The sequence below is a fragment of the Streptomyces sp. MI02-7b genome, from assembly GCF_033793585.1.
GTDB lineage: Bacteria > Actinomycetota > Actinomycetes > Streptomycetales > Streptomycetaceae > Actinacidiphila.
Genome location: NZ_JARAWX010000035.1, coordinates 1 through 57,671, shown reverse-complemented (window position 1 = coordinate 57,671; position 57,671 = coordinate 1). Strand labels below are relative to the sequence as shown.

At 67.5% G+C, this 57,671-nt stretch carries 45 protein-coding genes and 4 pseudogenes (1 of these 49 running past the window's edge); 22 read left to right on the top strand and 27 right to left on the bottom strand.

Features of this window, described 5'->3' with window-relative positions:
• The 3 genes from PV364_RS36980 to PV364_RS36970 form a co-directional block, all read right to left on the bottom strand.
• A protein-coding gene (locus PV364_RS36980; RefSeq protein ID WP_319665313.1) for a MarR family winged helix-turn-helix transcriptional regulator crosses the window boundary here: on the bottom strand, positions 1 to 69 show its 5' portion. The gene continues 441 nt to the left of window position 1, outside the view; only the first 69 of its 510 coding nucleotides appear in the window; its start codon is at positions 67 to 69; its stop codon lies off the left edge, out of view.
• Between the two features lie 161 nt (positions 70 to 230).
• Positions 231 to 1,298, bottom strand: coding sequence for an MBL fold metallo-hydrolase (locus tag PV364_RS36975; RefSeq protein ID WP_319665312.1), 1,068 nt, complete (start codon positions 1,296 to 1,298; stop codon positions 231 to 233).
• Between the two features lie 54 nt (positions 1,299 to 1,352).
• Entirely contained in the window at positions 1,353 to 2,525 is a 1,173-nt protein-coding gene (locus PV364_RS36970) for an NAD(P)-dependent alcohol dehydrogenase (RefSeq protein WP_319665311.1), read from the bottom strand.
• Between the two features lie 448 nt (positions 2,526 to 2,973).
• Here PV364_RS36970 and PV364_RS36965 point away from each other — a divergent pair, with 448 nt between their 5' ends.
• From PV364_RS36965 to PV364_RS36945, 5 genes are all read left to right on the top strand, one after another.
• Positions 2,974 to 4,440, top strand: a complete 1,467-nt coding sequence (locus PV364_RS36965) for an aldehyde dehydrogenase family protein (protein WP_319665310.1) — start codon at positions 2,974 to 2,976, stop codon at positions 4,438 to 4,440.
• Between the two features lie 145 nt (positions 4,441 to 4,585).
• On the top strand, positions 4,586 to 5,218 hold the full coding sequence (locus tag PV364_RS36960; RefSeq protein ID WP_319665309.1) for a malonic semialdehyde reductase: 633 nt from the start codon (positions 4,586 to 4,588) through the stop codon (positions 5,216 to 5,218).
• A 104-nt stretch (positions 5,219 to 5,322) separates the two neighbouring features.
• Complete coding sequence (locus tag PV364_RS36955; RefSeq protein ID WP_319665308.1) at positions 5,323 to 5,853, top strand: MarR family winged helix-turn-helix transcriptional regulator; 531 nt, start codon at positions 5,323 to 5,325, stop codon at positions 5,851 to 5,853.
• A gap of 219 nt (positions 5,854 to 6,072) precedes the next feature.
• Positions 6,073 to 6,981, top strand: a complete 909-nt coding sequence (locus tag PV364_RS36950; RefSeq protein ID WP_319665307.1) for an LLM class flavin-dependent oxidoreductase — start codon at positions 6,073 to 6,075, stop codon at positions 6,979 to 6,981.
• On the top strand, positions 6,978 to 7,586 hold the full coding sequence (locus tag PV364_RS36945; protein WP_319665306.1) for a YceI family protein: 609 nt from the start codon (positions 6,978 to 6,980) through the stop codon (positions 7,584 to 7,586). Before PV364_RS36950 ends, PV364_RS36945 begins: the two co-directional genes overlap by 4 nt.
• A 270-nt stretch (positions 7,587 to 7,856) precedes the next feature.
• Here the strand turns inward: PV364_RS36945 and PV364_RS36940 are convergent, their stop codons facing one another.
• On the bottom strand, positions 7,857 to 8,324 hold the full coding sequence (locus PV364_RS36940; protein WP_319665305.1) for a helix-turn-helix domain-containing protein: 468 nt from the start codon (positions 8,322 to 8,324) through the stop codon (positions 7,857 to 7,859).
• Here PV364_RS36940 and PV364_RS36935 point away from each other — a divergent pair.
• Positions 8,319 to 9,206: an NAD-dependent epimerase/dehydratase family protein gene (locus tag PV364_RS36935; protein ID WP_319665304.1), complete on the top strand. Its 888-nt coding sequence runs from the start codon at positions 8,319 to 8,321 to the stop codon at positions 9,204 to 9,206. The genes PV364_RS36940 and PV364_RS36935 overlap by 6 nt on opposite strands.
• Before the next feature lie 101 nt (positions 9,207 to 9,307).
• Here PV364_RS36935 and PV364_RS36930 read toward each other — a convergent pair whose 3' ends face one another.
• Positions 9,308 to 10,162, bottom strand: coding sequence for a helix-turn-helix transcriptional regulator (locus tag PV364_RS36930; protein WP_319665303.1), 855 nt, complete (start codon positions 10,160 to 10,162; stop codon positions 9,308 to 9,310).
• A 442-nt stretch (positions 10,163 to 10,604) separates the two neighbouring features.
• On the opposite strand from PV364_RS36930, the gene PV364_RS36925 reads away from it, so the two are divergent.
• Positions 10,605 to 11,816 carry an amidohydrolase family protein gene (locus PV364_RS36925; protein ID WP_319665302.1) on the top strand — a complete coding sequence of 404 codons (1,212 nt, stop codon included), beginning with the start codon at positions 10,605 to 10,607 and terminating at the stop codon, positions 11,814 to 11,816.
• Entirely contained in the window at positions 11,813 to 12,820 is a 1,008-nt protein-coding gene (locus PV364_RS36920) for a DMT family transporter (RefSeq protein WP_319665301.1), read from the top strand. The genes PV364_RS36925 and PV364_RS36920 overlap by 4 nt, the downstream gene beginning before the upstream one ends.
• 245 nt (positions 12,821 to 13,065) lie before the next feature.
• On the opposite strand, the pseudogene PV364_RS36915 reads toward PV364_RS36920, so the two are convergent.
• Positions 13,066 to 14,070: pseudogene (locus PV364_RS36915) on the bottom strand (UvrD-helicase domain-containing protein); the annotation flags it as partial.
• 361 nt (positions 14,071 to 14,431) lie between these two features.
• Here PV364_RS36915 and PV364_RS36910 point away from each other — a divergent pair.
• Together PV364_RS36910 and PV364_RS36905 are read left to right on the top strand one after the other, a co-directional pair.
• Positions 14,432 to 15,568: a hypothetical protein gene (locus tag PV364_RS36910; RefSeq protein WP_319665300.1), complete on the top strand. Its 1,137-nt coding sequence runs from the start codon at positions 14,432 to 14,434 to the stop codon at positions 15,566 to 15,568.
• A 93-nt stretch (positions 15,569 to 15,661) separates the two neighbouring features.
• A complete protein-coding gene (locus PV364_RS36905) occupies positions 15,662 to 19,630 on the top strand; it encodes an ATP-binding protein (protein ID WP_319665299.1) in 3,969 nt (1,322 codons plus the stop codon).
• A 400-nt stretch (positions 19,631 to 20,030) separates the two neighbouring features.
• Here the strand turns inward: PV364_RS36905 and PV364_RS36900 are convergent, their stop codons facing one another.
• Complete coding sequence (locus PV364_RS36900) at positions 20,031 to 20,330, bottom strand: hypothetical protein (RefSeq protein WP_319665298.1); 300 nt, start codon at positions 20,328 to 20,330, stop codon at positions 20,031 to 20,033.
• A 479-nt stretch (positions 20,331 to 20,809) separates the two neighbouring features.
• Between PV364_RS36900 and PV364_RS36895 the strand changes: the two genes are divergently transcribed.
• The gene (locus PV364_RS36895) at positions 20,810 to 21,217 is read left to right on the top strand and encodes a hypothetical protein (RefSeq protein WP_319665297.1); all 408 of its coding nucleotides are present in this window, start codon (positions 20,810 to 20,812) and stop codon (positions 21,215 to 21,217) included.
• 783 nt (positions 21,218 to 22,000) lie between these two features.
• Complete coding sequence (locus PV364_RS36890; protein WP_319665296.1) at positions 22,001 to 22,165, top strand: hypothetical protein; 165 nt, start codon at positions 22,001 to 22,003, stop codon at positions 22,163 to 22,165.
• 457 nt (positions 22,166 to 22,622) lie between these two features.
• Here the strand turns inward: PV364_RS36890 and PV364_RS36885 are convergent, their stop codons facing one another.
• Positions 22,623 to 22,889 carry a helix-turn-helix transcriptional regulator gene (locus tag PV364_RS36885; RefSeq protein ID WP_319665295.1) on the bottom strand — a complete coding sequence of 89 codons (267 nt, stop codon included), beginning with the start codon at positions 22,887 to 22,889 and terminating at the stop codon, positions 22,623 to 22,625.
• A 177-nt stretch (positions 22,890 to 23,066) separates the two neighbouring features.
• Between PV364_RS36885 and PV364_RS36880 the strand changes: the two genes are divergently transcribed.
• The 3 genes from PV364_RS36880 (at position 23,067) to PV364_RS36870 (ending at position 25,055) form a co-directional block, all read left to right on the top strand.
• The gene (locus PV364_RS36880; protein WP_319665294.1) at positions 23,067 to 23,558 is read left to right on the top strand and encodes a hypothetical protein; all 492 of its coding nucleotides are present in this window, start codon (positions 23,067 to 23,069) and stop codon (positions 23,556 to 23,558) included.
• 131 nt (positions 23,559 to 23,689) lie between these two features.
• Positions 23,690 to 24,226 (top strand): hypothetical protein, encoded by a 537-nt coding sequence (locus PV364_RS36875; protein WP_319665293.1) that lies wholly within the window; start codon positions 23,690 to 23,692, stop codon positions 24,224 to 24,226.
• 265 nt (positions 24,227 to 24,491) lie between these two features.
• Complete coding sequence (locus PV364_RS36870) at positions 24,492 to 25,055, top strand: restriction endonuclease (RefSeq protein WP_319665292.1); 564 nt, start codon at positions 24,492 to 24,494, stop codon at positions 25,053 to 25,055.
• Positions 25,056 to 25,391: 336 nt separating this feature from the next.
• Here the strand turns inward: PV364_RS36870 and PV364_RS36865 are convergent, their stop codons facing one another.
• The 11 genes and pseudogenes from PV364_RS36865 to PV364_RS36815 all read right to left on the bottom strand — a co-directional run.
• Entirely contained in the window at positions 25,392 to 26,201 is an 810-nt protein-coding gene (locus PV364_RS36865; RefSeq protein WP_319665291.1) for an ATP-binding protein, read from the bottom strand.
• A complete protein-coding gene (locus PV364_RS36860) occupies positions 26,198 to 27,745 on the bottom strand; it encodes a Mu transposase C-terminal domain-containing protein (RefSeq protein WP_319665290.1) in 1,548 nt (515 codons plus the stop codon). The genes PV364_RS36865 and PV364_RS36860 overlap by 4 nt, the downstream gene beginning before the upstream one ends.
• A gap of 132 nt (positions 27,746 to 27,877) precedes the next feature.
• The gene (locus PV364_RS36855) at positions 27,878 to 28,540 is read right to left on the bottom strand and encodes a type I-E CRISPR-associated protein Cas6/Cse3/CasE (RefSeq protein WP_319665289.1); all 663 of its coding nucleotides are present in this window, start codon (positions 28,538 to 28,540) and stop codon (positions 27,878 to 27,880) included.
• Positions 28,537 to 29,328, bottom strand: a complete 792-nt coding sequence (gene cas5e, locus PV364_RS36850) for a type I-E CRISPR-associated protein Cas5/CasD (protein WP_319665288.1) — start codon at positions 29,326 to 29,328, stop codon at positions 28,537 to 28,539. The genes PV364_RS36855 and cas5e overlap by 4 nt, the downstream gene beginning before the upstream one ends.
• Complete coding sequence (gene cas7e / locus PV364_RS36845) at positions 29,325 to 30,515, bottom strand: type I-E CRISPR-associated protein Cas7/Cse4/CasC (protein WP_319665287.1); 1,191 nt, start codon at positions 30,513 to 30,515, stop codon at positions 29,325 to 29,327. The genes cas5e and cas7e overlap by 4 nt, the downstream gene beginning before the upstream one ends.
• A 2-nt stretch (positions 30,516 to 30,517) precedes the next feature.
• Positions 30,518 to 31,108, bottom strand: coding sequence for a type I-E CRISPR-associated protein Cse2/CasB (gene casB, locus PV364_RS36840; protein ID WP_319665286.1), 591 nt, complete (start codon positions 31,106 to 31,108; stop codon positions 30,518 to 30,520).
• Positions 31,109 to 31,125: 17 nt separating this feature from the next.
• Positions 31,126 to 32,727 carry a type I-E CRISPR-associated protein Cse1/CasA gene (gene casA, locus PV364_RS36835; RefSeq protein ID WP_319665285.1) on the bottom strand — a complete coding sequence of 534 codons (1,602 nt, stop codon included), beginning with the start codon at positions 32,725 to 32,727 and terminating at the stop codon, positions 31,126 to 31,128.
• 438 nt (positions 32,728 to 33,165) lie between these two features.
• Complete coding sequence (locus PV364_RS36830; protein ID WP_319665284.1) at positions 33,166 to 36,108, bottom strand: HD domain-containing protein; 2,943 nt, start codon at positions 36,106 to 36,108, stop codon at positions 33,166 to 33,168.
• 1,361 nt (positions 36,109 to 37,469) lie between these two features.
• On the bottom strand, positions 37,470 to 38,666 hold the full coding sequence (locus PV364_RS36825) for a DUF6236 family protein (RefSeq protein WP_319665283.1): 1,197 nt from the start codon (positions 38,664 to 38,666) through the stop codon (positions 37,470 to 37,472).
• A 226-nt stretch (positions 38,667 to 38,892) separates the two neighbouring features.
• Complete coding sequence (locus PV364_RS36820; RefSeq protein WP_319665282.1) at positions 38,893 to 39,429, bottom strand: hypothetical protein; 537 nt, start codon at positions 39,427 to 39,429, stop codon at positions 38,893 to 38,895.
• A gap of 273 nt (positions 39,430 to 39,702) precedes the next feature.
• Positions 39,703 to 40,755: pseudogene (locus PV364_RS36815) on the bottom strand (IS256 family transposase); the annotation flags it as partial.
• A 1-nt stretch (position 40,756) separates the two neighbouring features.
• On the opposite strand from PV364_RS36815, the pseudogene PV364_RS36810 reads away from it, so the two are divergent.
• Positions 40,757 to 41,203: pseudogene (locus tag PV364_RS36810) on the top strand (transposase); the annotation flags it as partial.
• 213 nt (positions 41,204 to 41,416) lie between these two features.
• Here PV364_RS36810 and PV364_RS36805 read toward each other — a convergent pair.
• From PV364_RS36805 to PV364_RS36785, 5 genes are all read right to left on the bottom strand, one after another.
• Positions 41,417 to 42,436 carry an NADPH:quinone reductase gene (locus PV364_RS36805; protein ID WP_319665281.1) on the bottom strand — a complete coding sequence of 340 codons (1,020 nt, stop codon included), beginning with the start codon at positions 42,434 to 42,436 and terminating at the stop codon, positions 41,417 to 41,419.
• A gap of 107 nt (positions 42,437 to 42,543) precedes the next feature.
• Positions 42,544 to 43,437 carry an aldo/keto reductase gene (locus PV364_RS36800; RefSeq protein WP_319665280.1) on the bottom strand — a complete coding sequence of 298 codons (894 nt, stop codon included), beginning with the start codon at positions 43,435 to 43,437 and terminating at the stop codon, positions 42,544 to 42,546.
• The gene (locus PV364_RS36795; protein WP_319665279.1) at positions 43,434 to 43,991 is read right to left on the bottom strand and encodes a TetR/AcrR family transcriptional regulator; all 558 of its coding nucleotides are present in this window, start codon (positions 43,989 to 43,991) and stop codon (positions 43,434 to 43,436) included. Before PV364_RS36795 ends, PV364_RS36800 begins: the two co-directional genes overlap by 4 nt.
• Positions 43,992 to 44,459: 468 nt before the next feature.
• Positions 44,460 to 45,065 (bottom strand): hypothetical protein, encoded by a 606-nt coding sequence (locus PV364_RS36790; protein WP_319665278.1) that lies wholly within the window; start codon positions 45,063 to 45,065, stop codon positions 44,460 to 44,462.
• Positions 45,066 to 45,706: 641 nt separating this feature from the next.
• A complete protein-coding gene (locus PV364_RS36785; protein ID WP_319665277.1) occupies positions 45,707 to 46,135 on the bottom strand; it encodes a hypothetical protein in 429 nt (142 codons plus the stop codon).
• A 139-nt stretch (positions 46,136 to 46,274) separates the two neighbouring features.
• Here PV364_RS36785 and PV364_RS36780 point away from each other — a divergent pair, with 139 nt between their 5' ends.
• The 3 genes from PV364_RS36780 (at position 46,275) to PV364_RS36770 (ending at position 52,299) form a co-directional block, all read left to right on the top strand.
• On the top strand, positions 46,275 to 46,604 hold the full coding sequence (locus tag PV364_RS36780; protein ID WP_319665276.1) for a CU044_2847 family protein: 330 nt from the start codon (positions 46,275 to 46,277) through the stop codon (positions 46,602 to 46,604).
• A 15-nt stretch (positions 46,605 to 46,619) separates the two neighbouring features.
• Positions 46,620 to 50,876: a trypsin-like peptidase domain-containing protein gene (locus PV364_RS36775; RefSeq protein ID WP_319665275.1), complete on the top strand. Its 4,257-nt coding sequence runs from the start codon at positions 46,620 to 46,622 to the stop codon at positions 50,874 to 50,876.
• Between the two features lie 223 nt (positions 50,877 to 51,099).
• Positions 51,100 to 52,299 (top strand): SAM-dependent methyltransferase, encoded by a 1,200-nt coding sequence (locus PV364_RS36770; protein WP_319665274.1) that lies wholly within the window; start codon positions 51,100 to 51,102, stop codon positions 52,297 to 52,299.
• A 296-nt stretch (positions 52,300 to 52,595) separates the two neighbouring features.
• Here PV364_RS36770 and PV364_RS36765 read toward each other — a convergent pair whose 3' ends face one another.
• Both PV364_RS36765 and PV364_RS36760 read right to left on the bottom strand, forming a co-directional pair.
• Positions 52,596 to 53,261, bottom strand: coding sequence for a hypothetical protein (locus tag PV364_RS36765; RefSeq protein WP_319665273.1), 666 nt, complete (start codon positions 53,259 to 53,261; stop codon positions 52,596 to 52,598).
• Positions 53,262 to 53,689: 428 nt separating this feature from the next.
• On the bottom strand, positions 53,690 to 54,193 hold the full coding sequence (locus PV364_RS36760) for a GNAT family N-acetyltransferase (protein WP_319665272.1): 504 nt from the start codon (positions 54,191 to 54,193) through the stop codon (positions 53,690 to 53,692).
• Between the two features lie 240 nt (positions 54,194 to 54,433).
• On the opposite strand from PV364_RS36760, the gene PV364_RS36755 reads away from it, so the two are divergent.
• The 3 genes and pseudogenes from PV364_RS36755 (at position 54,434) to PV364_RS36740 (ending at position 57,007) form a co-directional block, all read left to right on the top strand.
• Positions 54,434 to 55,465, top strand: coding sequence for a hypothetical protein (locus PV364_RS36755; RefSeq protein WP_319665271.1), 1,032 nt, complete (start codon positions 54,434 to 54,436; stop codon positions 55,463 to 55,465).
• A 150-nt stretch (positions 55,466 to 55,615) separates the two neighbouring features.
• Positions 55,616 to 55,981, top strand: coding sequence for a DUF6210 family protein (locus PV364_RS36750; protein WP_319665270.1), 366 nt, complete (start codon positions 55,616 to 55,618; stop codon positions 55,979 to 55,981).
• A gap of 244 nt (positions 55,982 to 56,225) precedes the next feature.
• Positions 56,226 to 57,007 (top strand): annotated as a pseudogene (locus tag PV364_RS36740) (IS5 family transposase).
• Here the strand turns inward: PV364_RS36740 and PV364_RS36735 are convergent.
• Positions 56,973 to 57,464: a hypothetical protein gene (locus tag PV364_RS36735; RefSeq protein WP_319665267.1), complete on the bottom strand. Its 492-nt coding sequence runs from the start codon at positions 57,462 to 57,464 to the stop codon at positions 56,973 to 56,975. The pseudogene PV364_RS36740 and the gene PV364_RS36735 sit on opposite strands and share 35 nt — an antisense overlap.
• Positions 57,465 to 57,671: the final 207 nt, after the last annotated feature.

The window sequence follows — 57,671 nt, the reverse complement described above, 5'->3', positions numbered from 1 at the left end:
GTCCAGCGGCCTGGACGGCGAGGACGCTCGGGCTGTGGTCTGCCGTTCACTGTCGGCCTTAGAGTCCACGACCCCTCCCAGTAGTTTGTTTCACAACGAATTATATCAAGGTGATCGGAAGCCGGGGAGCCGGCTCGCTGGTCGGCACCGGGCCTGCTCCCTCGTCTTCCCCGCGAAAGCGGGCGGCGTGGATGACGGTCACCGCACGCCCTGCCCGCTTCCGATGCTGGTCAGGCTTCCTGCGGGATGATCCGCTTCTCGAAGGCCGTCACCAGGCCGTACTCAAGGCGCAGGGCCTCGAGGATGGTGTAGGCGTGGTACTTGGTCATCACGTCTGCGCCGGCCAGTCGCTGGCCCCAGGTCTGACCGTTGTCGGTGACCTTCTCGAGGGTCTTCTTGGTGACGTAGTTGGTCATCTCGTTGAAGTAGTTCTCCCACAGGACCCAGGCGTTGCTGAAGCCGATGCGCTCGATGAACTCAAGGTCCTCGGCCTGGTCGAGGGCTTCCTTGGCGAAGGCGATGATGTCGGCCGTGTAGTCGCGGGAGGCCTGGGCGTCCTCGCGGGTGCCCCAGCGGTTGACGTGGCCGGAGACGACGGCCTTGAAGTCGTACTCCAGGATCCAGTCGTGGGCTTCGGCCCAGCCGCGGATGTTCTCGGAGGCGTCGCAGTGCTTGAAGGCGCTCCATCCGGGACTGATGATGTCGATCGCCGCGAGGGCCTTCTGCTTCGGCGTGTAGATGAAGATGTTGCCCGGCGTGTGGTTGACGCCCTTGTAGTCGAGCTGGAACTTCACACCGTTGACGTCGAGGGTCTCGCTGGTGGAGAAGGTGTGGGTCGGTGTCGGCAGGCCCCTCGTGCCGCCCAGGTCGGGCCAGCGCTCGATCATCTCGCGGGTGTACTCGTGGGAGACGACGGTGAGGCCGTCGCCGCCGAAGATGCCGGCCGCCCCGATGTGGTCGGAGTGGTAGTGGCTGTAGATCAGGTGCGTGACGGGCTCGTCGGTGACCTCCCTGATGGCCCGGAGCATGTTCACGCCGAGCAGTGGCGGGGCGTCGATGGCGACGACGCCGTTGCCGGTGGCGACGAACATGGCGTCGTAGGCGCCGGAGGTCACGTAGAAGGCACCGTCGTTGATCTCTTCGACGTGGTAGCCCTTGGCAAGCCGGTCGGGGAGGAACAGCGTGCCGTAGGCGTCGGCAGGGATGGGCCGGTAGTCGGAGAGGGTGTTGAGCGGCATGCCCGCAGCGCCCAGGTGGTGGCGGTCGGTGGGAGTGCCGAACTTCGCGTGGTCGTTCATGGTCTTTCCTTGTTCGAGTGGTGACGGTTGGACAGCGCAGTCGGGGTGGTCCTGCTACTGCTCGATGCGCAGGATCGGCTTGATCGCGGCGCCGTTCTGTGTGTCGGTGACGGCCTGGTTGATGTCGCTGAATTCGTAGAAGCTCACCAGCCGGTCGAACGGGAACCGTCCGGCCTTGTACAGGTCGATGAGCTGGGGGATGAACAGCTGCGGGATCGAGTCGCCCTGGGCGATACCGCGGACGCTGCGCCCGCCCAGGAGGGTGTTCATGTTCACCGGCGCTTGGGCTCCGGCGGGTGCGCCGCCGATGAGGGCGGCGGTGCCCAGGGGGGCGAGGGCGTCCACGGCGAGTGTGAGCATCTGGGGGCGCCCCGTGATCTCCAGGACGTAGTCGGCGCCCGAGCCGGTGATCTCGGCAATACGCCGGGCGGTGTCCTCTTCCTTGCCGTTGATGGTGTGGGTGGCTCCCAGCTCCTGTGCCAGGGCAAGTCGCTCGGGGACGACGTCCACCGCGATGATCGGGTCGGCTCCTGCGACGCGGGCCGCCATCACAGCGGCCAGCCCGACGGTCCCGGCGCCGATCACCACGACCGAGCTCCCGGCGGGTATCCGCAGCGAGTTGAGGACGGCGCCGGCGCCGGTCTGCAGACCGCAGCCGAGGGGGCCGAGCAGTTCCAGCGGAATGTCGGTGCCCACCTTGACCACGTTGCGCTCGGTGGCCAGGGCGTGGGTCGCAAAGGAGGACTGGCCGAAGAAGTGACCGTGGACCTCCTCGCCGTCGCTGTCGGCACCGCTGCGCAGCGCGTTCGTACCGTCCATCCGAGAGCCGCCGAAGTTGATGGGGAAGGCGTGCTCGCAGTAGGCGTAGTAGCCGCTCAGGCAGGGGCGGCAGTGGCCGCATGCCTGGTATGACATGACCACGTGATCGCCGGGGGTGACGGTGGTCACAGCACTGCCGACCGCCTCGACGATCCCGGAGCCCTCGTGGCCGAGCACGGCGGGGAGCGGTACGGGAAGGTCCTGGTTGCGTACGTGAACGTCTGTCTGGCAGACGCCGACCGCGACGACCTTCACGAGTACCTCGTCCGGCCGAAGCCGGGTGTCGAGAGTGAGCTCTTCGAGCTGGAAGGGCTGTCCCTTCTCGCGTACCACCGCGGCGGTGACCACCGTGGTGCCGAGAGAACTGCCTGAGGAATGCGGTGAGAGTGAACTCTCCTGGTCCGCCATGGTGACTCTCCAAACCGGGTGCACGCGCTGCGCCGGCCGCTTGCCGCGTCGTCGCGCGAGTCGATCCATCGGCTGCCGATGAGGGCGCCTGGAAACAGGGACGAACGTTCGGGCGGGATCGCTGTTCTGCGACCACCCAGACCATATAGTTCGTTCTGCAACGAAGGATAGGCACGCGTTTCGTGCAGGGTCAAGCGATCGACCCGGCGATCTCGACTCGGGGAAGTTGACCCTCGCCCATCGGGACCAGGGTATGTATTATTCGTTGCAGAACGAACTATCTATCGGTGCGTCAGTGCTCTGAGCAGCCGATTTCACTTGGCTGGCGTGTTCACGTCTACCCCTCCGGCGAGTGCGAGGTCCTGCCGGGCCGCATGCCCGCCCCGTCTTCGCCGGTGCCGCGCAGCCGGCCCATGCCGTTCATCACCGCCACGAGGAGATGCATCCCATGTCCCCCACCACCGCCGGCACGGTCCACGTCCGCAACTACATCGACGGAAGATGGACCGACTCCGCCACGACCTCCTCCTCCCTGGACCCCGCCACCGGACAGCAGCTGGGTACCTTCGCCGACGGCAGCGCCGACGAAGCCCGAGCCGCCATCGATGCCGCCCGGAACGCCTTCGAAACCGCCGACTGGTCCCGTAACCGTGACCTGCGCGCGCAGGCCTTGTTCGAGATGGCCGACCGCATGACGGACCGGCGCGACGAGCTCGTCAGCCTCCTGTCCAAGGAGAACGGCAAGATCGTCCCCGAGGCTGCTCTCGAGGTCGACCTCACCATCTCCAAGATCCGCTACTACGGGGCACTCGCCCTGACCGAATCGGGGCGTGCCGCAGAGGTCAAGCCCGGCCTCTACTCCATGACGCTGCGCCAGGCGGCCGGCGTCGCCGGGGTGATCGCACCGTGGAACTCCCCTGTGATCCTGTCGGTGCGGTCCTTCGCGCCCGCGCTGGCCGCCGGCTGCACAGTGGTACTGAAGCTGCCGGGCCAGACCGCGCTGACGAACAACCTGCTCTACGAGATCGTCGACGCCACCACGTCACTGCCCAAGGGCGTTTTCAACGCCTTCACCGAGTCCGGAAGCACAGGTGCCCGGCTCATCGTCGCGGACCCCGACGTGGACGTCATCAGCTACACCGGCAGCACCACGGTCGGGCGCAGCATCATGGCCGATGCCGCCCAGAACCTGAAGGGCATGTCTCTGGAGCTCGGCGGCAAGACCCCGATGATCGTCTTCGACGACGCCGACCTCGATGTGGCCGTTCCCGTCCTGGCCAAGGCCATCACCACCTTCACCGGTCAGTTCTGCATGACCGGCAGCCGGGTGTTGGCGCAGCGCGGAATCGCCGATGAGCTGCGGACGCGGCTGTCCGCCGCGCTGGAGGCCGTGCGGGTCGGTCCGGGTGACGACCCCGCCAGCGAAATGGGTCCCCTCGTCGACCGGGCCAACGCCGAGCGGGTGGATCAGGTCGTCGCCGACGCCGCCGCCTACGCAAAGATCCTGGTCCGGGGCGGTCGTATCACCGACGGGCCCCTTTCCGCTGGGGCGTTCGTTCGCCCCAGCCTGGTGGAGGTCGATGACGTAGCCCGGCCGATCGTCCAGCAGGAAGTCTTCGGCCCTGTCGCCACCTTCGAGGTCTTCGACGACGAGGCTGACGCCATCGCCCGTGCGAACGCCACCGAGTTCGGCCTGGCGGCAAGCGTGTGGACCCGTGATGTCGACCGCCCGCTGCGCGTCGGCCGAGAGTTGGAGGCCGGCACCGTTTGGGCCAACACCTGGGCCGTCATCGTGGACCAGATGGAGGAGGGCGGCTTCAAGCAGAGCGGAGTCGGCCGCCTCAACGGCATACGTGCCCTGGAGGAGTTCCAGGAGATCAAGCACGTGGTCCACCCCGCCCCGCGCCACAACTGACCCACGTCTTCCGGCGGCCGCCCGGCTGGCCGGATCTGCGGCCCGCCACCGTCACGACCGGCGGTGCCCGCTCCCCTCCACCGTTGCCCGGGCCCTGCGTTGCGAGCCGCGGGTGGAGGAACCGACCGGAAAAAGGAAAACCCTCATGACTCTCGATTCGACCACCCCGCCCGATCTCTTCGAGGAGCATCTGGCTCTCGATCCCACCGCCCGGGAGCTGCTGTTCACCGCAGCCCGTACGGCCAACAATTTCGCTGACGAGCCGGTTCCGGACGACCAGCTGCGGGCCATCTGGGAGCTCGCCAAGTGGCCTCCGACCTCGGCGAACGTCAATCCCCTGCGCGTGCTGTACCTGCGCACCGATACCGCCCAGGATCGTCTGATCCCGCACCTGGCCGAAAGCAATCAGCACAAGAGCGCATCGGCTCCGGTGATCGCCGTACTGGCCTACGACACCCAGTACACCGAGCACGTGCCCCGTCTGCTCCCGTTCCGCCCGGAGATGAAGGAGATGCTCGAAGCCGACCCTGTCCACCACCAGGAGCAGGCCCGCTTCAACGCGGCGCTCCAGGCCGCGTACTTCCTGCTGTCCATCCGGGCGGCCGGCCTGACCGCGGGGCCCCTGGGCGGATTCGACGCCGAAGCGGTGGACCGTGAGTTCTTTCCCGACGGGCGGCTGAAGTCCTTCCTCGTCGTCAATATCGGCAAGCCCGGCGACGACCCGTGGTTCGAGCGACTGCCGCGTCTGGGCTACGAGGAAGTCGTCCAGCTGATCTGACTGCGTCCTGGTACGGGCGGGGCATCCGCCGGGCAACACGATCCCCGCCCGTACCAGGGGGTGATGCGTCACTGTCGCCGCAGCTGTCCACTCCAGGAGCAACCATGGCCACAATCACCACCCCACCGCCGGGGCTCGAATCACACGAAGAGCAGACCCTTCGGGCTTTTCTCGGTGCCGCACGCCTGCTCTCGGAGGAGTTGGGCCAGGAACTGCGCCGCGCAACAGGTATGCGGCAGATCCACTACGAGATCCTGGGGTGGCTCGAAGAGGCACCCGGGCACCGAATGGCCATGGGTGAACTGGCCCGTCGAGCCGCAGTGTCGGCGAGCCGGCTGTCGCACCTGGTATCCAAACTCGAGGAATTGTCCTGGGTACGTCGTCTGCACACCCCGGACGATGGCCGCTGTCACCTTGCCCAGCTCACCGATACCGGGCGCGCCGCTCTCCGGGAGGCAACACCGTGGCACGCCCGATACGCCCAGGAACGTCTCCTGGACCTCCTGTCCAGGGAGCAGGTCGATCAGCTGCGGCAGATCAGTGAGCTCCTCCTGAGCCGGCCGCCCGGCCTGGCCCTGAGCGACGGGGCGGAGGCATCCGGGCAGCAGCATGAACCCGGTGCAGGAACCTGCTGACACGCTCGCGGTGCCTTTTCAAGGCTGAACATGCCGGACTGTTCTTGAGATGGCAGCCCGGAGGGCCATGGTGTGCACCGGACCCTGCGCGGTCACCGTCAGACGCAGCGGCACATCATCCTGAGACAGCGTAAGTCCTGCTCTCTCTTCCATCTCGCGCCCCGTCGCGCGACGACTTCCCGCCAACTGAGACGCACGCCCCTGATCAGGGAGTAGACCATGGCAATCCCAACTGGGTCCGTCGGGCTCAACATCGACCCTTCCGCCACCGGCCTTGCATCGGCGCGGCGGCTGGCACAACTGGCAGACACGGCCGAACTGGACTTCGTCGGAGTGCAGGACCACGTCTACCATCCGGATTTCCTCGACACCTGGACATTGATCACTTCGCTGGCGATGAGCACGCGCCATGTGACCTTCATGACCAACGTCGCCAACACCGCGCTGCGGCCACCCGCGCAGCTGATCAAGGCCGCCTCGACACTCAGCATCCTCAGCGCAGGGCGGGTCGCCCTCGGTGTCGGTGCGGGAGCCGCTCCATCGGCGATCGCGGCGTACGGCGGGCCGCAGTACAGCCCTGCCCAGGCCACCGACGCTTTCGAGGAAGCCCTGCAGGTGATGAAGGCCATGAACGACCCGGCTCAGACCTCTGTGCGCTCTGACGGAAAGTACCACTCCATCCGCGGAGCACACCCGGGGCCGTTTCCTGCAGAGCCGGTGCCGATCATGGTGGGTTCGTATGGGCCGCGCATGCTCAGGATCACCGGCCGGCTCGGCGACGGCTGGCTTCCTACCAACAGTTACGCCCCGCCGGCACGGATCCCGGAACTTCAACGGGCGATCGACGAAGCAGCCGTCACTTCCGGCCGTGACCCCAGAGCCGTCCAGCGGATCTACAACGTCATGGGGACCATCACAGACGGCGGCAGTCCGGTGTTCGAAGGTCAGAATCTCGTCGGGCCACCCGGATTCTGGGTGGACACCCTGAACCGGTACCGCGAGGAGTTGGGCTTCGATTCCTTCCTCTTCTGGCCCGTCAACGCGGACAGCGAGGCCCAGGCGGCGGTCTTCGCCGACAAGGTCGCCCCCTCGGTCCGCGTCCCCCACCCCCAAGGAGTACAGCGGTGACCGTCTCCCCGTTCGCGCCCGCCGCCACCCCGCCCACCGGCACCTGGTACATCGATCCGCTGCATTCCAGCGTCGGATTCGTTGCCCGCCACCTGGGGTTTGTCCGCGTCCGTGGCCGCTTCACGGACGTCGAGGGCACTGTCCGCATCACTGACCCGGTGGAGGATTCGAGCGTCGAGGTGCGCATCGCCACGGCAACCGTGGACACCGGGGTTCCCATGCGTGACCGGCACCTGCGTTCACACGAGTTCCTCGGCTCCGAACGTCATCCCGTCATGGAGTTCCGCGGTCACTCCGTACGTCGCCAGGCCGGCCACTGGTCGATGGAAGGCGACCTCACCATCGCGGGAAGAACCCGCCCAGTGACACTCACCGGCGACTTCCTGGGCGAGGACGTCTTCCCGTTCACCGGTGGGCGCCGTCTGGGCTTCACCGCACACACCCGGCTGGACCGCCGCGAGTTCGGTGTCTCGGGACTGCCCCCGGCTCCGGGAGCAGAAATCTTTGTGGGAGCGGAGGTCGACATCGAGCTAGAGATCAGCATGATCGAGCACGACATCCGCGCCATGGCCGAACAGACCCTCGGGCGACCGCTCGCCCTGTAGCCGGACCGCCGATGCGTTCAAAGCGGCCGTGCAGTCGGCGGGCAGAGGCATGGCGTCGATGGCCGCGAAGGCCCTGTGCCCTGCTCACCATGGCGATGGAGGCAAGATCCGGTGGCCGGCATGCCAGCAGCGGAGTGCCTCGGCAACGTGCCCGCCAGACCGTGGACAGGAAACGCGCCCACTCCATCAGCCACGGCCATCCTGCAGCGCTCCGCTACCGTTCGGGCACGGGACAGACGAAATGGCCCCGGCGCTGGCGCCTCCGAAGACTCAGTTCTCCTGGGCCTCGGCGCGCTCTCGGGCCTCGAGTACGTCGTCGGCGTGCCGTTCCGCCCAGTCCTTCACGGCCGCGATTGGTTCGAGGAGGCTGCGGCCGAGGTCGGTGAGACGGTACTCAACCTTGGGGGGAACGACTGCGTACACCGTCCGTTCGACCAGGCCGTCTTTCTCCAACCCGCGCAGAGTCTGCGTCAGAACCTTCGGTGTGACGCCACCGATCCGATCACGTAGTTCCGAGAAGCGGTGCACGCCCAGGCTGAGGGCGATGACGATCAGCAACGTCCATCTGTCGCCCAACCGGGTGAGCACCATGCGGGACGGGCAGGCGGGGTCGAGCACATCCTTAATGGTTTCCATCAGGTAAGTATGGCACTTTGAAGTCATCAGTATCCAATAGATACCATGAAGTTGATGAGGCTCCATCGCCGGCGCCTCGGGATTGGAGACTTCGAGATGCATGTTTTCCTGACGGGCGGAACCGGCTACATCGGATCAGCAGTCCTGCGTCGACTGATCGGTGACGGGCACAACGTGACGGCGCTGGTCCGCAGCGAGGAATCCGCAGCGAAAGTCACCGCTGCCGGCGCGAAGGCCGTGACCGGTGACATCACCAACGTGTCCTGGCTCGCGAACGAACTGGCGGGGGCGGACGGCGCCATCCACACGGCCAGCCCGGGTGACGCAACAAGCCCCGACGTGGACGCGGCCGTCGCCAGGGCTGCGCGGGAGGCCTACGCCGGAACGGACAAGCCGTACGTTCACACCGGCGGCATCTGGGCGTACGGCAACGGCGAGGACATCACCGAAACCACCCCCTTCGCCTCCCCCCCTCTGGTCGCCTGGCGTGAGTCCATCGAGAAGGAAGTCCTGGCCATTCCCGGTGCCCGTCCCACCGTTGTGGTGCCCGGGGTCGTATATGGCCACGGAGGCGGGATCGCGAACCTGATCTCCCGCGCCCCCCGGACCGAAACGGGTGCCTTCACGCTGATCGGCAACGGCACACAGCACTGGGTCACCGTGCACGTGGACGATCTGGCCGACCTGTACCTCCGGGTGCTGCGGAACGGCAGGGCGGGGTCGTACTACATCGCTTCCGACGGCACCAACCCTGCCGTGCGGGCCCTGGGCGAGGCCGCTTCCCGCGCTGCGGGCACCCCGGGAGCTGTGAGCCCCGAGGGACCGGATGAGGCCCGTGCCCGTCTGGGTTCGCCGTTCGCCGACGCGCTACTGCTGAGCCAGCAGGCGTCCGGACAGACGGCCCGGTCGGAGCTGGGCTGGAATCCCGTCCGGCCGTCCCTCATCGAGGAACTGCAGAACGGTACGTACGCACCCACGGCGTGAACTGGCAGGTGTGGGCCGCAGACCCGTCGGGTCTGCGGCCCACACCTGTCAGTTCACATTGCAGATCCCCTCTGGAGGATCGGTCCGCACTCTTCGGTTGCTCAGGCAGGCACGCTCACCGCGGCAACAGTATGCGCATCGCCCGCGAGCGCCATCAGGCGCCGGTAGGACTCCAGGGCGCGAACGCCGGCAGTGGGCGACGGCCGATACGAGATCAGTTGCAATCCGGGAGCCTGCGGCGGCTCCAGCGCCTGGTAGGAGAGCTCCAGATTCCCCACCAGTGGATGAGTCAACATCTTGAACCCGCTGCTCTTCCGGACCACCGGGTACTCATCCCATATGTCGCGGAAAATATCACTTCCGAACCGGAGTGCCTCGAATACCTCGCCGAACCGGGGATTTTGGGGAAATCGCGCCCACGAATCCCTCAGAGTTCCCGCGGCACAGCGGGCGGCATCTTTCCAATCGCCGTAGAGAGAATGACTTTCAGCATCCAGGAAAATGGAAGAGATGATGTTTCCGCCGTGCTGGTTCATTCCGTAGAGAATCTGGGCGGAATCATTCCAAGCCAAGATGTCCCCCCAGGCGTCCATCACCAGTGCCGGGCCGCTCAACTGCTCGCGCACCAGGTGGGACAGGTCCGGCAGGGCTGCGGCTACCGCTGCCGGGTCGTACACCACACCCTGGGGACGCGCCAGGAGTTCCAGGTGCTCGCGCCCCAGCGAGTCGAGCCCCAGGGCGCTGCTCAGTGCGGCGATCACCGGCATCGATGGGTTCTTCTCCCGGCCCTGCTCGAGCCGCACGTAGTAGTTGACACTGACGCTGGCACGCGCTGCGACTTCCTCGCGGCGTAGGCCAGAGACCCGGCGCCGCCGAGTCCTGGCAACGTCTGAGGGAACCGCGGCAGCGCGGCGCCGCGATTGCAGGAACTCTCCCAGAGGCGTGACAGCAGCCACAGGGGCACCTCTCACGGATTAGTGCGTTATTCACTCGTCCGGCGCCTGATCCCGCCGATCTTTGGGAAACCGTTGGTGTGCGATGCATATTCCCCTGCTCAGACCGACTGGGTGGGTGTGCCACTCCCACCCTTGAGGCGGTCATCCTCAGGGCTGTCGCTGCTGATTTTCGTCCTGCATGCTGAGGGTCATGAGCAATAAGATCACCCCGCGGCATTCGCATACTCCTGCGCCTCTTCGCTCTGCTTTCGCGCACAGTGGCGCCGCCGTCGAATTCAAGGACAGGACGTCAAGGAACGCCAACGTCCTGGACAGGCTCATCAGGGGTGAGGAGAATCCCTCCCGGAAACTCCTCTTCAGGAACGCCACAATCCTTACCGGAATCGCCGGCCGAGGGGCAGTTCGGGGCAACGTTCTCGTCGTCGGCTCACGCATCACGGAAGTGGGTCCGCACGCGGGCGCGGGTGTCACCGACGCCAACGGCATCGTCATCGACGCGTCAGACCACATCCTCATGCCCGGCTTCGTCGACTCCCATTTGCACGCCTGGGAAGGACAGCTGCGGGGCATGTCCCCCGATGCCGACTTCGACCAGTACCTGGAAGTCGCACACAAGTCCCTCGGCACCTTCTACCGCCCCCACGACACGTACATCGGCAACCTGCTCACCTCGTTGGTGAGCCTGTACGCGGGCGTCACCACGATCGTCGACAACTCCCACAACTCCCGCACAGCCGATCACTCCTCCGCAGCCGTGGAGGCTCTCTTCGACGCGGGTATCCGCGCCGTGCACGCCGCAGCGGCACCGCGGTTCGGCGACTGGGACCAGCAGTGGCCGGGCGACATCGACCGGCTGCAGGCCGAGTACTTCCCCTCGGCCGACCAGTTGGTCACGTTGCGGATGATGGACACCACAGCCGATGCCGACTCCTGGCGGTTCGCCCATGAGCGGGGCCTGTGGGTGTCCTCCGAGATGGGCGCCGACTGGGTTGACAACCTCGTCGACCTGCACAAACAGAACCTCGTTACCGAGACCCACACCTTCAATCACTGCCTGGGCCTGACCGAAGAAGAATGGCAGATCATCGCTGACACCGGTGTGAAGGTGAACGTCTGCCCCCGCTCCGACACGCTCTTCGGCCTCGGCCCCTCCTTCCCGGCCATCGATGAGGCACTGGCCTTCGGGATTCGCCCCGGACTGAGCATGGACAACGAACTCAGCTACGGGGTCGACATGTTCAGCGAAATGAGCGTCCTCACCCACCTCCAGCGCGGCCGGGTCCACCAGCGCCGCAACGCGGCGGAGCCGGACCTCCCCGAACCGATCTCCGCTGACGACGCCATCGAATTCGCGACCCTGCGAGGCGCGGAGAACGCGGGCCTCATCGACAAGGTGGGCTCCATCGAGGTGGGCAAGGAAGCCGACCTCATCCTCATCGACACCACCGCCCCCAACACCATCCCCGCCACCGATCCGGTGGCCACCGTCGTCGCATACGCGCACCCCGGCAATGTGTCGGCCGTCTTCGTCGGCGGCAACGTCAGGAAGTGGGACGGCCATCTCATCGGCGTAGACATGCACGCGGTGCGCACCGTCGCCGAGCAGTCCCGGGACTGGATCGTGGAGCAAGCTCGGAAGCAGGAGACGGCGTGACCGACACCCAGCACACGCCCGCTGACACCGCGACAGGCAACGATCACACAGCTCCCGTCCAGTCCGCCCGAACGCCGTGGCGCGGAGCCGCCCTGCTCCTGACCGTGGCAATCGGTGCGCTGATCCCACTCCAAGGCCGCATCAACAGTGCGCTCAGCACCCACCTGAACGACGGCCTGGCTGCCGCTGCCCTCAGCTTCGCCGGCGGATGGCTGCTCATGACGCTGGCCGCCGTCGCCTCCCCCGGGCTGCGCCGCAGCCTGGGCCGGCTCCTCGGCGCCTTCCGGGACCGCCGTCTGCCTCGCTGGTACCTGGTTGCTGGCGTCTTCGGTTCCTCCCTGGCCCTGGCACAGTCGACAACCGCCCTGATCACCGGTATCGCGGTGTTCACCGTCGCGGCGATCGCCGGTCAGACCGTCAGCGGACTGACGGTCGACTCCATCGGGTTCGCCGGGAGCGCCCGGCGCCGCCCTGCGCCTGCTCGGTTGGCCGGGGCTGCCCTGATCCTGATCGCCGCGGTGACCGCGGCATACCCCCAGCTGTCGTCCGGTGACCCCTTGCATGCCCTGCTGCCGGGGCTCGCCCCGCTTGTCGCGGGCTTCCTGCTCGGCTTTCAGCAGGCGATGAACGGTGCGTCCGGAGCAGTGTCGGGTTCGCCTCTGGCCGCAACCTGGCTCAACTTTTGTGTGGGGACCCTGTTTCTCGCGGCGATCTGGGCAGTGAAGACCCTCATAGGTGCCAGCCCGATCAGGGCGTTGCCCACCGACCCTTGGTTGTATGCGGGCGGGCTCTGCGGGGTCGTCTTCATCGCGGCATCCGCCCACCTCGTACGCAAGGTCGGAGTACTGCTCCTCGGCATGGGCTCCATCGCCGGACAGCTCATCGGATCCCTCACCCTCGACCTTGTGATGCCGGCCGGTAAGGAATCCCCCTCCGTCCTGACCGTGCTCGGGGCCCTTGTCACACTGGCAGCCGTCGGAATCGCCTCGCGCCAACGACGGTGACCACACCGGGTACCTCAAACGGCCAAATGCCGCCCCACCATCCGACGATCGGCCACGTCGCCCGCCATACCGCCGAAGGCAAGACGAAACGCGAGATCATCCGATGCCTCAAGCACTACAACGAAACGCGAAACTCTGCTGGACCTGCTGGCCGTCGAACCGCAGCTGACCGCCCACTACTCAATGACCGGCGCTGCTGCGCGGCCAGCACAGGGCGCGCGTGTTCATAAACCACGATGAACAACTCAGGCCGGCGGCACGGCAGGTACCAGGCCGGGTGAGCGCCAGGGATTGCCGGCGGGGTGGTCGTAAATCCAGGTCAGGCCGCCAAGGTCGAGGCGCTGGCGGGCGCGGGTGACGGCGACGTAGGCGAGGCGGGCGTCTGCGTCGTCGATCGGGCCGGGCACAGGGTTTCCGTGCTCGTCGCGCTTGTCGCTGTCCTTGGGCGGGTGGAAGTCTCCGGCGATCTTCACCTGGGGCCATTCGCGGCCCTTGGCCTTGTGCACGGTGGAGACCGTGACCTGCGCGTTCTTTTCGTCGACGAGGCGGTTGACGGCAGCCAGGATGGCATCAGCGCCGTGCTGTTCGACGAGGTCGACCAGCGGCTGCAGGTCACCGCCGGCGGGGTCGTGCTCTGCGTAGTCCTGCAGTTCGCCCCACGTGGTGAACAGCACCAGTTCCGGGTGGGTGGTGCGGCGTCCGTCCTGCAGGTCCCGCGCCGCATACGCCAGGGTGCGCAGGCTGTCCCCTCCCCCGGCCAGGGCGACCCGGCGGCCGAGGCCGAGAAGGCGCACGACTTCGGCCATGGCGCCGATGTTGCTGCGGCACAGGACCGCGTCCGGCCTGGTGATGGTGTCGATCTCGGTGGGGATCGTTTCGGTGCCCTCCAGGCGGATCGGGGCGCGGGCGATCGCCAGCCACCGGTTGGCCTCCAGCGCCAGCAGCGGGCCGAAGCGGAAGGACTGGGTCAGGGACAGGGCGGTGCCGTCGAAGCCGGTCATGACGTCCTTGGCGCCGCGCCAGCCGTAGATGGCCTGCGCAGAGTCTCCGACCATGACCAGCTGGGCGTGGCCGCGCTGGTTGAGCAGGACTTGTTCCAGGACGGGGTTGGTGTCCTGGGCCTCGTCCAGGAGCACGAAGTCGGCCTTCAACTTTGGGTCGGACAGCGCCCACATCTTCAGGTAGTGGTCGTGCTCGAAACGCACCGCCCCAGCATCGGGGTGCTGCAGGTCTGCCCAGGCAGCGCGGGGGTAGGGAAGGCAGCGCGCCTCCCGAGTTGTCACTCTGCGGTGGCACTACTCCGCTAGATTCCAGCGCGCACCCCCCTATCGCTACGTACCTGCTATGCACACCGTTTCCGAAGGCTGAGCGATCATTCATACTCACAGGCTGTGATCACTCGAATCAGTGAACCGCTAAAGCGTGAGGTCGAGTTGCTTCCCACAGCCTGTTCCCGCAGCACCTCAGGGTCCGCAAACGCCCGGTGTGGCATCAGCGCGTGCCGACCTAAGCACTTCCACCTCTGGTCGGCGTCTCAGCCGGTGCCCACGTGGGGCTTGTACCTCGGGGGGAGCACAATTGTCCTGGGGCACGAGGAGCGAAGGGGGAACCGTGCGACCTGAGGATTTCTTCGTCGGCACGCCCACCAGCTGGGGCGGGCTCGGCCCGCTGAAGGTGGACGTACTGGAAGCCTTGCGCTTCGGCCCGACGGCCGACATCTCCGATCTGGACGCCGCGCTCGCTCTGACCCAACTGTTGCACGAAGACTTCGTGGCCAAGGGCACCGGTGGCGGGGAACGGATGAACGATGAGGAGGTGACGATCGCCATCAAGGGACATAGAGCCCTTCTCCAGCGCCTGGCTGTCGCACCGCCCGACTTTCCGTTCAAGGACTTCACCGGCTTCCACAACTACTGGCGTCGAAACGGCATGTCGGGTGGAGGTGGCTGGCAGGCGCGCCGCGAGTACGTCGAGGACCTGCTGGGTCCGGTAAGAGCAGCCCTGGACAAGCTGCAGGACCTCGAGTACGAGCAGCGCCTTCGAATGGGGCCTGGAGGACAGTTCAAGAACCTGATATTCGCGGCCGATGGCCCCAAACCGAGGATCGTTCTGCGTGACGCGGTGAACAACGACGTCGAGGTCGTACAGAACGCCGAAAACTGCCTCGTGTACGACGAGGCCTTGCCCGCCTACGGCTTGACCTGGCGGCAGATGGTGGACTGGTGGATCCGTAAGCACCAGCCCGGAGCTGATGAACCAGAGGCAGCGCGGAACCTGTACGGCAGGCTCGCCGCGTCCTTGGACTCGCATCCCGAACGGTTGGTCTTCCGTGCCTATTGCGCTCGTTACCGACAGCCAGACGGCTTTGACCTGCCTGCTTTGATCCCCCAGGTGTACCTGCACTACGACCCCTACACCCGGCAAAGCCCCCACCATGCGGTGGCCCTGGCACGGCAGCGCATGGACTTCCTTCTTCTCGCCCCCGACCGCTCCCGCATCGTCATCGAGGTCGATGGAGTCCAGCACTACAGCCAGCCCCGACGGCTTCCCGGTCTCGATGCGCCAGTGCACGTCGCCTCGCCCCAGCTGTACTCCGAGATGGTCGCCGAAGACCGACGCCTGCAGCTGGCCGGCTACGAGATCCACCGTTTCGGCGGCTGGGAACTCAACCGCCCCCAGGCCGCACAGATGCTCGAAGAGTTCTTCACCGACCTCCTTCAACGGCATCAACGGCCTGTCCTCCCGTGACAGCCCGGGCAACTGGGCCGGCAGCTGCGTCGTTGGACTACGCGGCTGGGGTGGGGGTCGGCGCTGACCGTAGTGCGACCTCAGCATCCACAGATGTCTGTGCACGACTCTGCTGCAAGGCAGATGATGGCCTCTGCTGACTGGTTCAGTAGTGGAGGGGTGCGTGTGTTCCCGACGGCAAAGGTCGCTCTTCAGGAACTTGAGAACGACCGGATTTTTGAGCGGGTCGCCCTGCATGTGCTGCGGGTTCGGTTCCCTGACCTGCGTATCACGACGTCTTCCGGAGATCTCGGGCGTGACGCGTTCGGGCGGCCTTTGTTCGGCGAGGACGACAAGGTCGTGCTGTGGGTGAGCCTGCAGAAAGTTTGGACGAGCAAGCTCGAGTCGGAGTTGGTGAAGAACCGCCGACACGACCGAAAAGCCGAGGCATTCTTCGTCACAAACCGTTCAACCAAAGAGGCGACCAAAGAACGGTGGAGAGCCAAGGCACGCCATGACTACGACGTCGCTTTGGAGATCGTCGACCTGGGAGAGCTGGTCACCGAGCTGGAGGTCGATGCCCTGAGGTGGGTGGCCGAGGTCGAGTTGGGTGTCACTCCACGAGCCCCACGGAGGCTGAAAACCGCCGCGGAGTACGTCGATCGACTAGCCCTGTCGATTCCCGGGATGACGGCACCCTTGGTGGGGCGTAGCGAGGAGAAGAAAACCCTGTCTTCGGCACTTGAGGCTGGAGACCCGGCTGCCCGGATAGTGATCGTCGAGGGAGCCGGCGGAGCGGGGAAGACTCGGCTGGCGATTGAGGCCGCACGATCGACCGCTGCGGTTCTGGTTGCCCCCACTGGCGTGTCGTTGACAGTGGACGCCTTCACGGAGGCGCCCGTGGACGGCTCCCTGATCGTTGTCGTGGATGACGCCGACCGAGCGCACGACCTCAGCGGCATCCCCGCAGTGCTCCACGACTCGCGCTTCGACCGGGTTCGGTTCGTGCTCACGATGCGCCCTGGGCGCAGTCCCGGGGTGCTGCAGCGGTGGGGGGTTGAGTACTGGTCCGGTCCGGTCGTTGGTATCCATGGCCTGGACCGTGCAGCGGTGGACGAAATCGTCGCAGGCCACGGCATCGGTCATCGTGCCTTCCGCCGAAATGTCATCGACCTGGCACAAGGCAATCCGCTCATCGCCCATACCGCGTGCATTGTTGGACTGGTGGCAAACCGGTTCGCGTGGACGGACGCAGCCGACCTCCTGCGCGATACGGTGCTGCGCCGTATGCCCACCAAAGATGGTTCGCAGGCTCATCGAGCTGCGGCAGTGGCTCTCGCGCTGGTCGGCACGGCACAAGACGGAGAAGACCTGGCAATGCTGGCCGGAGCGATCACGTATCTGCCACCAGGCCCGCACGAGTTGTCCTCCTTGCTCGACGATCTCTCCGACGCCGGACTTGCCGATTCTTCCCCCTACAGCGTGCGTCCCGCCGTTGCCGGGCCCGTTCTTTTGGCGGACGCTCTCGACCCGCAAGCCCGCGTGAGGCTGGATGCAGGCCGGGCGCTGAGCGCGTTGATGCAACGGGCCGGCATCGACGGGAGTTCGGAAGCCACGCACCGGCTGGGGGAGGTCAACTTCCGGCTCGGGCCTCAATTGAACAGCTTGGCGGTGGCCGCGCGGGACCGCAATGATCAGGTAGTGGCAGGCCGTTTGCATGCGATGGTTCGGTCGCTGCTGCCGGTCGCGGCAGATGTCAGTACGTGGACGTCCGTCGTAGGTCTCGCGGCCGAAGTCGTTCCAGCTTCCCCAGGACTACTTGCAGACCTTGGTGAACAGCTCGTCGCGCAGTGGCCACCGGCATCATCGCCTCGTCTGTGGGATGACGATGCAGTGGCTCACTATCGGCACGGGCTGCAAGGCCTCGCGCAGCGGTTCGCGGCTCTGGCCGGGCGCGTGGAGCTGGATACGACGCCCAGCCCGGTCAGTGTGCTGCTTGACGTGGCATGGCTGCTGGAGCCGGCGCTCCCGGCAGCGGACGAAGAGCGTCGCAACGGCGTGCTGAACGCACTCAACGCCTGGTGCACGACGCCTCCCCCCATGGGCAACATCCGTGTCGTCGATGAGTTGTTGGACCGGCGTGGGGAAGTTCTACGCTCCATCGCGCAATGGCAAAAGGACCGTACGTCGTCGCTGCCACGAGGCCTGAGGGATGAGGAAGCCACAAAGCGTGGTAAGGACGTGCTCGCACGGGTGCTGGTGACTGCTGTGCGGCCACTGCTGCGTGTCACCGTCGAAAGTTCCTCCCGCCCGCCAGAGGCAGCCGACTCCTTGAGCCTGCATTCCTGGGTACTGCCTGATCGCCCAGAGACAGCCGCACTGCTGCAGCAGGCCGTGGCGCTTCTCGCGCTGCTCCTGGACGAGCCGGAGCTTCGTGCCGAGGGGGGCCAGCCCGTCTTGCACACGCTTGTGGGCCTGCCCCGAGAGCTCCGCGCCGAAGGCGCTCGTCCTCTGCTGTACGCCAACACGGCGATGCCCGCTCATGCGGTCACACTTTTGGACGCGGCGGCTGATCAGTTCTCCGTGGAGATCGCCGCCCGCTGGGCCTCGTTGCCTGTGCAGGTCAAGCGCAGCGCTGCTGACGCAGTCATAGGCTTCGCGCCCAGACCGGCGACTCTGCGTGACGCCGCCGATGCCGACGACCCCGTTGCGGCGGCAGCAATCGCCGATCCTGAGCTGACTCGTCTCATGGTCCTCCAGCCGCTGTCCAGCGCCGCGCAGTGGCGCGAGGCCCAAGAAGACCACCGCAGGGCCGCGGAACAGCTGGCGGCCGAGGTGAACGTGCATGAGGCACTCGAACTACTCGATCAGACAGGACCTCACGCACGTGGTGCTGCTTCCACCGTCCTACACGTATTCGCCTATGCGGTCGGGGCTGCTGCGGCTGATCCACAACCTGTCCTAGACCGCATCGCGCGAGCTCCTCTGGCCGGGGAAGCCTCCTCGCTGGCCGGCCTGGCCCAGGCGCATCCAGACGCTGTCTGGGACTGGATCGAAGCCCGCGTAGAAGACTCCCGCCTAGTCGCAGCCGCCCTGGGCTTCGCCGACAGTCACCCCGCACGGGAAGCCGGCCTTCACCAGAAGATCGCGGAGAGCATCGCTGCCGTTCCCACACCCGACAGCCAGGGGGCCATCGAGCTGACGCTGCAGCTCGCCATGCACCTGGTCGCCTGCGGGCAGCCTCTGCCCGCGCGCTTGAAAACGCTGGCTTCTTTGCTCTCCCGCGGCCCGTCCCCCGCCCTGCCCCGCACCCTGGAGATGACCGGCTTCGTGCTGGATGCAGCGTCAAAAGACAGCGTGGACATCGACGACACCCTGGCGACGGCGTTCACAGACGCGCTACAACGCCGCTGCGACGAAGCCCACAGCTCGGGAAAACTCGAGTTCGACGAAGACACGGCGTATGGTGCGGCAGCCATAGCCGCTGTGGTGCCGGCGTCGTTCGCGACAATGCTCGTGAGCAGACTCGTATCCCCCCAAGGCCCGTTCCGAATGCCCTCGGCTTGGAAACGGTCGCTGCGCAGGCAGTCCCCAGCGGCGCGACAACAGGTGACGGCAGCCTTCTGTGAAGCGATGGAGAGCGCCCGGGCGACCACGCCCCTCGGCGAACAAGTCGAACTGGCAGCTGCATACGTGCTGACCGCTCTCGGCGAAGGCACCGCTGCCTGGGCAGACCTCATTCGCAGGTGGGCGGGAGGATCCCCCGAGGAACGGCAGCGAGCGGTGGCTGCCATCCAAGAATCGTGGCGCGACCCCCTGTGGCCTGAGATCGTCTCCACAGTCCTGGCCGCCAGCATCGACGCTAACAGCCGCTCTGAGCTGATGATGAGCGTCGTCTGGGGCTTGGGAGACGACGACTACTCGAACGACGTTCAACCCCGACGCGCAGTCCTCGACCCGCTCCTCAGCGATAGCAGTCTCGCCGTGCGTTCCTTCGCCATCGACGCCCTGCACCGCATCGACACAGAAGAAGAAGCCGACCGCAAGCGCGAAGAAGATTTCCGCCGCGGATACCGAACCTGAGAGGGCATGAGACTTTCGAGCTGCAATCGCTGACTCACGCCTACGCAACACCGCACCAGCGCGCAGCGGGATCCACCCCCAACCCAGGAGGAACGGCAAAGCCCTGCCGGGCACACCACTCCCCCGCAGCCCGGAACACCAGTGGCAACTGCCCAGGAAGGGCCTCCAGGCCCGACCGGTGCGCGCAAGGAGTTGCGACTGAAGCGCAGGGCAGGCGGCAGTGCTGTTCCTGTTCTCTTCCTCGGGCGGTCCAGCGCGCCCTGGCGCTGGCGGGGGTGTGGGGGCAGCGCCCCCGCGCCTTGACCCCCGCATAACAACTCACCTGGTGGCGGGTCTCGGCGGACTCGCGGCACTTACGGTCCTCCTCCGCGTACTCTGCGTACTCCAATCCAGTGGGCGTTCACAACGCAGGTCTGTCGGATGAGATTACGGCGCTGCGGTCCTCGGGGTAGGGGTAGTAGACGGTGGTCTCGGCGGCGTCCGGGTGCTCGCGGGACAGCAGGAGCTCCAGGGCGCTGCGTGCCTCGTCCAGCGCTCGCAGGGCGGCACCCACCTTCTTGTGGGGTACACCATCGGGGCCGCTGTTCGGGTAGGTCTTGTCGAGTTGGACGGCCCGGTGAGCGAGTTCATCGCGGATGCCGGCAAGCACACGGCCCATCTCGATGTGTTCATCCAGGGTGAGGCGGGGCTTCTTGGGCATCCAGGTCTCCGTTCGGCCGATGGCTGGGGGCGCATGCTCAACGACGGATGCGGGCGGGCGTCCCTGCAGACCGGTCTCACCGCGGCTACGGGGGGATGGACCGTTCGTTGACTCGCCGGGTCACGGTCCGGCACGGTGCAATGGGGTTCTTAGAGGTCGAGTTCGCCCTTGGCTGGGCCAGCCCGACCGTCCACTTTCCCTTCGCCCTGAGTGTGTCCTTCACAGCGGTTCCCTCGTTGACCTGGAGGGCCGCATGAACCGATGAAAGGGACAAGATGGGCCGAGCTGTGCCGCCTGCCGTGCGTGAACGAGCTCGAGAGCGAACCTGCCCGAGGTGCCACGCCGTACCCGGACAAAAGTGCGCACCTGACCGCGCTGGTCGCTCTCAGCTGCACAGCGACCGTATCCACGCTGCCCGCCTGTCCCTGCGGCCTCTTCCACCGCACCGCATCCTGCCGCCCGAAGAAGACCGAACATTCATGGAGTGGAACGCTGACGCTGCGGACACTCCAATCGTGTCCTGGCACCCTGAAGTGGTGCGGGACCTGTGCGACTCTCCAGATGAGATCGCCACCCTGCTGTGGCTAACGCTGGCCGAGGCCGGCATGCTCCGGCCTGAAGCTCCCGCCCTCAGCAATTTCGTCCTCGGGCTGATGCTCATGCCGCTCCGCTACCTCACCAACCAGGAGTTGCATGAGGCTGTTGACCGGCTCGCCGCGCGTGGCTACCTCCGACGCATGGACTCGAACGACATCGACGCGGTTACTGTCGACCCCAACGTCGTCCAGATCATCAAGCGCCGTGAGCTGGACCCGCGGTTGCTAATGCAGTGGAACGCTGCAAAGGCAAGCTGGCCCGGACCGCCTGTTCCACATCCGGAAGACTGAGAGCGATGGCAGCCTCGACCGCCAGCCTTACCTCGAAGCCCCGACACCTGACTTCCTGCACCGGTCGGGCAGGCAGACGGCGCTGTCCGGTGGCGCTTGCATGCCCGGCGGAGGCTATCCGGCGTGCTCCAGCAGAGCCGCGCGGTGACCGCCGTCTGCGCGTCCGCGGCTCTCCGAAGGAGACAGCGTTTCGCAGGCATAACAAAGCGGCCTCCCGGCTATTGCTAGGGAGACCGCTTCAGTCCGGGCGCTTCGCTGCAACGAAGCTCCATCGGATGATGCCTGGGCCACAGGCAGAGTCCCCCCCTGAAGCTGGGGAGATGCTCATGTCCAGGTTGTTCCCGCTACCTGCAGATCTATAAACTCTTTGCAGTCAACTTCGCTGCTGGGTGGATCGCCGCTGTCCAGACAATGAGACATTTCAGATACCAAGTGTCTTCTGAGCGCACCCACGTATCCCCTCCCCCTTGACATCATCTTGCACTGCATCAACTCGACTTGTTTCTCGGCTTATTGGCCCCACAAGTTTCCAGGTGACACCATCGACGAACGTCGAAAGGAACGCTCGGGAAACGATGTTGTACGAGAACGAGGCAAGTGAACGAGATGTGGGTAATCCCGTCTTGGGGGAGCCCCGGCAGCGTTGGCTGCAACCGGCGCTGAGCTTGTTCCAGGGCTCCTGCTGTTGTCATCGTATGCCTGGGCCAACAGGAGAGTCGGATGAGCGTTTCGCCGTCCTCGGAGACGAGGCGTAGGTCAGAGCAGGTCCCTAAGCTTCCCGCGGTGAACGCGGTAGCTGCCATTGCCGTGCTCATATTGGTGCTGGGTGCGGCGGTCGCCGTTTTGGTGATCCTCCCGGCCAGTGCTCAAGCCTCAGGAATCGCAGCAGGCATCGCAACTGCGGGCTTCACGCTCGCGGGCCGACTGGCGATCCCAAGCAGGAAGTGAGAACCCTCCGGGGTCGCTAGCCTGCTGGCGGCCCCGACCCTGAACAGGGTGGGAGCGACAGGAGGACCTTCAACAGGGCGGCGAAGTCGTTCCACCGGACTGTGGCTGGCCACCACCGCAAGGCCGCTGGAGCAAGGCCACAACGGGCGCTGAAGCCCACGCGGCGCACCGAGCAGGGCCTGGCAGGACAGCGAAGCCGCAGACGACCGTCGGCGTCAGGGGACGCACGGAGTTCATGTAGGTGAAGTTGACCACCCATCGAGTCAGGAACTCCTGCGGCTACGTTTGAGGATCAGCCTGGAACAAGGATGGCGGCTGTGAGCCTCGCCAGCGCCCCGGCGGCGCAGAGCTTTTGGGAACAGGCGTTCAGGTTTCGGGCGAGCGTTCTTGAGTGGTTACTGTTTCGGGTGATGTTCACCGACCTCTTGGATGGCTCAGGCAGGGTTGCTTCGCTCGATCAAGGGGTTGGCGGCGCCGGGGGCTGATGGCCGGCACAAAGGGTGCCGAATAGCTGATCCAGCGGGGCCTCAAGGGCGTGGGCGAGAGCGTGCCAGGTGGCAAGGGTGCCGATCGTTCGGCCCTGTTCGATCTCGATCAAGGTGCGGCGCGACAGGCCGGTTCGGGCGGCGAGTTCGTCGTAGGTCCAGCCACGTTCGGCCCGCAGCCGGGACAGCTCCTGGCGGAGTGCGGCGAGGTTCGGGTCGGGCGGCGGAGTGATCGTCACCGCTCTATCGGATGGTGCAGAGCCCTGCCCTGTCAGTGCAGACCTCTGCCCTATTTGCCCGCATCGAGCCCCGAGCAGCAGGGCAGGGGTCTGCACTACGGTGCCGCCACCGGTACTCCCCCAGCCTCGCGGGGGCCGGTAGAACCACTCACCGCCACGCAGGGAGGACAGCTTTCCATGGGGCACACCACGGTCTTCCACACGGTCAGGCGCACCTGGACCCTCGAGGTCCGCCCTCGCCCCGGCGGACAGACCTTGGCATGCCCACAGTGCGGCCGCGTCCCCGTTGACCCGGGGCCCGCCACAACGCGGGCAGTCGTCCTGAACCATCTGGCCGAACATGCCCGCGCCGAACCGCTGCCCGGCCACTTGCGGACCTGCCGGTGCGGCGAGCTCGGCTGTCGCTGGCATCCACGCCACCGCGGCTGCGACGGGGCAATCCTCCTGATGATCAGTTGCAGCGCCGGCGGCCGCCTTTGGCGCCTCACCGACGCATGCAGGGCCTGTCTGGCCGTCACCGATCACGCCGCAGCGGTCACCGAGCCCAGCGACTTCGCGCGAACAGCCGGCGAGAAGGCCTTCATCCGCGGGGAGCCGCTCACCACCGGAGTCGAAGAACTCGACGCTGATTTCTACTGGCATGACGGTGCTCTGTACGAGCAGATCTGACGACTTGCGAAGCGCCATCCGACAGGGGTTCGAGCACCAGCGAAGCCTGCCACCTCGCTCAGACCGGACCGCACCCGCGCAAGACCGGACGGGCGGGCCTGCTAACGACCAATTCCTCGAAAGAAGGCTCCATGGACTCCGGAACCGCACTGGCACCCGGCGACCTCGATGCGTTCCTGACGGACATGGAACTCACTCAGGCTCAGGCCATCGCCCGACTCATCAGTCGGCCGCTGGCCCGTCAGTTGGCCAAAAGGCTGAGGCGGCTGGGCCGGCAGTTCGAGGACCGTCCTCGTCAGGCCGCCGCCATGAAGCAATGGCTGGCAAAGCTTCCCCCCAGCCGCCTCTCGCTCTTCGCCGAGCTCTCCGCCTTCGAGGGGGCAGCCCTCCTCATGCCGCAGAGCGATGCCGGCGAACGGGACTGGCAGACGGCAGCATCGATCATCGACGTCTATCCGGGCGTCATCCCGGCCTCGCAGGACACCAATGCCCGGCAACTGCTCAGGCTGCGGTCGGCAGCCCAACAGCGCCAGGAGCTGGCTGCTCAGGATCTGCCGCTGCCTACAGGACTGCCCCGGAACGCCAGCTCTGCCAGGTCCCCGGTGCGCCGCGGCAGACGCGCTGCACGACGGCCGGTCACCACACTGCCAGCGCCCGACCGGGAGTGATCGAGGGCAGAGCTACCGCCCGTCGGGCCTCGGTAGCCAGTGCCGCGACCCGATGGCTGCACTACGGCGCTCTTCACGTTCCGTCATCGAGCCGTCACACTCTTCCGCAGGGTGTGGGAGGGGGACGTGCTGATGCCTGGTCAGCAAGGGCGCCGGACTGCTGCGCGCAAGCGACGACATGCTCCGCGAACCGCGGTTGTCGCAGCCGGGGTGGTGCTGCTGCTCGTCGTGGTGGTCGGCGGTTTGGCCGTATGCGCTCACGGCCGTGGTTCTCGGCGCCGCCGGGACGCTCGGATGGCGGTTGTGGCGGACCGACCGGCGGCTGCGCAGCGCTGACCTGACCTGGCGGCAGGAGGACGCGGTCCGGGCCGGGCACCGCACGCTGGCCGAGGTGGACGCGATGTCCGGGACCGAGTTCGAGGACCTGGTCGCGCAGTTGTGCCGTCGGGACGGCTGCCTTGAGGTGCGGAGGGTCGGCGGATCGGGTGACAACGGCGCCGACGTGGTGGGGCGCCTGCCGGACGGGCGGACCATGGTGATCCAGTGCAAGCGGTACACGCCGAGCAGCACCATCGCCAGCCGGGAGCTGCGGGACCTGCTGGGCGCGCAGGTGCACTTCCGGGCCGAGGTGGCCATCTTCGTGACCACGACACGGTTCAGCCGTCCGTCGCAGGCGTTCGCGCTCGAGCACGGCATCCTTGCCGTGCACCGGGACCACCTGGGCTTGTGGAACAACGGCGCCTCGTTGACGTCGCTGATCAGCGTCAACGGTTCAGGCCAGGGCGACGGCGCTCACCGCAAGCGGTGGAAGAAGACCTACGGCGGCTGACCGGGCCAGTTACGCCTTCAGGTCGGTGAGCGCAGTGCACAGCGCCCGAGCATCCTGAAGTGCCTGGCGCTCGCGGCGCAGAAGGTCCCCTCGGGGCAGGCTGAACGTGCTGGCCGGCCGGCCTCAGCACGCCATTGGTGACAACCCCGCTGACGTGCAGCTCGGCGACACCGTCAACGGTTCCAGGTCCCGACTCCGCGCCTGACGTACCAGCCGCCAGGCTTCGCAGACAGTTTGGGCGTGCAGTTCGAGGAAGCAATACGCCTCGGTGCACGGAGCGATCTCGTCGCAAGGGGCGGCGTCGGTCCGTTGTCGTCGTCCTGGTAGGCCCGGCCCTCAGCGGGGCCTTTGGCTGCCGGGCTGTACACGGCGGGCGGTGCTGTCGAGTTTGCTGAATACCCAGCCCACTAGTTCCCGGCTGAAGGTCAGGTCCGGGCTCTGCGACATGGCGTCTTGTAGGTGGTAGGTGACCTTCGCCCAGTTGCGGAAGTTGCCGTGGCAGGCGAGGTCATTGATCCAAAGGACGTCGTCATGCGGAACGCTGACCCATAGCGGGTGGTAGCGGGGCATGATGTCGACAACTTCGTCTGGGGTGAGTGGGCTGAACTGTTGCCAGGTCAAGATGCGTGATGCCAGTGCGGGGCGATTGCGGATCTTCTCGTGGCAGTTCTCGGCTCCGACGAAAACGATGGCGAGGTCGGTGTCGGGGTCGTCGTGGAGTTCGCGGAAGAACTCCAGTCCCTTGGTGTCGAGCCATTGGGCTTCGTCGCAGACCAGGATGTGGAATTCCTGTGACAGCGCTTCCCTGATCATCTCGTCACATTTGACGGTCTTGCCGGGTTGATCCCCTGGTAGTTTCAGCAGGCGGAACAGTGAGGTGCGAAGTTTACTCAGGCTCGACGAGCTGAACTGCAGGCGCAGGGTGGTGGTTGGGGCGAGGTCGCGCAGGCTGGTGTTGACCGCGACGGTCTTGCCGAGTCCGACGCGGCCGTGAACGCACATTATGGCCGAAGCGTCGACGACGGTACGCAGGTTGCCTTGGGTCGTTCGTGTGGCTGTGGTGGGGACGAGGTGGGCCCCTTTCAGGCCGAGGTAGTGGTCGGTGTGTGGAGGGTTGGCGTGGCTGGGGGGCTGGCCGTTGGTCATGCGAAGTCCTCGGTTTCGGCGGCCGAAGGTTCGGGGTCGGAAAGTGAGCTGTCCTGGCTCCAAGCTGGCGATGGGTCCGGGAGCGGTAGGAAGTCCGGGCGGGCTTCGGCGGCCAGGTCGGGGCCTTCAAGGTCATGGAGTTGTCGCAGAACTTCTTCCTGCGGTTTGACGTCCAAAAGGCGCGGGGGTTCGGGCTGAGTGGTGGGTGCCCAGCGTTCTTTGCTGTTTCTGCGGGCTCGCCGCCGCTGTCGGGTGAGTTCGTCGGCTTTGCGTCGCCAGGCGCGGGTGAGGCGGCGTGATTGTTCGGGAGTGGCTTGGTCGGCAGCGTAGGCGGGGCCGAGGTAGCGGTCTGTGATGGCGTCGTAGAGCTCGATGTCGTCAGGGTTGTTGGGCATGTATCGCAGGTGGACCTTGGTGTTGACATGTCCGTGCATCCACTCGTCGATGTAGTGCCGGTTGTTCCAGTTCACTCCCTTGTTGGTGATGGTGAAGGGGGCGCTGCGGGGTTGCCTCAGGGTGAATGTGTGCAGGGCGACGGCCGGGATGGCGTAGATGGGGGTGAGGTCGGCTTCCCACGCCTGGGCCGGGGTCTGGTTGTCGAGTTCTCGGATCGTGTGCTCGTGGTTCCATTCGTGGACCCAGTCGAGTACGCGGGTGACGAATGCCTCGTAGTGCATGAGGTCTTCTACGGGGTGGTCGACCTTGCCGCCCTTGTCTCCTTTGACGGCGGGTTCGTCGGTATAGCCGGGCATGCCGCGGAAGAGCATGTCTTTGACAGCTCCGTTGAGGGCTTCGACGGTGCCTTTTCGATCAGGTCGGCGGGCTGGGAGATCTTCCCGGTGCACGTTGAGGGCGCGCAGGGCGTCTTCCACGGTTCGAGACAGGAAGTCGCTGCCGCGGTCGATGCGGATCAGACCTGGTAGGCCTCCAAAAGGTCCGTAGGGCTCGTCCTGCAGTACGGCTGAGCGTAGGGCGGCGAGGATGCTTTCCCGGTTGGGAGTCTGGGGGGTGATGGCGAGGCCGGGAGTGACGCAGGTGGCGCAGTCGATGAACCAGGTGATCCAGGGTTTGCGGGCCTCGCCGTTGACGTTGACCCAGACACTGGCTTCGACGTGGTCGCCTTCCCAGGCTTCGTTGCGGAAGCCGCGTGGGCGTTGGCCGCGGACGTCGTAGCGGCGTCGGGCCTTTTCTCCGCCGCTGAGGCTGGCGCGTTCGCCTTTGTCGAGGTCGCGGCATACGACTCGGTGGAAGGTCGGTAGGGAGGGAGCCGGTGGGTCTCCGAGCAGGCCGTCGGCTGCGAGTTCTCGGTAGGCAGCGGTGACGTTGCCTCGCCAGCGGGCGAGAGCGTCGTACATGGGTGGGGTGAGAGTGAAGCGGTGCCTGCCGGCTGGGGTGTACGTGCCGGAGTGGGCGCGGGCGTTGTCCATCCAGCGGCGGACGGTTCGGGGGTGTTTGCCGAAGGCTTCGGCGACGGTGCGGATGTGGCTGTAGGTGAGCTGGCTGTGCTGTTCGAGGTGGAGGAGGCGTTCGACGGCTGCGATCACCAGGGTCGTGGTGTCGGGCGTGCCGGGTGGACCCGGTGGTGAGGGCATAGGGGCCTCGTTCGTGGCGGTGGGGTACTGGAGCGGCCGGGGGCCCGGAGATCCACCCTGGGGGTGCGGGTGGCTTGGTGGGGATCAGGCGGGAGCCAGGGAAAGGAGTCCGGCTCCGTATGCCTTGCCTCGTCCGATGCCGTCGAGGAGGGCGCGGGTGAGGGCGTCTGGGTCGAGGATTTCGGCGATGCCGTCGAAGCGGGTCAGGGGGTGCCTGGGACCGGGCTGTTCGCGTGCGACACGGAACGGGCGGGGGGCCGCGGCGGTGGTGTGTACAGCAAGTCCGGCTCGGGTGGCGCGGTGGTGCCACCAGGTCAGGGCTCGTTCGCCGGTGAGCTTGATGACCTTTCCGCGGGTGTCGCGGGTACGGCGCTCGGGGCCGGCTCCTGGTGCGCGGTCGGGTAGACGGGTGCTGGCGTTGGCTGTGATGCGGTAGTGGACGAGCAGGCCCACGGTCAGGGCGCCAAGCATGGGGGTGAGGTTGCGGGTTTCTGCGGTGCCGTAGCCGGGCGGGAGGCGGTCGAGGTGGGGTGGATGGCTGGTTTGGACGAGCAGGGTGGGATGCGGGTCGTCGTCGAGACGGAAGAGCAGGCCGGCTTGCTGGCGAGGGTTGGGGCCCAGACCGTCGGCGGCCAGGCGCATGAGGGTCTTGTGGAGTTGGACGGCGTCGGCGAGGTCGCGGCGGACGGTGGGGCTGCGGTGGTTGAGGCGGATGCGAGTCAGGGTCGCTGCGGTGAACGTGGTCATGGGCTCTCCTGCAGGACGTAGTCCGTGAGGCGGTCCAGGGGGCGGGGTCCGGCGTAGAGGGCGGCTGGTAGAGATTCGGCGGTGCGCCAGATCTGGCGGGAGCGGTATCGGCGCGTGAGCGGCCGGAGGTCGGTGGGGTCGTCGGCAAGTTCACGGTGCACTTGAGCTGCAGATACATGTGGGGGCGGCGCTTCCCACAGGAAATCGACTAGCAGCGTGTCTTGGCCTGGCCTGGGCGGTTGTGCCGAGGTAAGGGGGACCTGGCGCAGCAGTTGTCCGATGGGGTCGGGGGTGTGGCTGCGCAGGACGAGGGGTTCGTCGGGGACGCAGTTGCGGCGGCCGAGATAGGGGGCCCAGTGGGGGTGTTCGAGGGTGTCAGCGATGTGTTGAAGGAGGGGGTCGGGTCCTTCGACGGCAACAGTGAAGGCGGCGTCGGCCAGGTAGATCCGGTGGGTGACCAGGGTGGATTTCTTCTGGGCGCGATAGTTGCCGTCGCTGGTGCGCAGGCCTGCTCCGCGAGGGCGGCCACCGCCGGCGGTGTGGAAGTCGGTGTAGCGGGTGCCCGGGCGGTCGACGCGGATGGTGAGGGCGAGGTCGGTGTAGGAGGGGGCGCCGGGCAGGTCGTGGTGCGGGTCGAGGGCATGTGAGCGGGGGCGTCCTGCCGCGGCGGCCAACATGCCGATCAGGGCGGATCGGGTCGGGAATGGTGCTGTGTCGCGGTAGTGGAAGAGAGCGTGTTCGCCGAAGGCCATGAGGGGTCCGGCCAGGCGGAGCAGGAGCCCGTTCATGCCGGCGCAGCCTGGGGGGCGGTGGTCATGGCGGCGGCGGTGCAGGCGTCGATGAGTTCGTCGTAGGAGCGATGGTGGTTGCCGAGGTGGTCGGCGGGAGTGTCGTTGGTGGTGGCGTGGCCGTGGGCAATGAGGTGCCTGGTGCCGAGCAGCCGGTTCAGGGCGGCGGCGTGCGCGGACAGGGCGTGCAGGGAGGGCTGGAGGTGGCCGCCGGTCTGGGTGGCCTTGACGGGCTGGTCGAAGGCGGCGGCGTAGGAGACGGGGCGGCGGTCACGGACCGCGTAGTGGACCAGGGAGGGCAGGGTGTGCGGGGCGGTGGAGGTGTGTTTGGCCTTGGGCAGGGAGAGGATGAACGACTCGATGAACAGGGCGAGCAGTTGGCGGGCCTGGTCTTGGTCGCCGTTGAGGTTGTGGAGGAGTTCGGTGAGGTTGACGGTGGCGTAGCGGTAGAACACGCCGGTGGTGAGGAACTCTGTTTGCATGTGGGCGCTGCCGCTGGCGCCTGGGGTGGGCCAGTCGTCCACGGCGGTGAAGAACGATGGAGTGGGATGGCTGGTGTGTGTGGTGAAGGCCGGGGCCATCTGAACCGCTGCTTCGACGTTGGCGCCGGGGATTTCGGCGAGCATGCGGCCGAACAGGTTGATGGTGGCGGTGCGCTGGCGGAGCAACGCAGCGACTTCCCGGGTCGGTAGCGGTTTGGCGTCGATGTCGTCGGTCTTCTTGCGGCGGCCCTTGACCTGCTGGGGTGTGGTGGTGGTTTGCCGGGTTGCGGCTGCCTCGAGGGTGGCGCGGTGCTCTTGGCACAGAGCGGTCAGGTCGTTGATGACGTCTCGGGGCAGGTAGAGCATGGCGAGGGTCAGGCCGCCTTGCTGGGGGTCGGTTTTCAGGCCCTCGCTGCTCGCGCAGAGGGCGATCTGCGCGCCGGCAAAGGTGGCCAGGTCGTTGGGCCAGCCGGCTTCGCGGAGGGCGTCGGCGACGCGTAGCGGCACCATGCGGGTGCGGGCGGCATGTTCGTCGAGTTGTTCTTCCAGGTCCAGGCGGAGGGGGCGTTTCAGGGACTGGCTGGAGAGCATGGTGCGGGTGGTGTTGCCGATCTTGAGGGTCTTGGGTTCGTTGTCCTCACCGCGGTTGAGCAGGGAGGCGGGCACAGCCTGCAGGGCGTGCACGGCGATGTAGCGGGCGGCCACGGTCAGGGCTCCTTGGTCTGGGTGAGGGTGTGGAGGGTGAGGTAATAGGACTCCAGCCAGCGGGTGGCAACGTGGTCGTGGTCGCTGTCCCACCAGGCGAGGTCGTCCAGGAGAACAGCCCAATCGACGGCGGTGCCGGTGTTGACTAGGCGTTCGGTCAGGCTGGGCAGGCGCGGGTGGAGCGTGTCGGCCTCGAGCCGGGTCAAGGTGTGTAGTTGGTCCTCGGCCCGGCTGGGCGTGAAGCGGCAGCGGTGGACGGCGCGGGCCAGGGCCGCCCCGAGGTTGGGCCGCGACCTCCACGATGGGGCGGGACGGGCTTCAGCTTCCTGGGCCGGTGGTGGGGTCAGGGCTGCTTCTGGGGCCGGGGGCGTGGGGCGGTGCAGGGCGATGCAAGCCGCGACGGTGTAGTGGGCCCGTCTGGCGCCGTGGTCGGCGACGAGGACGGTGAGGTAGCGGTGCAGCTCCCGGCAGTTGTGGACCGGCTGCCCCCGACCGGTCCGCAGCCGGGCGCGGGTGCCGTTGTCGGTGCACAGACTGATGACGTCGGCGACGTAGGCGTCGTAGTGAGCGCGGCGTTGTGCGGTGGGGGTCATGTCTGTGCTGGAGGGCATCATGAGGCCTTCTGACGGCGAGGGCGGCCGCGACCGCCGGCGGGTGCGGGGCCTGCGCGCAGCGCGGCGACCGCCCGGACTACGGCAGGCGCAGCCCGTCGGTACTGGACGATCGCGGGTGCGGTGACCTCACGCAGCACGGTGACGGCGTCGGCGGCAAAGGCCGCGCGCGCGGGTTGGTCCGGGTCTTCGTTCAGCAGACGCCAGAACGTGGCTTCGGCGCGGGGCCAGTAGGCGGTGTGCGAGGCGGTGACCCACGGACCGACACGTTTGGGCACCTTGTGGGAGCGGGGTCTGCTGCCGTGCGGAGGCGTGACGGCTTCCTGCCAGGCGCGGGCAGCCAGGGCCGCCAGCCGAGCAGCCACCTCTTCGGCGGCGGCGCGGCACAGGGCGATCCGCCGGGCCATTGCCGGGTCGTTTTCCTGGGACCAGGTCCAGATCGGCGGGGTCAGGACGGTGTACCAGGTGCGGTTGCGGGTCTTGCCGTCCTGGTCGAATCCGCAGGCGCGTACGCGGAGTGCGGCTCGTACGTCGGTGGGGAGGTCGTTGAGGGTGTCGAAGATCTGGGGGCGCTGGACGGTGGCGGATTCGTCGCCGGCCAGCAGCAGGGCGTCCAGGTCTCGCCACACGGCCCGGTCGGCATCTGCTCTGCGGGGTGTGCGGCGTTGCTGGATCGGCTTCTTGGGGTCGGTGTGGATGATCAGATAGGGGTCGGTGGCTTCCAGCTTGGGTTGCTGGGTGGCCCAGGTCAGGTAGGCGTCGGCGATCGCGTGGCCGTCGCTGGTGGGGATCAGCAAGATCGCGTGGCGGGAGCGGCCGGTCAGTAGCCGTCCTGGCCATGTCAGCGGGTGCTGGGGTGCCTGCGGGTCAGGGGCCTGGGGCTCTTCCCAGGGGCAGGTGTCCGGCAGGTCGGGCCAGTCACCCGTGTATTTCGGCGCGTTCAGCAGGAGCGTCTCGTACAGGGTGCGGCCCAGGGGGTGGAAGGAGATCGTGGACCGCAGCGGGCCGGCCGTGCCCGTGCCGCTGGTCTGGCCGGCGACGGTGCGGGGTGTGCAGCTGCCGGCGGGCCCGTAGTAGTGCTGGGCCAGCAGGTGCCACAGGGCTTCGTCGCAGGGGACCGGCTGGGGGTCGGTGTCGGTGTGCGGGCTGAGCCAGGCGAGGTTGTTGCCTGCGGGCCGGCCGAAGACCAACGTGTTGATGCCGGATGTGGTGGGGCACTGGTCGGCCAAGGCCGGATCCTGCAGGAACGGTCGGGTGGGGTGGAGCAGGTCCAATGGGTGGGCGTTGAAGTAGGCGTGCACGGTCTTGGGGTCGAAGCCCTGCGGGTGATGCAGCAACTCCTGGCGGCGGGCGGTCCACTGTTCGGCGCTGAGTTCCGGGTCGTCCAGGCCTGGGCCGCCGGGGGTCGTGGTGAGGCGCGCCGCGATGACGGCGAGGACACGCAGGGTCGCGGAGGCTGCCGGGGGGATCGTCAGGGCGAGGTCGTCGATGGTGTGGGCGCGCAGGAACAACTCGCGCATGCCCACCTGCTCATGCCGACGGCCAGTACGGATCGGCAGGCAAGGCTCTTCGGCGATGTCGTAACTGGGGTGATCGGGCATAGGGGCTCGCAATGCTGCGTGAGCGGATAATGCCGAATGGAGGGTGGAGGGCATACGGGAATGCCGCGCGAGGAAACGAAACGGCGTGCGGAAATATCGGACTATCGGCCCGCCTTTTCCACGCCGGGAAGTGGTTGCAGTTTTCCTTATTGCAGGAAACTGCAACCGCTCATCTGGGGCAGGGAGTGTGCCGGGCAAGGGGTCCGGCAAGGCTGCGGCACAGGTCACGGCAGTTCAGGGCAGCCCCGGGCAGGGGGGTGGGTGAGTAGCAGCGCTTCTCATCACATGGACATGCTGCCACGGCCAATCACCGGAAGATAGCCGAAAAATAAGGTGATCGACGACCATCCGATCGCGATCGATATTGCCACGACGCTTTTCCGAAACGATCGAGGCCCTGCCAGGAAAGCTCAGCGCGCAGAAAATGTAGAATATATCCTACTCGGCTTCCTCTTCCTTCCCGAACGGGCGGCTTGGACCGCTGGCGGTCCGGATCTGCCGGTGCACCAGGCCGAGGATCGCGTCCAGGTGCAGCAGGTGCCCGCCGTAGCGGACTGGGGTGCCGGGCGGCTGGGTGGTGTCGTGCGGGAGCAGCACGAGGTCGGCGAGCAGCGGGTGGGATCGCCATGCCTTCGGGGCGTGGTGCTCGGGATGGCACTGAGCAACCCAGTCGGCGGGCACGGGCAGCGTGCGCTGGAGGATCGCGCGGACCTGTGCGGGGTTGGGGTCCTTGCCGGTCGGCAGCGGCCGGCTGCCGGTCGCATCCAGGGTGAGGACGCCCTGGGAGGTGCGGTAGCAGGGCAGGAGGCGTTTGGGCATGGTGCCCAGGCGGGTCGCGGCAAAGTGTGCGGTCAGGTGCTGGCGGTGCAGGTCGGCCAGGGACAGGACAGCTTCGTGCGGGGGGATGAGGTGGCTGGCGCTCAGGTGCTCCTCGGCATGGCGGGCGTTCTGATGGTCGCGGTGGGGCTGCTGGAGCTCTCGCACGGCGTCCACGAACGCCGGGGTGCCAGCGCCGTGGATCCGCTCGACCAGGCGCTGCGTCTGGTCGGGAAGAGTGATCTGCCGTGTCACCGGCTGCCCAGGAACGGGAGCGGCGTCTGGCCAGGCATTCGGTTCGTTCAGCAGGGCGGCCGTGGCGCGGAGAAGGAAGGCGGGCTCCAGGTTGTGCCAGCCGGGCGGCAAGGCCGTGGCCCCGGCTGCGTCGACCGGGTGCAGCACCGTCATCCGCGGTCCTTGCTCGCGCAGCCACGCCCGCCGGCGCCGCGAGGCGGGACCCCAGGCGGTCTCGAATCGCCACACCCGTCCCAGGCGCTGCAGGAGCCGGGCCATGGAGGACAGGTCACTGACCATGAGATCAACGTCGACGTCCAAGCTCACGTCGAACAAGCTGGTCGTGACGACGACCAGCCGGCGCGGCCGCGGCCCGCCAGGGCCGAGAGCGGCCCGCAGCCGCCGGGTGACGGCCTCGCGCTGGCGTCCTGGTATGCGGGCGTGCAGCAGCACCAGCTCCGTCTCGGCCCGCGGCCAGCTCAACGTGCGCCGTAAGTACTGGTACGTGTCCTGGGCCTCGGCAACGGTCGTGGACACCACTGCGGCGCAGCCGCCGCTCACCGCCACCGGGGAGATCTCCTCGGCGATGACAGCGAGGCGCTCTGTGGGGTCCACGGCCCGGTCACTGGGCCCCAGCCGCTGGTGCCGAACCGGCAGGAGGCGGAGGGTGGCGCTACGGCGGTGCTTGTTGGCGTGCGCAGTCCTGGCCGTGTCGTTCATGGCCGTGACGGTGGCGTGGGCTGCGTCGGCGAACAGCCAGCCCGGATAGGACGGGGCGAAGGCCCCCGGTGGTTGGGCGCGGCGGGAGTGACCGGCGCCGGCGAGGTAGGTGCGCACGAGGTCGTCGCTGATGGAGGCGGGCAGCGTCGCCGACAGCACCACCACCGGGCAGCCGAATGCGCCGAGCCAGTGCACAAGCCGGAGCAGCAGCAAGTGGCTGAATGGCGACAGGGTATGGGCCTCGTCGATGACCACGGTCTTGCCGGACAGGGCGAGCATCCGCAACACGTTGAAGCGGGTGGGCAAGGCTGCCATCAGGGCCTGATCGTGGGTGGCTACCGAGAACGGGGCCAGCAGGGACCGGTCCCAGCCCCGCAGCCAGCCGTCGGGCACCGTCACCCGCTCCTGCGGACGGCCCTCACTCCCCTGGCTCGCATCGGTGTCGTCCCAGTGCTCGTCGCTGGTCAGCGGGCCGGGATCCGATAGCTGGTCGTTGGTGTAAGCGGTGTTGAGCCAACTGTGACTGTGCACGAGAGCAACCGGGGCGTGCTCGGGCTCATGAGCGGCCACCCATGCTTCGACATCCTCGTAGACCGCGTCCGCCGTCGCAGTGGTCGGCATCAGCCAGCACAGACCCGACGTACCGCACGCACGATTGAAGATCTTCGACAGTTCCAGGCCCGCGGCCGTCTTCCCCCCGCCGGTGGCGTCGGTGACCACCACGATGCCCGCGCCCCGCTCCCCCACCACCGCCAGCAACTGCTCCATCAACGAGGCCTGCAAATCATTGGGGACTTGCATACGCGAATGGGCTCGTGCGAAGGGGATGTCCGGCAGGTCAACCCGGGACAGACCGGAAGCCTCCACCAGCCCGGGCGCCTCCTGACGCGCCCGGGCATAGTGCTCCCCCGCCCCAAACGCCGGGGCCAAGGCCTTGGACAACCAGTAGTGGCGCTGGCTCGCCAGCCGGTCCGCCACCGTCCCCACAGCAGTGATCAAAACCGCGGCCGGCACCGACACATGCGCCGGAACCGTCACCGCGCCGGTCTGGTGCCGGACCTGCACCACATAGCGGCGCCTGAGCTCCTGCCACTTCGGACCGCCCAACTCCCCAGCCCGGCCCGCGGCACCGTGCAAATCCAGCTGCAGGAAACGGCCATGATGGCCGCCAAGGATCTGCGCCACACGAACCGCCGGCCCCGCATTACCCGCGTCGCTGTAGCCCAGCCCGGCGAACAGCCCCAACGCGGCGTGCATCGAGGCCCGCTCATGGGAAATACGCTGCCAGCCCCTGGCATCCTCCCTTAGATCGTCACTCACCCGCGCCCACGGGTGCGCCTCGCACTCCTGGAACGACGACATCTTCCCCAGGTCATGACACCCCGCGAAGAACGCCACCAGCCCGCACGCCTGGGTCTCCTTCACGCCCAGGCCCTCGGCAATCAACTGCCGCTGCCGCGGCACCAAAAGCCGGTCCCACAACTCCCCCGCAACCGCCGCCGTGTCCAGCATGTGAAACAACAACGGGTACACCGCCAACACGCCCTGGTCGAACTTCCCCCACGGCGAGAGATTTAGCCCCCCGAACCGGGCATCCTCCACCACACCCATCAAGCCACTCCCCCGAACCGGCAATCATCGACAGTCACCACATGGGCCCACGATCAAACCTGCACCGCCACCACAACCGCCCCAGCAGAGACCATCACCAAAATAGCTACAACTGGCCAATTAGGGGCAATTTTGGTAGACCATCACACGCAACCAACGACCGAAGCGAGTATTGAAGCTCCCACCCCGCATCACCGGGCTGGATCATGACCATCCACACATCGGATCACGCAAAGCAACCTCGACGAAAGCGGCAAACCCCCACTACGCTGCAGTTCAGCGTCCTCCCCGAGCACACGGGGGTACCTCGACGAGCACCGCGCTCGAGATGGGGCTCATGCCGTGGTTCTCCCTGACCATACGGGGGTGCTTCGCCCGACATTCGCTTCACAAGCACTCTCGACAATTCGTCCCCGCACCCCCGGGGGTGCTTCTGCGACGTCGACGTGGTTCCAGACTATGCCGAGGTCCTCCCCGTGCAGCGGGGGTGTCTCCGTCGCAGGGATACGTTCGCCGAGGTCCTTAATTTTCTCCCTACGAAGCAACGGTGCTCAATCGGACAGTCGGAAGTGCATGATTACCTCGGCCTCGGGCGCCCATCAACACGGTGCACCTGTACTCGCGCTGAAACGTCCCCGTTGAAGGCGGGGGTGGCTCGAACTGAGCGATTAGGAACAAGAAGTCCAGCGCCCGACCCCGCACGGCGAAGTCTGCGCCGTGCCTCTTCCCCGAGTGCGGAGGTGGCTCGATCGAGGCTGCACAGCGCACCAGCCGTACAGTGCGCACACGAAGGTGCCCAATGCGGGCGGTCTTGGCCGTGCCCTCCCCGAGCACACGGGGGTGCTTGTACCACCGCATAGCAGTTGTCAGTCCGCCGGTCATCGACTCCGTGCAACCGATCCTTGCCTGCAGGCACATTTAGGTCGTCGTCCCCGTGCTTCGAATGACTGTCCGTTCTCAAGCGGTTGATGGCGTCCTCCCCGCGTCACACGGGGGTGGTGCGTAGTTCCTTACCAGGGTGTAGCCGCCTTTTCCAAGGTCATCCCCGACACACGCCCGGGGGTGCTTCTCCGGCCGCCAGCGGATTCATCTGATAGAGGCCGACCTCCAGACCTCGATCGAGACCGCGCAGCGCACCAGCCGTAACGGGGCTTCACCCGAGCGAGCGCCGAAGCCCTCCCCGCGCAGCGGGGTTGCTTCATACACGGCCGGCACTCTCTGGTACGGAGAAAGCTTGCGAATCTGCCTCCGACCCGAGCCACTTACGCAGCCGGACCTTGCCGTCAGCACAGAGGCTGGGCTCGGTGTCGGCCCCAGTTACCGGATCGCTGTAGCGAGGACTCGATCCTGGCGTCGCACAATCAGATGCCGGTCCCGGCAACGCGGGCAGCTGCCCGACCTACGCGGCGCACCAGCGTGGCGGGCTTCAGCGTTCGCTCGGCTCGCAGCAAGTAGCCCACTGGTGAGGTTTCCAGTTGCCCATCCCGTGCCCGGGTGGCGGCATGGCGCACTGTTACCGCGCCGATCGCGATGCCAGCAACTGCAACTGGGGCGCCGCCGGCCCACCAGCCGCCCAGGGCGGTCGCTATGGCTGGCACTTGCGTCTGGACGTTCAGGGCACTGACGATCGTCTGCATGTTGAGCCCGGTCATCGCCCCGCGGAGCTCATTGAGGGGCTGAACAATGGTGTCCTCGAACGCAGTCTGGAGGTGCACTTCGAAAGCCTGCCGGTCCGTGATTCCTGCGGTGTGCTCGATCAGGTTGCTGGCGGTGGTTTCAACCGCAGTGGCGAAGGCGGTGAACTCGTCAGCGTGCTTGGTCCGAAGTTCAATGATCTTGTCGATGGGCACAGCCTGCAGGTTGGCCGGCAGAACGTACTGCACCGCCATGAGTCCAAGACGCGTGGCTGCCTGCTCGGGCACCGGCCGGGGCTGGTCCCCGAGCAGGACGGCAGCGATGCGGTCGCTGGTCCAACCGCTGGTCGCCGTGTGCGCTTCGGCTTGGTCAGTGATCGGGATATAGGCGGTCTGCCTGGCCAGTTCCTCGGTGAGAGCGCACTTGTAGACCCACGCCACCGCGGGGTCCACGGCCACCCACCCCTCGTGATCGTCCCCGGCTCGGTGACGGAACCCTCTCTGTGCGAGTCCAGCCCCCTCCAAGGCCTCCCGCAACTCCCAGGGGACCTCGGCCACGTAGAGGCCGGCCAGATGACGTCGCCTCTGCGGAAGACCGTGCAGGTCCTCCAGACGGCCAGGCTCGGCGGGTGCCTCGCGGTGATCGAACACCCTGTCCGCGACCTGGAACCGGCGGCGCAGCATTTGCTCGTTCCCCCGGATTGCTTCCGCGAAGGCCGGTGCTACCTTCTCTGCGGCGGGCCGGGGATCGACATCGACAAGGAAGTCCAACTGGTCGCGCAGTGCCTTGACAGAAGCGCGGTCCCTGACAGGGAATCCGTCGGGTACGACACGCGCCAGCCGCCGCCAGTACAGCGCGGCAGCTTTCACCCAGCGCTCATCACGGAAATGCACATAAGGATAATAAAGACCGATCTGCCGCACTGCCCGTCCCCCCTCATTACTCAACCGCCCCCAGGCCCGCCCCACACGTCCAAGGCCTGACGGGATGCTACGCCTGAAGACAACGCCGTACGCGATGACGACCGCGAAGGCCTCACACCACGATTGCTCCTCACGACACCAGACACGAAGGCACACGATCTCGAGGAAGGCCAGTGACTCGCCTGTACAGGACGCGATACCCCGATGTCACGGCGTGGCTGCGGCATCATCGACCGATGAGCGAGCTGCCGTCGATGCCCAAATGCTGCTGTGCGGCTGCGATGAACTCCTTCTCTGCGGAGACTAGACCGGCACGGGCCTGGCGGTTGGCAGCGGCAAGGTCCGGATCGTCAAAGTCGGTCCCCTGACGCCACGCATATGCGTTTCTGAACAGTGCGAAGAGTCCCTCTGCGAGGCCAGTTGCCAACGCAGCCATCTCGGGAGGCCCTTCAAGGTGGACCGCCGTACGCGCCACCTCGACCGACGGCAGCAGCCTCCAGGCCTCCGCCATGTGCGGCTGCCCGTCGGCACGGCTTATCTCCATCTCGTCCAGAGCGGTTGCCAAGGCCCCGCGCGCGGTGCGGACCGCGGTGAGCAAGCCCAAGTAGGTCTCCCGGCGTAGCTCCAGCTGCCAGCGCTGACGATCCGCCTGCAGTTGGGTCTTGAGCTGTGTACGCGTGACCGCCCACGTCAGGGCACCTGTCATCGCCGATCCGATGACGCCCACCGCCGCCCCGAACACCGCCGCCAGCCCTTGGTCCACGGAGGCCATCGTGCCCACACGCCGCCACACTAACCCGGCAGGCCTGAGCATCCGACGCCACAGAACTGCGGCCAGAACCGACTGCATAGGCCATCAGAGTGAGGTACAAGGGGTGGGGTCGGTGACCAGGCGGGCGAGGAGGTGGGAATCGTGGCGTTGCCGTGACCTTGAGTGGTGGACTCCCACATGGCGCCCTTAAGGAACTCTCACTTCAACGCACTGCACTTTCTCACCGGGTGTGTCAACTTAGCGGCTGATCTTGGTGGTTGAGGTTCAGTTGTTGGCTGGGGTGAGCCGGCCCTCGAAGGCGATCTGAAAGGCGTTGAGGGGGGCCTTCCAGCGCATGGTCCAGCGCTTGCGGCCCTTGCCGGTCGGGTCAAGGCTCATCAGTGCCAGGTAGATGCACTTCAGGGCGGCGGCCTCGGTCGGGAAGTGTCCGCGGGCCCGGACGGCCTTGCGTATCCGCGCGTTGACGGACTCGATGGCGTTCGTCGAGCAGATGACGGTGCGGATCTCGACGTCGAAGGAGAGGAAGGGCACGAACTCGGCCCAGGCGCTCTCCCAGAGGCGGACGATCGCCGGGTACTTCTTGCCCCAGGTCTCGGCGAATTCCAGGAACCGTGTCGTGGCCGCGTCCTCGGTCGGCGCGGTGTAGACGGGCTTGAGCGCCTTGGCGATCTTGTCCCAGTCCGCACGCGAGGCGTATCGGAAGCTGTTGCGCAGGAGGTGAACAATGCACGTTTGCACGATGGTGCGGGGCCAGACGGTCTCGACCGCGTCGGGGAGGCCCTTGAGCCCGTCGCAGACCAGCATCAGCACATCATCCAGGCCGCGGTTCTTCAGCTCGGTGAACACCTGCAGCCAGTACTTCGCGCCCTCTCCGCCGTCGCCGGCCCAGATGCCGAGGATGTCCCGAGTGCCCTCGACGGTGACGGCCATGACGACATAGACAGGTTGGTTCGCGACCTTCCCATCCCTGATCTTCACATTGATGGCATCCACGAACAAAACGGGATAGACGCGGTCGAGCGGACGGTTCTGCCATTCAGCCATGCCCTCCATCACCTGGTCAGTGATGGTGGAGATGGTCTGCTTGGAGACCTCGGCGCCGTAGATCTCGGCCAGGTGCGCGGAAATCTCCCCGTGGGTGAGGCCCTTCGCGGACAGAGACAGCACCATCTCGTCCACGCCCGTCAGCCGACGCTGCCGCTTGCGCACGATCTGCGGCTCGAAGCTGCCCTCCACGTCCCGGGGCACCTTGACCTCGACCGGCCCGACGTCGGTCAGCACGGTCTTCGCCCGGGTGCCGTTGCGGCTGTTGCCGCTCAAGCGGAGCATCATCACCGACACCCTCGGTCTCCTGCTGGCGGTCCTGGTCACCGCAGCCAGCGTCCAGGACTCCGCCGCAGGCCAGACCCTCCTCGACCGGGTGGCCGCGGCCCATCCGACCATCCGCAAGGTCTGGGTCGACGGCGGTTACCGCAAACACTTCGTCGAGCACGCCGCCACGCTCGGCATCGACCTCGAAATCGTTCAACGCGTCCCCGGCATCCGAGGATTCACCCCCATACCGAAACGCTGGACGGTCGAGCGGACCTACGGCTGGCTCATGCTCCACCGCCGCCTGGCCCGCGACTACGAAACCCTCCCTGGCAGGTCCGAAGCCATGATCCATCTCGCTATGACCGACCTCATGGCCCGTCGCCTCACCGGCGAGAACGCCATCTCCTGGCGCGACCCGACATCACCGGACCGAACCCGCATCACGGGATAAAACAACGGGAGAAAACGAACTCTGAGAGCGAAACCGGGTTCGGCGGCGGTCCGGCGGCCTGCGATCTTGCTCGCGCAAAGGACCGTTTATGAGAATCCTTGAGGTGTGGGGTGGCCGCGGGCCGGACAGAGGTCGGGGTGACACCGCCCACCCGGCCGCCCCATGCGGGGTTCCCCGTGGGCGGCGAGTGGGTGCGCCGTAGCCGACCGGACGTCAGGAGGTGACGTCCACTAGGACTTTGCCGACCGCGCGGCTCTCGACCGCTCGGTGCGCGTCGGCGGTGCGGTCGAGGGGAAAGCGGATTAGCGGCAGGCCGTGCTCCTCGCCGACCGGCAGCGCGCCGTCGCGCACTGCGGCGGCGACGTCCTGGACGGCCGCGGCGCGTGCCTCCGGACCGGCCGTGTAGAGCACCAGGAACTGGAAGCGTGTGTTCAGCACCATGTTCTGCAGCACGTTCAGTTCGACTGGCTTACCACCGTCGTTGGCGTAGGTCGAGATCGTGCCGCGGGTTCGCAGCACGGCCAGGTCCAGTGCGAGGTTCGCGCCCAGCGCCACCTCGGCGACGATGTCGACGCCGTTCGGGGCGATCTTGCGGATCTCGGCGGCCGGGTCGCCCTCGCGATAGTTGATCACATGGTGGGCCCCGGCGGCGGTGGCCAGCCGGGCTTTCTCCGGGCTGCTGACCGTGCTGATCACCGTGGCGCCGGCCCATCGGGCGAGCTGGATCACCGCGTGCCCGACCGCTCCGGCCCCGCCCGCGGCGAGCACTACCCTCCCGCCGAGTGCCCCGGGCCGCAGCCGGCGCGGACCGTCCTCGGCGACGGTGAGCGCGCGGTGCGCGGTCAGCGCGGGGACGCCGAGGGAGGCGCCGACGTCGAAGCCGGCCTCGTCGGGCAGCTGCACGGCCTGTTCGGCGGGCACGACGGCGAACTCGGCGGCGGTGCCGGTGGGCCGCCCGGCGGCGGCCATGAACAGCCAGACCCGCTGACCGACCCGGCTCTGGTCGACACCCTCACCGACAGCGTCGACCGTGCCGGCGCCGTCGAGGTGCGGGGTGACCTCCGAGAAGTGCTTGGGGTGGCCGACGCCGGAGCGTGCCTGCCAGTCGGTCGGGTTGACCCCGGACACGGCGACCCGGACGCGAACCTCGCCGGGGCCGGGCGCCGGCAGGTCACGGTCGACGAACTGCAGAACGTCGGGGGCGCCGTTGTCGCGGTAGATGATGGCCTTCATGATCCGTCCTTGGAGCCTGGTAGAGCGGGGTTTCCCGGCGTGGCCTGGCGGTGCGTCAGGGTGTCCGGCGTGTGGTGCGGTCGCGAGCCGGGTCGCGTTGGTTCCGGTCAGCCGATAGGGACGTCGTTGGAGCGGGACTCGATGGCATCGAGGGTGGCGAGGATCGCGGCGTCGAGGGTGATCTCGCTGACCGCAATGTTGGCCTCCACGTGGGCGGCGTTGGCGGTGCCGGGGATGAGCAGCACGTTCGGGGCGTGGTGCAGCAGCCAGGCGAGGCAGACCTGGGAGGGCGTGGCGCCCAGGGACTCGGCCACGGCGTGCACCGCTGGCTCGTCGGTCGCTTTGGGTAGACCGGGGAAGACCCCGCCGAGCGGGAAGAACGGCACCCAGGCGATGCCCTCGGCCGCGCACAACCGCAGCATGTCCTCGTCGGCCCGGGAGACGAGACTGTACGCGTTCTGCACGCAGACGATGCCGGCCGGCAGGGCGCGGCGCAGGCCGTCGAGGGTGACGCTGCTCAGACCGATCGCACCGATTTTGCCCTCGTCGCGCAGGGCAGTCATCACCGCGAGCTGGTCGTCGAGGTCGACGACCTGATCGCCCTCAGGACGCAGCCCGGGGCCGGTGTCCAGGCGGCGGAGGTTGACGACCGCGAGCCGGTCGACGCCGAGGCTGCGCAGGTTGTCCTCGACGCTGGCGCGCAGCTGCTCGGGCCGCTGCGCCAGACGCAACGGCACGCGCCCGCCCGGGTTGGAGTCAGCGCCGACCTTAGTGACCACCAGGACGTCGTCCTCGGGGCGCAGTGCCTCGCGGATCACGGCGTTGGCGAAACCGAAGCCGTAGAACTCGGCAGTGTCCACGTGGTCGACGCCCAACTCGACCGCGCGGCGCAGCAGCGCGACGGCCTCGCCACGGCGGTCGTGCAGCCGCTCAAGCTGCAAGGCACCGTAGCCGACGCGCAAAACGATGCGGCCGGCGAACGAAGCGGTCGCGGTGGTCATGACGCTGTCTCCTCAGTCGGTGATTGCAAGGCGGTGTACAGCAGTTCGGCCTGGTAGAGCGCCATGACCCGGTGGGCGATCGGAGTGGCGCGCTCCCGGGCTTGGGTCGGCTCATGGTGCTCGACCTTGACGAGCCAGGCTGTGACGCAGTCGTGCAGCATCGCGCGCATTCGGTCAGTCATGTCGACGACGATGTCGCGGATGGCCGGGTTGGTGGTCGACTCTCCCCAGGTCTGCACGCCGACCCGAGCCTCGGCCGGGTCGATCGCGGCGATCAAGCGGGAGAGCAGTTCGTCGGGGCCGGGTGGGGCGTCGGCCGCGGCGTATTCGCCGAGGACATCGGCGCGCTTGGCGAGCACCTTGCGGGCGGCGACCCGGACCAGGTCGGCCTTGTTGCGGTAGTGCGCATAGATCGAGCCAGCCGAGAGGCCGGACTCGGCGGTGATGTCGGCGATCGAGGTCCGCTCCAGGCCGTCGCGGCTGAAGCAGCGGACGGCGGCCTCGGCGATCTGAGTACGCCGAAGTTCCTTGCGCGCGTCGGTGAGCCGAGGCACAACACCCCCCACAAAAAGAACTGCTGTTCTGCTTATGGGGGGACACTAGCAGAACCGTGGTTCTGTTTGTGATGCGTGAGTGTCATACGAGTAGGCCCGGTCATGACGACCGGGCCTACTCGCGATGGGTTGCCAGAGCAGCGGGACGTCTTCGCGCCGACCTGGGTGTGGGAGGCCATCACCTCGACGAGCGGCAGGGTGCGCCCGGCGAGCACTCCTCCTGAAGCAGTGGCGCGGTCCCACACGGGCCCTGTGTGCAGGTGTCGTGGGGGCGGGGGGCGGGCCCCAAGGGGGGCGGGGTCCCGCCGGTGCGCACTGGACGTGACGGCCGTGCAGTGCGCATCGTCAACACTGAAGCTGGTGCGGTGCCGCCGTCTGAAGGCGCGGCACTGCGGCGTTGACGTCCACTCCAACGGCGGGCGCCACCACCGTGCAGCAGACGCCGGCTTCTCGCTGAGCGAGTGCTGCTCACCGTTGTGCGGCACGCTGGACATCATGGAAGGCGCACGGTTTGTGGTGCACGGCCTGTCGCCGAGCGGTGGTCGGCTGGTGACGATGCACCATGCGGGCCGGATGGAGGATGACTACGTCGGCACTGCGTTCTCCGAGCACGACCTGCTGCTGATCCTGCGGTCTGCCGGGCTGCCAGAGCCGGGCCTGGTGGTCGACGACCCGCGCTGGGTGGAATGGCGTGCTGCCGCAGCGCACCAGTGGGAAAGCGGCTGAGAGACCTCCAGTCCTGTGAGCGGGAGTCGATGCCGTCGACCAGCTCGGCCATCGCCTGGTCATCGCCTTCCCCTGCTCGATGGCCACATCCCCGCGCTCCTCGGCCTTGGCGAGCTGTTCCCGGGTGACCTGGTGGGCAGCCCGCTCCTGCTCGAAGGCCGTACGCCAGTTGTCCTTCTCGCGGGTCAGGGCATCTATGGCCCACTTCGGCACGATGAAGCCGATCAGCAGCAGGATCAGGAAGAGGCCGACGGGGCCGTACTGGCCGAGTTTGCCTATCACCTTGCTGACGTCGGGGCCGACTCCCGCCTCCTCGGCTGCGGACAGGATGGAGAGCAGGTGATCCACGCGGGGTCGTCCTTGAAGTCGAGCGCAGGACGATCCGGCGCGGGTCGGGACATGCGAAAGCCCCGGCTGGTGGGCCGGGGCTTTAGAGACCAATTGCGGGACAGCCCTTAGGGTGCGGGGTCTGTTCCGTCGACCCTTCGAACGATTCGTCTGCATTGACCACGTCAAGGCAGGGCGGTCGGAGCTGGGGCGGAAGCCGGGCACCAGGAGCCGCTAGCCGTCCCCAGATGGCCTGATCCGGTGAGCGGGGGGCGGCGCGTGGGCTCTCTCTCCCGAAACACCCGCCACTCCCACCCGGCCCGGGACTGGACATGACGACCGCCCGCCCCCCAGCGAGGGGCAGGCCGGACAAGCCGGTACGTCGTCGCGGGGCCGGTTACCAGCCCCCACCATCGACGTCCACCGCCGCACGACGCGGGTCCCCCACAGCCTCGCTCGCGAGGAGACCATCGGCCGGGCAGACTCAGCACCGGGCCGGTCGAGTCGAACCCCCACGCCGGGGGCAGCCACGGCGCGGTGCCCGCCGCTGGCCGGCGCGGAGCTGGCTGTCCGGGGCGGGGAGCGGGAGCGGCCCCGCACCCGGCGCTTCGTGAGCAACGCGGGGTACGGGGCCGTGGGCGCCGGGCCTGCTGTGGGGGTGGTCAGTCGCGGGGGTTGGCCCGCGTCCAGGCGAGGAAGCGTCGGGCGACGTCGTACACGGGCCGGTCCCAACTGCTGTCGGGCAGCGGGCCGTAAGCGCCTCCGTCGTGGCAGGTGATGAGGAGATCGCCTGCGCGGATGGTCAACTGGTACGGCCCGTTGCCCTGGGCGAAGTCGCCGAAGGTGCGGGAGATCCCGGAACGGGCGCTGCGCTCGCCAAGGTCGTACAGCGCGTTCTGCAGGGCCATGGCGCGGGCGATGCTGGCGACGGCGCCGGGGCAGGTGGCTTCCGGTCCGGTCTCGGCCTGCTCACGGGCGTAGGCATCCAGGGCTTCCGCGAACGCGCTCCACGTCGGGTACGCGCCGGCGACGGCGGTGTAGATCGTAAGGTCCTCGGCGACCTGCGCCGCCCGCGAGACGGTGTCTGGCACCGCCGATGCAGGCGCAGCGAGGGCCCGCCACTCAATCCGTAGTCGTCCAATGACGGGACGTGGTTGGCCTGGTCCGCTACCTTGACGGAACGGGTCTTGGACGCTCGGGTACGGCCTGATTTTTGAGGGGGAGGGGCCGATGCGTAGTCTTGCGCGTCTTCCGCTGGAGGGTGGGGGTTCGATTCTGTTCGAGGCCCCGGAGATATCCGACGGGCCGGTGAAGGCCGGACGGGTCAGCGAGGTGATCCACGAGCTGCCGCAGACGCTGCAGCAGGCGCTCGGACCTGTCACCGAGATGGCCCGGGCCGCGCTGGAACAGCTGCGGAAGGCCGGCCCGGACGAGGTCGAGGTGGAATTCGGGGTCGACTTGGCAGCTCAGGCCGGCGCGGTGATCGCCAAGAGCGAGGCCGGCTGTCACCTGAGGGTGACCGTGTCCTGGCACGGCGCGTCCGGCGCAGACGCTTCCTGACCCCAAGGGGTTTCGGTGACTTCGACGAACGCCGTTGCTTCGGCCTCTAGCAGGGGGCCCGGGCCCAGGATCCAGGCGGCGGTTGCCCAGATTCTGTCCGCCGAAGGCGGCGTGGCTGGGGCGGGGTTCCTGATCGGTCAGGACGTGGTGGTCACTTGCGCGCATGTGGTGCGTGCCGGCGGCCATGGCCCCGGCGACAGGGTGCGGCTGGTCTTCCCTCGTGCGGAAGGGGCTCCTCAGGCCGAGGGGCAGGTGTTGATCGGGCCGTGGCGGGCCTCGGACGGCGACGACGTGGCCATCATCCGCCTGAGCGACGTACCGGCGACGGTGGAACCCTTGCCGGTGGGGTCGGCGGCCGGGTGCCGCGGGCATCGGGTGCGCTCCTTCGGGTTTCCCGCCCAGGCCCCGCCGGGTGGGCACTTCGGCTACGCGACGGCCGGTGACCTCCTGCCTCCCACCGACCCGGACGGTGGGGGCGGGCTGCTGCAGTTGACCGGGGCCAACGACCTGACCCAGGGGTTCAGCGGCGGCCCCGTTGTCGATGAGGTGACCGGCCTGGTGATCGGCATGGTCACTGCTATCACCGCACCCGACGGGCACCTTCGCGGCCAGGGCATCGCCTACGCCACGCCTACCGAGATCCTGCGCGAGGTCTGGCCCGACCTGGTCGAACGTGACGTAAGCCCCTACCGGGGCCTGGAACCCTTCACCGCCGAGCACACCGCGTGGTTCCACGGACGTGACACCGCGGTAGAGACGGTGCTGTCGGCCCTCTCCGAAACCCGGCGAGTTCTGCTCCTGCTCGGCCCCTCCGGGTCGGGCAAGTCCTCCCTGATGCAGGCGGGGGTGTTGCCCGCACTTGAAAGCGGCCGGCTGCCCGGCAGCGACCGGTGGCTGCCTGTCCTCGTGCCCCGCCCCGGCCGGGATCTACTGACCGAGTTGGAACGCCACGGACTGCCTGGCGCCCGTACCGACGGCATCGCCTCTGCACTACAGCACCGTCTGGCCGCTGAACCCGACTGCGAGCGGATCGTGCTGGTCATCGACCAGTTCGAAGAAGTCTTCACCCAGCCCGCCGCCATCCCGACCCTAGTTGCGGAACCGCGGGCCAGCGAGGGCCGCTCCCGTGCGGCCGCAGAAACGCTGGAGCAGGTCGCGGCCGTCATCGGCTCTCGCGCGGCGATCAGCGTGATCCTGATCATGCGAGACGACTTCTACCCGCAGCTGGCCGCCTTGGCCCCGGAACTTCTCGACGCCGCAGCGCCTGGGCTGGTCAATGTGCCTGCCACACTCAGCGCGCAGGACCTGCACGCCATCATCATCCAGCCTGCTCGGACCGTCGGTGCACGCTTCGAAGAGGGCCTGCCCGAGCGCATCATCACCGACGTCCTGGCCGCAGATCACCACGGCACCTCCACGCGGCGAGCGCCGGTCACCCTGCTGGCACCGCTGGAACTCGCCCTCGGCCTGCTGTGGGAACGCCGCACCGACGGCCGCCTCACGCATGCCGCCTACGAGCGGGTCGGCCAGATCACTGGCAGCCTGGCCAACTGGTGCAACTCCGCGATCGACACGCTGCCCGACAGCCACCGCGACACCGCCCGCAGAATCCTCACCGCGCTGGTACACCCACCCGACCCCGCCCGGCACATCCCCGCCACCCGCCAGCAAGTTCCCCTCGACGCCCTGCGGGAACTCGCCGCCGACACCCCCCAAACCGCATCGCAGCCCCCCGACGAAATCACCGATGCGGTCCTGGCCACACTCACCCGCCACCGCATCATCACCACCTCCGCCCGCGTCCCCGGCCCCCCGCCCACCGACATGGTCGCCGAACTCACCCACGACACGCTCACCAGAGACTGGGCCGAACTACGCGACTGGGTCGACCAAGACCGACGTTTCCACACCTGGCTTCGTCGCGCCGAGGAACAACAGGCCCGCTGGGCTCAAGGCAACAGCCCCGGTGACCTGCTGCACGGTACCGACCTGGCCGAGGGCCTGGACTGGGCCCGCCAGCGCCGACTGCCTGGCACCATCGCCGCGTTCGTCGCCGCCAGCGACCGCAATGAACGAGCCGCTATCCGCCGCACCCGACGCATCAATGCCGTCCTCGCCGGCGTCCTCATTCTGGCCCTCATTGCCGCCGGACTCGCCTTCTGGCAACGCCAGAGCGCACTCACCCAGCGCCAGGCCGCCATCACCGCCCAACACCAGGCCCTGTCCCGGCAACTTGCCTCCCAATCCGACGCGCTCTTCGACACCAATCCCGATCTGGCTTCCCTGCTCGCCGTCCAGGCCTATCGAACCAGCCCCACCGCCGAAGCCACCGCCACCCTTAACACGGCAGCAGGTCTCCCCCTCCTACGCCGCCTCACCGGGCACGCTGGCGCCGTGTTCTCGGTGGCGTTCAGCGACGATGGACACACCCTGGCCACCAGCGGCGTCGATGGCACGGTGCGGTTGTGGGACCCCGAAACGGGCCGTACACGCGCCAACCTCGCCGAGCACAACGATCTCGTGTATTCGCTGGCGTACAGCTCCGACGGACACACCTTGGCCACCGGCAGTGACGATGGCACGGTGCGGCTGTGGAACTTTGCTACCGGCCGTGCCTTGAACTTTGCTACCGCCCGTGCCCGCGCCACCCTCACCGGCCACACCGGTCCCGTGCGCGCGGTGGCGTTCAGCCCCGACGGACACACCCTGGCCACCGGCAGCCTCGATGGCACGGTGCGGTTGTGGGACCCTGCCACCAACCGTACCCGCGCCACCCTCACCAGTCACGCTGGCGCAGCGATCTCGGTGGCGTTCAGCCCGGACGGGCGCACCCTGGCCTCCAGCAACGACGACGGCACAGTGCGGTTGTGGGACCCCGAAACGGGCCGTGCCCGCGCCACCCTCACCACGCACGCCGGCGTCGTGAGCTCAATGGCGTTCAGTCGGGACGGGCGCACCCTGGCCACGAGCAACGTCGATGGCACGGTGCGTTTGTGGAACTTTGCTACCGGCCGTGCCCGCGCCACCCTCACCGGCCACTCCGGTCCGGTGGTCTCGGTGGCGTTCAGCCCCGACGGACACACCTTGGCCTCCGGCAGCAGCGATGGCACGGTGCGGCTGTGGGACCCTGCCACCAACCGTACCCGCGCCACCCTCACCGGCCACACTGACGCAGTGGAGTCGGTGGCGTTCAGTCGGGACGGGCGCACCCTGGCCTCCGGCAGCGGCGATGGCATGGTGCGGTTGTGGGACCCCGAAACGGGCCGTGCCCGCGCCACCCTCACTGGCCACACTGACGCAGTGGAGTCGGTGGCGTTCGGTCGGGACGGGCGCACCCTGGCCTCTGGCGGTGACGATGGCATGGTGCGGTTGTGGGACCCCGAAACGGGCCGTGCCCGCGCCACCCTCACCAGGCACGCAGGTCCCGTGTTTTCGGTGGCGTTCAGTCGGGACGGGCGCACCCTGGCCACCGGCAGCGGCGGTGACGACGGCACGGTGCAGTTGTGGGACTCCGTCACCGGCCGTGCCCGCGCCACCCTCACCAGCCATCCCGACCCCGAGTATTCGGTGGTGGCGTTCAGCCCCGACGGACACATCCTGGCCTCCAGCAGTGACGATGGCATGGTGCGGTTGTGGGACCCCGAAACGGGCCGTGCCCGCGCCACCCTCACTGGCCACACCGATCTCGTGTACTCGGCGGCGTTCAGCCCCGACGGACACACTCTGGCTACTAGCAGCAGCGACACAACCGTGCAGTTGTGGGACCCCGCCACCGGCCGTGCCCGCGCCACCCTCACCGGCCACACCGGTCCGGTGGCCTCAGTGGCGTTCAGCCCCGACGGACATACCCTGGCCACCGGCAGCAGCGACGGCATGGTGCGGTTGTGGGACCCCGCCACCAGACATACCCGCGTCACCCTCACCGGCCACACCGGTCATGTGTACTCGGTGGCGTTCAGCCGGGACGGGCGCACCCTGGCCACCGGTAGTGACGATGGCATGGTGCGGTTGTGGGACCCCGTCACCGGCCGTGCCCGCGCCACCCTCACCGGCCACACCGGCCCCGTGAACTCGGTGGCGTTCAGCCGGGACGGGCGCACCCTGGCCACCGGCAGCAGCGACCACACGGTGCGGTTGTGGGACGTTGAGTCGCCTGACCCAACCGCAGCAATCACAAAGATTTGTGAGGCCGTCGGCCGAGACCTCACAAGGGAGGAACGGGCAACGTACGTCGGGGACCAGTCACCCGGTGCGGTCTGCCCGTCCCCCTGATGGGCAGCACGAACGCGACCGCGGTCAGAGGCGCCAGCTCCGCATGTCCCGAAGCTCCGGCAACGCAGCCCCAAGCACGTTCGCCAGGCAATAGAGCGCAACGCTCTTTAGGGTTGGTTGAAGCGCCTGGCCGCATAGGAGTCCGGGAAACCGATGCCCGCGGCAGAGCTTTAAACCATCGGAATAGTCAGATCTGGCAACATTATCCCATCTGGAGGCAGGCATGGCAGCGCCAACACCTTTCTCGGACTTCCTCGCGTCGCTGTCCGATCCGGGAGTGCTCGAGCGCTACCAGCTCGATCCACGGAAGCTTATCCGTTCATGCGGCCTCACCGAGGCTCAGGAAGTCGCTTTGCTCAGCGGAAACCAGGGCGCTATCCGCATGGAGGGTGTGCGCGAACTTGAGACCGCTGGCCTGTCTCCCATCGTCTCAGACAAGATTCCGGAACGCGGCGACCGCATTTCGGAGCCGACCACTTTCAACACCAATACCTACAATACGAACAATATTGACATCCACACTTTCGACACGACCACCTACAATACGACGCACGACAACACGACGCAGGTAACCACCAAGACCGACTGGCGGGCGGACAGCGGGATCAGGATCGCCGACTCCATCCGCTACTTCTCGGATTTCACGCCACGACAATCGGGGGCGCTCGTTGTCGTTGGAAGTGGCATCAAGCCACTCTCCGACATGACGAGCGACACACGGTCACAGATCAGCCGGGCCGACGTCGTCCTGTACTGCGTTGCTGACCCGGCCACCGAACGGGAGATCCATCGTTTGAACCCGCAGTCGAACTCCCTTTACGGGCTTTACGGGAACGGCAAGCCACGTCTGGACACTTACCAGGAGATGGTCGATGCCATCATGACCGAGGTGCGAAATGGCCGAAATGTTTGCGCCGTTTTCTACGGCCACCCGGGGATCTTCGCTTGGTCGCCACACATCGCCATTGCGACCGCGCGAGCCGAGGGCTACAGGGCGGAGATGCACCCGGGCGTCTCTGCGCAAGACTGTCTTGTCGCGGACCTCGGTGTCGATCCTTCGACCTGCGGGATGCAGACTATGGACGCGACCGAATTCCTAGTCCATGCCCGCACCCTGGACCCCTTCAGCCATGTCCTGATCTGGCAGGCGGAGTGCGTTGGTGATGATGGATTTAATTTCGGTGGCTACTCGAAACGGAACTTTCCGTTGCTTGTCCAACGCCTTCTGATGTTCTACCCGGATGACCACGACCTCGTCGTTTACGACGCTTCGACTGTGCACCTGCTCCCGCCGAGGATTCTGCGGACGACTGTAGGCACTATCCAGGCAGCAGACCTTACTGGGGTCTCCACCCTCTACCTACCGCCCGTCGGAACTCCGCCAGTCGACGACCATATGGTGGAACTTCTGCAGGTCCAGTAAGGCGGTGCCGGGTAGCGTGGCCGCCCCCGGGCCACACGCCGAGAGCGCGAGGCGATGTCCGGTCGGCGTTGTCCTACTGGGTGGGCGTGCAGACGTCGGCGTTGATCCGCGGCGGTGAGCCCGGCGCCCGTCGTTGACGGCGGCCAGCTGGCGGTGCGTGGGAAAACGGGAGCGGCCCCGCACCCGGCGCTGCGTGGGCAACGCGCGGGGTGCGGGACCGTCAGGCGAGGGCGGGTCAGCTCAGCCCGACGCGGGGGTCTCGCTGTCAGGCCGGCGCAGGCGTCTCGCGGGGTTCCTCACGCCAGTCCCATTCGACGCGACCGTAGTAGTTGACGTTGTAGTGCTCGACCCTGCCGTCCGACCCGTCGTAGTTGTAGGCCGCGTGGATCTCGGCGAGGGCGTCCAGGACACGTCGGAACGCGGGCGAGGGAAACCCACTGCTTCTTGCCTGTGATGCGGTCCCGCTTCTGGACGAAGCCCCAGCCGTCGAGGAGGTTGTAGACCTTGACGCGGATCGCGCCGGTGGTGGAGGACCAGTCGGTGCGGACGGAGACCTTGATCTGCTTCGGCATGGCCGCGAGCGGAGTCAGCGCGTCGACGACGGCGACCGCTCCAGGGGCGTCCATCATCCGGTCGATCTTGCGGGCGAGCTTGATGTCCTCGCGGATGATCGCGGCAATGTCCTTCAGGCGCAGGCCCTTGACCTGCTCGTACTTCGCGCCGAAGCGGATCGGGGGGAGTCCGTAGCCCTGCCAGGCCTCGCCGGTGCCCGGCCCCGCCGCGGGTGTTGCCGTGATCTGGCCGCTTGCGCGGGCTGCGTCGATGGCGCGTTTCAGTGCGCGTTCGGCGGCGGCACGTTCGTCGGTGGCGGTGCGCGGGTGGTGGATCAGGTTCTCCAGTAGCCAGACCCTTTTTATGGCCCGGTCGGTGGGCGTGTCCCTCGGGGCGGTGATGCGCTTCATGCGGGCTCCTTGCCTTGCCTTGTCGTGTCGTTGCGGCGGGTGCCCGCCCAGGCACACGGCGGGGCGCGTGTTCGGCTGCGCGGGCACGCCCGCCCGGGGTGGTGGCCGGCTGCGTGGGAGCAGCGCGCCAGAGCCCGGGGGCCGTGCCCCCCGCAGGGGGTGGCGGGGGGCACGGCCGCCCTGGGGCGGGCCGGACCACGCCGCTGCCACGCGAGGGGATCGGAACGGGGGGCGATCCACACCCGGGGGCTGCGAGGTCCGGCCCGCTGACCTGGACACTGATCGGGGCGGGGGCAACCCCGTCAACCCCCCGCCGGACGGCGGCGCTTCGGCTGCTTCGCTGGTCCCGGGGCGGCGCTGCCCGGGAACGACAACGGCCCCGCCCCCGGCGCGGGGTGCGCTCGGGGTGCGGGACCGTCAGACCGGGGTCAGCCGGGGAGGACGCCGGTCAGGGCGCGGATGCCGCGCACCGTGATGAAGCTGCCCTGCTCGGTGAGGGGCTTCATCGCGTACCGCCATTCCCGGGAGGACTCGGTGACCAGGCCGACCGGTGGCAGGTGCAACGCCATGGTCGAGCCGCTGACGTACCCGGCGGCCTGGTAGAAGCCGGTCAGGTTCCGGTCGTGGCGCAGCGTCAGCGCCGTGTAGCCCGCGGCGCGGAAGTCGTGCTCGATGCGAGCGAGCAAGATGGTGGCGATGCCCCGGCCTCGGTGGCCGGGGTGTACCGCGATGTGGTTCACCGACGCTACCCGTTCAAGGACCTTGCGGCGCATGAACGGCTTGATGCAGTCGTCGTCGAACATCCAGCCTGCGGGTCCGCAGTGCGCCACGCCGACCGGGGTGCCGTCGGTGGCCTCAGCGACCAGGACGTGGTTCCCACCGTGCGACAAAGGCGCGTTGGGCGTCTGGTCCTCGACCAGCATCCGCCGCATGGCTCTGTCCACGAGAAGGGACAGCACATGTACACCGGTTTGGGAGGCACGCCGAGAGCGTGAGAAATTCGAACTGGTCCGGTGATGCCCCTTGGGTCACAGCCCGAAGACGCCGCCCTTGATGAGGATGAGTACGTCAATGGTGATCAGGTCCAGGGGCAGCAGGATGCGTGAGTGGCTTCCGGTGGGCCGCCGGGCCCGTCATGATCAAGTTCCGGGGGTTCAACGGTGGGGTGTGGTGTGAAGGACTGGCGGACCGATCCGACGTTCGCTATGTGCCGTGAAGTGGTGGACGGGGCGGACCTGGCCTTGTTCTCGGGCGGCCCTTTCGACGTGCGGGCGGTGGTGGCCGGCATCCTGCCCGAACCCCGACTGCGCTTGGACCTCGATGCCGTCCCGTGGGGCAACTTCCCCCATGGGCACGACGTCCGAAAGGCCGTTCACCTCCTGCGCGGTGACGGCGAACCAGGCGTGGACGCGACGGGTGTGCTGTGGGGCCTGTGCGCCAATGACAGCCGTGCCGCTGCCGCCCTCGCCGTGCCGTTCCTCATCCCCCTGGCCACCGACGCCCACCACCCACACCGCGCCGCCGCCCTCGCTGTCCTCTCTGGCCCCGCCCGTGCCCGGCACCACGGCGTCGCCTCCCGCGAGGAACTCCTCCTCCATCGCAACGATCCCCGGCGCGACGCCTCCGACACCCACGACGACTACGGCTACGAGGTGACCGGCTACCCGGCGGGCTGGTCGGTGGCCGCCGCCCGATCCGCGATCACCACCGACACCTCCGTACTCCTGCCCCTCCTCGCAGACTCCGACCCCACCGTCCGCGTCGACGCCGCCTACGTCCTGGCGACCGCCGCCGACCCCGAGCACATCATCCGGACCGCCTTGGCAGGCGGATTTGCCGCCGAAGGTGACGTCATGGTCCGCGCCGCCCTGCTCCTGGCCACCGCCGAGATCACCCGGGCCCACCCGCACCCGCCGACCGTCACGTGGCTGCGCGAACGCTGGCACGACCGGACGGAGGCCCCCGAAACCCGCCTGGCGGCCGCGATCGGCTGGCTCTGCCTCACCGACCAATCCGCACCCGAGGAGCTCCGCCGAACCGTCGACGCCCTCGCCGACGACGAGCGCGCACACGCCATGGAGTCCCTGCCGTGGATGACCGCCGCCTCCGGCACCAACGAACCAGGACTCCTGCGCTGCAGACGCTGCATGCTCCACCCACAAGAACCCGACCCGGAAGCGGTCCTCTGGGACTCCCTGTTCTGAGCAACCGGGCTGTGGCTGTGCACCGGGGTTGTCCAGCGGGGCCGAATGCGGTGCTCGGTCACTTTTGAGGCCTAGGTCGTGTCTCGTAATTGATCTTGCAGGGGTGATATGTCGTTGAGCTCGTGGTCGACAGCCCGGAAGACTGTCGCCATGAGCTCTCGACGCCTCGTCTTCCTCGACCCTGACGGCATCAGTGCCGGCGACTGGCTGCATGTGGTTGTCGAGGCGAAGACCGGGGTTGTCTATCAGCAGCAGTACGGCGGAACGGCTTGTCGGCAGGGGCAGGTCGAAGGTTTCCTGGTGCCGTTGTTCGGTCCTGATGAGCTGGACGCCTTGCGTCAGCTGTTTGAGAAGGACTTCCGTGGTGCCGGCACCTGGAACTACGCGTGGCCAGATGACGAGCTGGACAAGCTCCGCGAGATCATCGAAGCCATTCGCTACTGGGCATCTGATGGGGCCACCGAGGAGCCACATGCTCTCCGACTGGATGAGAACCCGTTGTCGTACCGATCATGATGAGCGTGGGTTCGACTGCTGTATCTCGGTGGGGTGATCTTCCGGCTTGCCGGGCTTGAAGGCAGGGCCTCCTGCACAGCTCGTGGGTGTCGAAGTCCATGAGCAACAGGAGGCCCTGGTGCCGCAGTCTTCCGTGCCGTTGATCGCTGCGTCCAACTCGCCTGCCCGGTCGTGTGATTGTCTCGCGCACGTGTACGGCAACGCGGCCGATCGTCCGCAACGCGTTCGACGCTATCCGTCGGATATGACGGACGCAGAGTGGGCCGTGGTGCGGGAGTTGCTGCCGGTGCCGGGGTGGCTGGAGGGCAGGGGCGGGCAGCCGGAGGCTTACTGCCACCGGCAGATGGTCGACGGGTCCGCTATCTGGTAGCCGGCGGCATCACCTGGCGGGCGATGCCCGCGGACTTCCCGGCGTGGGACCGGGTCTATGCGTTCTGGCGACGCTGGCGGGACAAGGGCATGATCGGTGAACTTCACGACCGGCTGCGCGACCGCCTGCGCAGTGCCGAGGGCCGGGATCCGGAGCCGAGTGCGGGCGTCATCGACGCCCAGTCGGTGAAGGGGGCAGCGTCGGTGCCGGCCGCCACGCGAGGCTTCGACGCGGGGAAGAAAATCAACGGCCGTAAGCGGCACATCGTGGTGGACACCCTCGGGCTGCTGCTGGCCGTCATGGTCACGGCAGCATCGGTAACCGACCGGGAAGCCGCAGCCGGACTGTTGGCCCGGCTACGCGAACGGCACTGGCGCATCTCACGGGTCTGGGCCGACGGCGGTTACACCGGGCAGCTGATCGATGTCGCCCGCACTGTCCTGCGGATCGCGCTGACCGTGGTCAAGCGCACCGACGACACCCGCGGGTTCACCGTGCTACCGAAAAGGTGGCTGGTGGAGCGGACCTTCGCGTGGCTGATGCGCTCTCGTCGCCTGGCTCGGGACTACGAGACCCGCACCGACAGTTCGGAGGCAATGATCCACTGGTCGATGAGCATGGTCATGAGCCGCCGGCTCGCCCGGCGGGAACGCTGAACAACCCCGGACTCTCCTCGACCAGCCAGCCCCGCGCGACCAGGCGCTTTGCCTTCGACCGGACCCCCTCGACCTTTGCCGGCACCGGCGCGAGCCCGAACGCGACAGCAAGCTGCCGGCAGTCCATCGCCTCCCCGCCCGACACCACCGGGTCGGCCACGATGTGCATAAGCCGCCGGTAGTCCGGCGCCAGCACCGTCGAGTCGAGCCCGACCCGCCACGTCGGCACCACCGAACCAGGCACCGCACCCGCCACCGGAACGGGCCGTTCCCGGGACGCGGCAACCGAAGCACTCTCGCGCCCGCGGGGCTCCGCCAGGACCTGACCAACCGTCTCACGAGCAGTCACGAACCGCTGCCACGCGGCCTCCGCTTCGCGCAGCTCGGCCTGCAGGATCTCCACTCGCTGACGAGCAGCACGCTCCCGCTCCTCCAACAACCCCATCACCGACGGCATCCGGCACCTCCACCCAAAGAGACGACATGCCATCCCTCCCGCCGAAGCACCGACCTCATGCCTGACCAGCGGAAACGCAGCTACCACCTTCGGAAAGACAACAGCTTCTAAGACCGACCGGCAATAGGTGGCCGCTGTGCGTCTGGGAGATGGTCTGGATGCGGCACGGGCACGGGCCTGCGTGATCATGGAGTTCTCTACGCTCAG

Excerpts from the sequence above, each read along its gene's own strand:
- PV364_RS36975 (WP_319665312.1), bottom strand. The coding sequence starts at position 1,298 with ATGAACGACCACGCGAAGTTCGGCACTCCCACCGACCGCCACCACCTG.
- PV364_RS36970 (WP_319665311.1), bottom strand. The coding sequence starts at position 2,525 with ATGGCGGACCAGGAGAGTTCACTCTCACCGCATTCCTCAGGCAGTTCT.
- PV364_RS36965 (WP_319665310.1), top strand. The coding sequence starts at position 2,974 with ATGTCCCCCACCACCGCCGGCACGGTCCACGTCCGCAACTACATCGAC.
- PV364_RS36960 (WP_319665309.1), top strand. The coding sequence starts at position 4,586 with ATGACTCTCGATTCGACCACCCCGCCCGATCTCTTCGAGGAGCATCTG.
- PV364_RS36955 (WP_319665308.1), top strand. The coding sequence starts at position 5,323 with ATGGCCACAATCACCACCCCACCGCCGGGGCTCGAATCACACGAAGAG.
- PV364_RS36950 (WP_319665307.1), top strand. The coding sequence starts at position 6,073 with ATGGCAATCCCAACTGGGTCCGTCGGGCTCAACATCGACCCTTCCGCC.
- PV364_RS36935 (WP_319665304.1), top strand. The coding sequence starts at position 8,319 with ATGCATGTTTTCCTGACGGGCGGAACCGGCTACATCGGATCAGCAGTC.
- PV364_RS36940 (WP_319665305.1), bottom strand. The coding sequence starts at position 8,324 with ATGCATCTCGAAGTCTCCAATCCCGAGGCGCCGGCGATGGAGCCTCAT.
- PV364_RS36905 (WP_319665299.1), top strand. The coding sequence starts at position 15,662 with ATGTCTGTGCACGACTCTGCTGCAAGGCAGATGATGGCCTCTGCTGAC.
- PV364_RS36900 (WP_319665298.1), bottom strand. The coding sequence starts at position 20,330 with ATGCCCAAGAAGCCCCGCCTCACCCTGGATGAACACATCGAGATGGGC.
- PV364_RS36895 (WP_319665297.1), top strand. The coding sequence starts at position 20,810 with ATGGAGTGGAACGCTGACGCTGCGGACACTCCAATCGTGTCCTGGCAC.
- PV364_RS36880 (WP_319665294.1), top strand. The coding sequence starts at position 23,067 with ATGGGGCACACCACGGTCTTCCACACGGTCAGGCGCACCTGGACCCTC.
- PV364_RS36875 (WP_319665293.1), top strand. The coding sequence starts at position 23,690 with ATGGACTCCGGAACCGCACTGGCACCCGGCGACCTCGATGCGTTCCTG.
- PV364_RS36865 (WP_319665291.1), bottom strand. The coding sequence starts at position 26,201 with ATGACCAACGGCCAGCCCCCCAGCCACGCCAACCCTCCACACACCGAC.
- PV364_RS36855 (WP_319665289.1), bottom strand. The coding sequence starts at position 28,540 with ATGACCACGTTCACCGCAGCGACCCTGACTCGCATCCGCCTCAACCAC.
- cas5e (WP_319665288.1), bottom strand. The coding sequence starts at position 29,328 with ATGAACGGGCTCCTGCTCCGCCTGGCCGGACCCCTCATGGCCTTCGGC.
- casB (WP_319665286.1), bottom strand. The coding sequence starts at position 31,108 with ATGACCCCCACCGCACAACGCCGCGCTCACTACGACGCCTACGTCGCC.
- casA (WP_319665285.1), bottom strand. The coding sequence starts at position 32,727 with ATGCCCGATCACCCCAGTTACGACATCGCCGAAGAGCCTTGCCTGCCG.
- PV364_RS36830 (WP_319665284.1), bottom strand. The coding sequence starts at position 36,108 with ATGGGTGTGGTGGAGGATGCCCGGTTCGGGGGGCTAAATCTCTCGCCG.
- PV364_RS36805 (WP_319665281.1), bottom strand. The coding sequence starts at position 42,436 with ATGAAGGCCATCATCTACCGCGACAACGGCGCCCCCGACGTTCTGCAG.
- PV364_RS36800 (WP_319665280.1), bottom strand. The coding sequence starts at position 43,437 with ATGACCACCGCGACCGCTTCGTTCGCCGGCCGCATCGTTTTGCGCGTC.
- PV364_RS36780 (WP_319665276.1), top strand. The coding sequence starts at position 46,275 with ATGCGTAGTCTTGCGCGTCTTCCGCTGGAGGGTGGGGGTTCGATTCTG.
- PV364_RS36770 (WP_319665274.1), top strand. The coding sequence starts at position 51,100 with ATGGCAGCGCCAACACCTTTCTCGGACTTCCTCGCGTCGCTGTCCGAT.
- PV364_RS36765 (WP_319665273.1), bottom strand. The coding sequence starts at position 53,261 with ATGAAGCGCATCACCGCCCCGAGGGACACGCCCACCGACCGGGCCATA.
- PV364_RS36760 (WP_319665272.1), bottom strand. The coding sequence starts at position 54,193 with ATGCGGCGGATGCTGGTCGAGGACCAGACGCCCAACGCGCCTTTGTCG.
- PV364_RS36750 (WP_319665270.1), top strand. The coding sequence starts at position 55,616 with ATGAGCTCTCGACGCCTCGTCTTCCTCGACCCTGACGGCATCAGTGCC.
- PV364_RS36735 (WP_319665267.1), bottom strand. The coding sequence starts at position 57,464 with ATGCCGTCGGTGATGGGGTTGTTGGAGGAGCGGGAGCGTGCTGCTCGT.